Raw genomic sequence first — 55782 nt, 5'->3', positions numbered from 1 at the left:
GTTATGCAGCGCGTTGGGCTTGGGCGCAGCCAGTGCGGCGATTCAAGTGGCGATGAACTGGGCGCAGAAGAGCGTTTCGCCGACCCGGGCGACGCTGATCTATGCGGGTGAGCCGGTGTGGGCCGGGATTGTCGGAAGGATTGCCGGGGAGCGGTTGCCGGCGATTGCGCTGGTGGGTGCGGGATTGATTGTGGCGGCGGTGATTGTCAGTGAGTTGAAGACCAAGGGGAAGAATGCGGCGGCTGAGGAAGAGTTGGAGCGGGAAACACAGGGTTAAACTGCAATATGTGTGGCGCCTGATAGATAGCCTTCGCGAGCAAGCCCGCTCCCACAGGGTTAGCGCAATCCCTGTGGGAGCGAGCCTGCTCGCGAAGGGGCCAGACCTGCGGCATACAGAACTTTGAAACAATGTGAATCAGGTTTTTTCCGTCTACCTTGTAGGATTCTGCGACAGCTTGGCGTTTGGTGATCCGGGAGCTGGCACGTATGATGCTTCACAAACTTCCGCAGATTAGAAGCCTATGTCCCTGATAGTTCTACTGCTTCTGCCTTTTATCGGCAGCTGTCTGGCAGCCTTGCTGCCGCACAACGCGCGTAACACCGAATCTTTGTTGGCGGGCCTGGTTGCCTTGATAGGCACCGTCCAGGTCGCCCTGCTGTACCCGCAAATCGCCGATGGCGGCGTGATCCGCGAAGAATTTTTCTGGTTGCCCAGCCTGGGCCTGAACTTCGTCCTGCGCATGGACGGGTTCGCCTGGCTGTTCTCGATGCTGGTCCTGGGCATCGGCACGCTGGTTTCGTTGTACGCCCGCTACTACATGTCGCCGGACGATCCGGTGCCGCGGTTCTTCGCGTTTTTTCTGGCGTTCATGGGCGCCATGCTCGGGCTGGTGATCTCCGGCAACCTGATCCAGATCGTGTTTTTCTGGGAGCTGACCAGCCTCTTTTCATTCCTGTTGATCGGCTACTGGCACCACCGCGCCGATGCGCGACGCGGTGCTTACATGGCGCTGATGGTCACCGGCGCAGGCGGTTTGTGTCTGCTGGCGGGGGTCATGCTGCTCGGCCATGTGGTCGGCAGCTATGACCTGGACAAGGTCCTGGCCGCCGGCGACCTGATTCGCGCACACGCCCTCTACCCTATTCTGCTGCCCCTGATCCTGATCGGCGCCCTGAGCAAAAGCGCGCAATTCCCCTTCCACTTCTGGCTGCCCCACGCCATGGCGGCGCCGACACCGGTTTCGGCCTATCTGCACTCGGCGACCATGGTCAAGGCCGGGGTGTTTCTCCTCGCACGACTGTGGCCGTCGCTGTCCGGCAGTGAACAATGGTTCTACATCGTCAGCGGCGCCGGTGCCTGCACCCTGTTGCTCGGCGCGTACTGCGCGATGTTCCAGAACGACCTCAAAGGTTTGCTGGCCTACTCGACCATCAGCCACCTCGGTCTGATCACCTTGCTGCTGGGCCTGAACAGTCCGCTGGCCGCTGTGGCCGCGGTGTTCCACATTCTCAACCATGCGACCTTCAAGGCCTCGCTGTTCATGGCCGCCGGGATCATCGACCACGAAAGCGGCACCCGGGACATTCGCAAGCTCAGCGGCCTGGTCAAGCTGATCCCGTTCACCGCCACCCTGGCCATGGTCGCCAGCGCTTCCATGGCCGGCGTGCCGCTGCTCAACGGTTTCCTCTCCAAAGAGATGTTCTTCGCCGAAACCGTGTTCATCAATGCCACAGCCTGGATCGAGATGACGCTGCCGATCGTCGCGACCATCGCCGGGACCTTCAGCGTCGCCTACTCGCTGCGCTTTACCGTCGACGTGTTCTTCGGCCCGACCGCCACCGACTTGCCACACACCCCACACGAGCCGCCACGCTGGATGCGCGCGCCGGTGGAGTTGTTGGTGTTCGCCTGCCTGGTCGTGGGGATTTTCCCGGCGCAGGTGGTCGGCCCGTTGCTGGCCGCGGCGGCCCTGCCAGTGGTGGGCGGCACCTTGCCTGAATACAGCCTGGCGATCTGGCATGGCTGGAACGCGCCGATGATCATGAGCCTGATCGCCATGTCCTGCGGCATCGTGCTTTATCTGCTGTTGCGCAATCAGCTCAAACACGGGCGTTTCAAGTACCCGCCAATCATTGGCCGATTCAACGGCAAGCGCCTGTTCGAACGCAGCCTGGTGATCATGATGCGCCTGGGCCGTCGTTTCGAGCGGCGGATCAGCACCAAGCGCCTGCAAACCCAATTGTTCCTCGTGGTGCTCGCGGCCGTGTTGGCCGGGTTGATCCCGATGCTCCACAGCAGCCTGAGCTGGGGCGACCGGCCGAAGATTCCGGGTTCGATCGTGTTCGTGACCCTCTGGCTGCTGGCGATTGCCTGCGCCCTCGGCGCGGCATGGCAGGCCAAGTATCACCGGCTCGCGGCCCTGACCATGGTCAGCGTCTGTGGCCTGATGACCTGCATCACCTTCGTCTGGTTCTCGGCGCCAGACCTGGCGCTGACGCAATTGGCCGTGGAAGTGGTGACCACGGTGTTGATCCTCCTCGGTCTGCGCTGGCTACCTCGACGGATCGAAGAGGTGTCGCCGTTGCCGAGCACCCTGCGCAAGGCGCGCATCCGCCGTATCCGCGACTTGCTGCTGTCGACCGTGGTCGGCGGCGGCATGGCGTTGCTGGCCTACGCGATGCTGACGCGCCAGACGCCGAACGATATTTCCTCGTTCTACCTCAGCCGTGCCCTGCCCGAAGGCGGCGGCAGCAATGTGGTCAACGTGATGCTGGTGGACTTCCGCGGCTTCGACACCCTCGGTGAAATTACTGTGCTGGTGGCCGTGGCGCTGACCGTGTTTGCCCTGCTGCGACGCTTCCGCCCGCCAAAAGAAAGCCTGCAGTTGCCCGCCCAGCAGCGTCTGCTGGCACCGGACGTGGTCACCGATCTGGTCAACCCGCGTCACGCCAGTGACACAGCACTCGGTTTCATGATGGTGCCGGCGGTGCTGGTGCGCCTGCTGCTGCCGATCGCGTTCGTGGTGTCGGTCTACCTGTTCATGCGCGGCCACAATCAGCCGGGTGGCGGCTTTGTCGCGGGTCTGGTGATGTCGGTGGCGTTCATCCTGCAATACATGGTCGCTGGCACCCAGTGGGTCGAAGCGCAAATGAGCCTGCGACCGTTGCGCTGGATGGGCACGGGCCTGCTGTTTGCCACGGTCACCGGGCTCGGGGCGATGGCCGTCGGGTATCCGTTCCTGACCACCCACACCTGGCATTTCGGACTGCCGGTGCTCGGTGACGTTCACATCGCCAGTGCGCTGTTCTTCGACATTGGCGTGTACGCCGTGGTGGTCGGTTCGACCCTGTTGATTCTCACCGCCCTCGCCCACCAATCGGTACGGGGTCACAAGACCGCTGCCCTGCCTCGATCCGTCGCCATGCAAGGAACCGTCTGATGGAAGAAGTCATCGCAATCGCCATCGGCGTGCTGGCCGCGTCCGGCGTCTGGCTGATCCTGCGGCCACGGACGTTTCAGGTGGTGATGGGCCTGTGCCTGCTGTCCTACGGCGTCAACCTGTTCATCTTCAGCATGGGCAGTCTGTTCATCGGCAAGGAACCGAACATCAAGGACGGCGTGCCTCAGGACCTGTTGCACTACACCGACCCGCTGCCGCAAGCGCTGGTATTGACCGCCATCGTGATCAGTTTCGCCATGACTGCGTTGTTTCTGGTGGTGCTGCTGGCTTCCCGGGGCCTGACCGGTACCGACCATGTGGATGGCCGGGAGCCTAAAGAATGAATCTGATGCCGCATTTGATCGCTGCACCGATTCTGCTGCCGTTGCTGACCGCCGCCATGATGCTGATGCTGGGGGAGAAACACCGTCCGCTGAAGGCCAAGATCAACCTGTTTTCCAGCCTGGTGGGGTTGGGCATTGCCGTGCTGTTGCTGCAATGGACTCAGGAGACGGGCGTCCCCGGCTCCATCGGCGTGTACTTGCCGGGCAACTGGCAGGTGCCGTTCGGTATCGTGCTGGTGGTCGATCGACTGTCGGCGCTGATGCTGGTGTTGACCGGAATCATTGGCGTCAGCGCCCTGCTGTTCGCCATGGCCCGTTGGGACGGCGCCGGTTCGAGTTTCCACGCGCTGTTCCAGATTCAGATGATGGGCCTGTACGGCGCATTCCTGACGGCGGACCTGTTCAACCTGTTTGTGTTTTTTGAAGTGCTGCTGGCGGCCTCTTATGGCCTGATGCTCCACGGGTCGGGTCGGTCGCGGGTGTCGTCGGGGCTGCATTACATCTCGATCAACCTGCTGGCCTCGTCGCTGTTTTTGATCGGCGCGGCGTTGATCTACGGCGTCACCGGCACCCTGAACATGGCCGATCTGGCGCTGAAAATTCCGCTGGTGCCGGAAGCCGATCGCGGCCTGCTGCATGCCGGCGCGGGGATTCTGGCCGTGGCGTTCCTGGCCAAGGCCGGGATGTGGCCGCTGAACTTCTGGCTGGTGCCGGCCTATTCCGCAGCCAGCGCACCGGTGGCGGCAATGTTCGCGATCATGACCAAGGTCGGCGTCTACACCTTGCTGCGTTTGTGGACCCTGCTGTTCTCTGGTCAGGCCGGCGCGTCGGCGTACTTTGGCGGCGACTGGCTGATCTACGGCGGCATGGCGACCATCGTCTGCGCCGCCGTGGCGATTCTCGCCGCACAACGACTGGAGCGCCTGGCCAGCCTGAGCATTCTGGTGTCCGCCGGGATTCTGCTGTCGGCCATCGGTTTCGCCCAGCCCAACCTGATCGGCGCGGCGCTGTTCTACCTGGTCAGCTCGACCCTGGCGTTGAGCGCGTTGTTCCTGTTGGCCGAGTTGATCGAGCGTTCGCGTTCGGCCAATGAAATGCCGCTTTTCGATGACGGCGATCTGCCGCGACCGATGGAATCCTTGCAGCCGCCCAAAGGCATCAACCTCGATGACGAGCAGAAAGCCGTGGTCGGCCAGGTGATTCCCTGGACCATGGCGTTCCTCGGGTTGAGCTTCATTGCCTGCTCGCTGTTGATCATCGGCATGCCGCCGCTCTCGGGATTCATTGGCAAACTCGGCTTGCTCAGCGCCCTGCTCAATCCGTTGGGCCTGGGCAATGGCGGCGATGAGCCGATTTCAAATGCTGCGTGGGGCTTGCTGGCGTTGCTGATCCTCTCCGGGCTGGCGTCGTTGATCGCCTTCTCGCGCTTGGGCATCCAGCGTTTCTGGACGCCCGAGGAACGGCCGTCGCCGTTGCTGCGACGTTTCGAATGCGTGCCGATCATTGCGTTGTTGGGCTTGAGCATTGCGCTGACCTTCAAGGCTGAACCGCTGCTGCGCTACACCCAGGCGGCCGCCCAAGCGCTGAACAATCCGCAGCAATACGTGATGGCGGTACTCGGTACCCGTGCAATTCCAAGCCCGGAAGCCAAAGCCGCGGTAGCGGAGGTCACACCATGAAGCGGCTGTTTCCTGCTCCCTGGTTGTCGCTGGCCCTGTGGTTGCTGTGGCTGGTGCTGAACCTGTCGATGAGTCCCGGCAATCTGCTGCTGGGCGCAGTGCTGGGGTTCTGTGCGCCGTTGATGATGCGCAAGCTGCGACCGCTGCCAGTTCGTATTCGTCGGCCGGGGGTGATTGTGCGTTTGTTCTTTCTGGTCGGTCGCGATGTGGTGGTGTCCAACCTCACCGTGGCCTGGGGCGTGCTCAACGCCGGTCGCCGTCCACCGCGCTCGCAGTTCATCAAGGTGCCGCTGGACTTGCGCGACGCCAACGGCCTGGCGGCGCTGTCGATGATCTGCACGGTGATTCCCGGCACCGTGTGGTCGGAACTGGCGCTGGACCGCAGCATTTTGTTGCTGCACGTCTTCGATCTGGATGACGAAGCGCTGTTCATCCAGCACTTCAAGGCGACCTACGAGCGCCCCTTGATGGAGATCTTCGAATGAGCGCCTTGCTGTCGAACGCAATCCTGCTGAGCCTGTTCATCTTTTCGCTGGCGATGATTCTGACCCTGATCCGGCTGTTCAAGGGGCCGTCGGCCCAGGACCGGGTTCTGGCGCTGGACTACCTGTACATCATCGCGATGCTGATGATGCTGGCGCTGGGCATTCGTTATGCCAGTGACACTTACTTCGAGGCGGCGCTGCTGATTGCGCTGTTCGGCTTCGTCGGCTCGTTTGCCCTGGCGAAATTCCTGCTGCGTGGCGAGGTGATCGAATGAGCGCTGAACTGTCTCTGTGGATTGAAATTCCGGTGGCGATCCTGCTGGTACTCAGCAGTCTGTTTGCGCTGATCGGCGCCATTGGACTGGTGCGGATGAAGGACTACTTCCAGCGCATGCACCCGCCGGCGCTGGCATCGACCTTGGGCGCCTGGTGCGTGGCGCTGGCTTCGATCATTTATTTTTCGGCACTCAAGTCCGGGCCGGTGCTGCATGCCTGGCTGATTCCGATTCTGTTGTCGATTACGGTGCCGGTGACCACGTTGCTGCTGGCGCGGGCGGCGCTGTTTCGCAAACGTATGGCGGGGGATGATGTGCCGGCTGAGGTGAGCAGTCGGCGCACGGAGAGCGGGAGTTAAGTTCGCAGATTTGTATTGATTGTAAGGGCCTCTTCGCGAGCGAGCCCGCTCCCACAGTAGATTTTCAGTGAACACAGAATTGTGTCCGACGGAGATCAAATGTGGGAGCGGGCTTGCTCGCGAAGGCGATAGTCCGGTTGACTCAAATCCAGGCGACTGCCAACAACCCCGCCCCCAACACCACACACAACGGCGAATACGCCCAGGTGTCGAGCCGGGCAAACTTCGAATCCTTCACCTGCTTGAAGAACCCCATCAGATGCGAATCGCCGATCGCCCTGGCGAACATCAGCATCGCAATGGCGCTGATCACCCATTGCAGCGACCAGTGCTGCACCGTCGGCAGATACAGCCCGACCCGCAAGCACACCAGCATCGCAATCAGCAGCAACCCCACCGCCACCAGCAACGTGGCAAAGCCTGAAGGTTTGAAGGCCGGCCTGGATTCCCCGCCGCCCTCTGCGGATATTCGCGGGACCGCCGCCTCGCTACCCAACTTGCCACCTGCCGCCCAGTACAGGTGGATCAGGCTGATCAACAGGAAGATGGCAGCCATCCATTGCGCGATCAATAGGCTCATGTTCGGACTTCCAGCGTGAAATGTCGCAGCAGGATGAACTTACTTGCACGATTTTGTAAGGGTATTCGTCAGCAATGGCGGACGGCCACCAGCACTGATCGCTGACTTTGTTCCGCCATGGCCCACTTTTTACTTCAATTCTGCAGACACCTTGTCGGCCACATCCTTGGGCACCCAGGCCTGCCACACTTCCGGGTGCGCCTTCATGAACGCCTGCGCCGCCTGCCGTGGCGGAGTGTGTTTTTCGCTCATCTCGGCCAGTGCCTTGTTCAATGGATCGATGGGCAAGTCGACCTTGGTGAAGAACTCGGCAATCTGCGGATACTGTTTCTGGAATGGCGTGGACACGCCGATGGACAGCTTCGAGGGCAGTGAGCGCGTCGGTTTCGGATTCGGGTTGTCGGCGTCGGTCAGGGTTTTCCAGGCATCGGCGTCGAACGGCGGCTCTTCGAGCTGAATCAGTTTGAAGCGGCCGAGCAACGGTGTTGGCGACCAATAATAGAACAACACCGGTTTGCCGCGTCGAATCGAAGAACTGATCTCCGCATCCAGTGCTGCCCCTGAACCGCTGCGGAAATTCACATAGCTGTCGTCCAGCCCATACGCCTTGAGTTTCTGTTTGTTGACCACTTCCGACGTCCAGCCGATCGGGCTGTTGAGGAAGCGCCCCTTGCCCGGAGTTTCCGGATCGCTGAACACGCCTTTGTATTTCGGCAGGTCGCTGACACTGCGCAGGCCCGGCGCCAGCGGCTTGATGCCTTTCGCCGGGTCGCCTTTGATCACATATTCGGGTACCCACCAGCCTTCGGTGGCGCCCTTGACCGTATCGCCGAGACTCGCGACTTTGCCTTCTGCCTCCGCCTTGACCCAGACCGGACTGCGACCGGCCCATTCTTCGCCAATCACCTGAATGTCATTGTTGGCCAGCGCGGTCTCCAGGGTGATGGTCGTCCCCGGCAAGGTATCGGTCGGCAGCCCGTAGCCCTTCTCGACGATGATCCGCAGTATATCGGTGATCAGGCTGCCGCTTTCCCAGTTCAAGTCAGCGAAGTGGATCGGCGCCTGGGCAGCGAACACCGAAACGGGTGAAGCCAACAATCCGAAAGTGGCCAGGGTAGCGGCCAGCAACCGTCGAAATCCGTTCATGCTTTTGCACCTCGTGCTGTTCACAGCAATAGCAGGATGGCCTGGCAGAAGACCGCAAAGCCTCTGAATACTCAGTCCACTGACTGTAGTAGAGGTTGCTGCTTTCGAGGGAGGTCAATCAGTTTTCGGAAGGTTCCTGCAAGCGCGCCAACGCCCTTCGTACCATGCTGGCGTACTCCGCCGGACGCAACGTATAGATCTGTGACGCCACCCAACCCAGCCATGCACCTTGCAAAACAGCCTTCTGGTCGAACATCCGCTGGGCTTCGGCTTGCGCACTGGCCTGGTTCTGTTCGTGGAAGTCGGCACGGGTCAGGGTCATTATTCGCTGGCCTTGAAGGTGACCAGTTCCCCTTTGCGCCACTTGGCCGCCTTGGCGGTCACGGCTTTCAGGGTTTTGGTCAGGCCTTCCTGCAACTGTTGGTGAGCGGCGAACACCATCACCACGCCATGACCTTCCTTGAACACAATCCCGTGGCCATCAGCGGTGGTGACGAACGCGTAATCACCCAGGCCGTACACCGTCAGTTTGATTTCACGGAACTTGATGTCCAGCTTGCCGCCTTCGCGGCTGGGCAATACAGAGGCGCTGAAATGATCGCCGACCTTGAGTTTAAGCCCCGGTTTGTCATCAACCACCAGCGCCTCTTCGGTGTCGATCTCGGCAATATAAATGCCTTCAGCGTTCTGTTCGGTGATGTAAACAAAACGTGACTGGAACTGTTTAACCAGCTTTGCGCGCAAATCACCCAGCACGAACAAAGCATGCATATCGAGATTACTTACTGCCAAGGAAACATCCCCACATATGAAAATGATGCTGCACGCTAAAACAGCGCACAGCAGAAAAAAGCGGCAATGCCGAAGGTGTCGCAAAAAGACCCGGGTTGAAATCCTGAAACGAGCAGAGGGCTCATCCATCGCGAGGCTTGAGAAGACTACTGGAACAGCACTCACGTCGTCTTGCCTGGCGTTCGTCAGAGGTTGAAGGAAAAAGCCCTTCCGACGGCCAGAAAAACGGGACTACCAACTTTAGGGAAAAATCTCTTTAACAAAAGCACTTTTCCGACATATCGCCAGCAAAAAATTGCTTTAGATGAACATCGATCGCCAAACACTGACGGTGATTCTAGAGCAGCGATGCTCTTCGAGACTACCCAAAACCACGTACGCACGTCGGTAAAACAACGAAAAGGACTTCATATGTGCACGCTGACACATTTTGCTCACCCTCAGGCGCCTAACACGAACAGCTCGACAACACTGCCCCCCGGGATGTTTCAACCGCATGAATACTACCCTGAAGAGCCCGCCCGGCCACGCTTTCAGGTCATTCTGGCCGGCAATGCCTTTTTTCATATCAAGGAAACTTCCACCGGTCGCGTCAGAGGTTTCCGCGGTAATCATAACGAAGCCTGCGCCCTTGCGCGCTCGCTCGAGTTACGTGATTGACGGTTCCGCCACGTTCATTTCCATAGACGCTTCGTCATGCCGGCGACTTAACTCAGCCGCCAGCATGCAACTACTGCCATACTGCCCGACCAATGAAACCCGTCCCCAGGGCGGGCGGCGTTCAAAACATCAGAATATTTTCAAGGGAAGGCGGCTACGTGACGGAATTTGATATCGGTGAATTTTTTATCCGGGGCGAAGCCAGAGAAGTCGAAGGCGAATTCCAGGCAGTCATTATCATGCGCGCCAAACCACCGCTGACCACCGTGACCTATCACCAGGTCGAGAAGGATCGTTGGTTCAAGACCTCGGACGTTGCCGCCGTTGCCGCCCAGGACGCCGCCAAGGCACTGAAGGTTGCCGTCGATGAAGGGGCCTTGAAAGCCTGAGATGGGGTGGACAAATCCGGGAACCGCGCTGGAACAGCGCGATTTTCATGACCGTCAGCGGGCGGTAACAGACCAGAGCCTGTCTCGCTGACAGGATCGACACCCCGGCCCGAGAGGTGTCTGCGGCGTGCCAACCTTGCACAGATTGCACGCCTTCATGTCGACAAATGATCAGATCAGCTTGCGCTTGACCGCTTCATCCAGCGTGCTTTGGGTCAGATGCTTGAGCAACACGTCCCCTCGTTCATTGAACGGCAACCCGACAATCAGCAGGATCTGCAACCAGGTGCGAGTGCTCTCCTGTTTGACGACTTTACCCAGCACCTTGCCTTCCTGATCCTTGAACACCGTTTCCAGCGTGAAGGTATTGCTGAATGTAGTCGGGATCACGAACAACGTGAACCCCGTCAGCCAGGCACTGGCGATATTTCCTTGCTCGTTATTGGTCAAGGTACTCGTGACGTACAGGTTTGAGTCGACTTTGTCCGTGGTCACGTTTTTGAACTGTCCGGATTCCTTGAAGGTTTCCAGCATGTTCTTTTCCACCAGCGCCGCATTGCCCACGCCACCCGACAGTTCGCCGTTGAACTGCTGCTGAGTGGTCACGTGCAGATAAGCACTGGGCTTGTCTTGCCTGGCCTGGGCCGGTGGCCACTGATCCACCGGTGCCAAGTCATGCTGAGAGTAGGAAATGCAGCCAGTCAGGCTGCTGCTGAGCAACGCCAGCAAAACCAAAAGGTATTTATTCATGTGCTGCCAGTTCCTTTGACGGTGTACGCAGTTGAGGGGTGGCACCGGCCAGCAATTGAGCGATCAATTCGCGCAACTGAGCACCACCCAGGCGGGGATTGAGATAATCGGCGTTCCACAGACCGACATTCTTGTCGAGCTTGACCTGCTCGACCGACCTGGCCAGTTGCTTACCCTGACGGTCTTCAATGATCAGTTCGCCCGCGAGGTCGTACTTGTCGACGTAAATCGGACCGTCAACCCAAATCCAGAGGGTCAAGGTCACCAGCGCGCCGGGAATATAAGCCGGATGCATGGTGCGTTTACCTGCCAGCGAGGTCAGGTTGAACTTGAGCACCACATCGTCCTCACCGGCCTTGGCCGGGAACACCACGATTCGCTTGAAGTAATCACTTTTGTCGACATAAGCGCTGATCTGCTCGGTCAACTGCCGGCTACCGGCGACACGCACCTTATCGTCCAGCTCGGGGGCGGAAATCACCACGTCGCTGATCTCGGCACTGCGATCAAGGGTGGATGGCGCGGGGCTCAAGGGTTCGCCGATGGGACCCAGCGGGGTGAAAGACACACAACCAGTCAACGACAGACCTAGCGCGATGGCCATCAGATAAACAAGACGCTTCACTGCATACATCCTTTTCATGCGGGATCGGGGATGCGTCGGCTCGAAAGAAAATCGTGCAAGGGAGGGGCAATTCAGCACTGAACGGCGGGAAACCTGAGGGACCGAGTGTCGCCTACATCCTTGCTCGAACTCTTTGAATGGCGGCTCAGTGACGCCAAAAACGCGACGGCATCGTAATCGTTGGAACCCCGACAGGCAATAGCCTAGTGCCATCATTGTGGCGAATCCGCAGAAAGCTGCTAAACCCCTATCGAACTCTTGGCGCGCGGTTCCCTCAGATGCAATGACGTTGCACTGCCGATTGCGCACCTGATGCGACTGAATACTCTCAGGGAGATGAAGATGGATTCACCTACACACGACTTGAAAGGTTTGTTCGACCAACTCGGCCTGGACTCCAGCGAGAAGGCCATCGACGATTTCATTGCCAGCCATTCACCCCTGGCCGATGACAAGAAACTCATCGATGCCGAGTTCTGGACCCCGCAACAAGCCGGCTTCCTGAAAGAACAATTGCGTGAAGACGCGGATTGGGCGCGGGTAGTCGACGACCTGAACCTGCGTATGCATCAGATCCACTAGCCCACATATCTTGAGTCAACGAAAAACCTGTGGCGAGGGGATTTATCCCCGTTGGACTGCGTAGCAGGCCCATGTTTTGGGGCCGCTTCGCGACCCAACGGGGATAAATCCCCTCGCCACAAAAGCCGGCATCGCGCGTCTAGCGAGGATTTTCGGGTTTGTAACCCAACCGCAAACCACCCCAATGCCGGCCCTTGAGCATGATGGGCACCGAAAGGTCGTGCATCAGTTCACCAGTGTCGCGGGTATAGGTTTGCAGCAGTACGGCCTGTTGATGGCTGCCACAGCGAATCCCGGTGCGATCGGCAAATTTGCGTTTGGTGCGGTTCTGCAAGGTATCGACCTGCGCATCACCGGTCAGGGGTTGGCTGAAGACCTTGTTGTGGGTCGGCACATAGCCCTGCTGCGTACAGGCGATGGCGAACACCAGGCCTTCATGACGCGGCAACAACGGCTCCTGGATCGCCGGCAAGACCTGATCGGCGTAGCGATCGAAGCGGGTCTGGTACTTGGCGGGGCTGGTGCCGGGAATGGTTTGGTAATTGCGGTCAAACAGGTCATCGAGGCTGACGCGGCCCTCATCGATATCCGCTTCGAAACGCGCCGCGATCTGACTCGCGCCTTCACGGGCGAGGTCATAAATCCGCTGGTGATAGTCATCCAGCCCGACTTCGGCGAGGCGTTCGCTGATGGTTTCGGCCTGACCTTCCATTTGCACGGCGGCTTGGGCCAGGCGTTGGGTCTGTTGATCACTGATCGCCAGATCGCTGCGCATCTGTTCGATGGCGTGAAACAGGCTATCGAGTTGTTCGCGGTTGGTGTCGGCGCCCCTGGCGATTTCCCCGACCTGGCTTTCGACGCCGGCAGCCAGACGCGCAATGTTCTCCAAGTGCTGACCGGTGTGCTCGACCTGCTCGACACCGGTGTCGAGGTCGCTGGACAGTTGACGGATCTGCTCCACCACTTGCGCGGTACGCTGCTGAATATCAGCAACCATTTCCCCGACTTCGCCGGTGGCCGTCGCCGTGCGCGCGGCCAGACCGCGAACCTCATCGGCCACCACCGCAAATCCGCGACCGTGCTCACCGGCCCGCGCCGCCTCGATAGCCGCGTTCAATGCCAGCAGATTGGTCTGGCTGGCGATGGACTGGATCACCAGGGTGACCCGTTGGATATCATCACTGCGCAGGCTCAGGGCTTCGATCAGTTCACGGCTGTTACTGGCGCGCTGACTGAGTTGATGCATACGGGCGATGGACTCGATCAGCTCCGTACGTCCCGCCGCGCTGCTCCGATGAGCCTCACTGGCCGCACTGAGCGCTTCCCGGCTGAGTGTCGAGGTGGCTTGTTCGGTCGCGATCATCACTTCGGCGTTGCTGACAATCTGCGCCGCGGCACCGAGCTGCGACTGCAGTTTGTCGGCCAGTTGCTTGACCGAAAAGGCCACACCGGCGGCAGACAACGCGTTATGACTGGTGGTGTAGGAAAGATCGCGAGTCAGCTCGGCAATCGCGCTGGCACTGTCGATGGGCGTTGCCTCAGGGATGGCGCGCGAGCGTAAGCGAGGTAGCCAGATCACCAGCACCGCCAATGGCAGGCCAAGGTAAAGCGACCAGCCGCCCAGCGTCATGCCGCACAACAAGAGCATCAGGGCGATGCTTTGCAGGGTCGGCGTCAGCCAAAGGTTTTTCGGCAAAAGCACGGGTGCAGACGCTGCTGCAACCAGAGATCCGTCACGCGTCATCTTCGTCACCCCACCCATAATTCTAATTGTTGTATCGGCATTAAACGCCACTACAAGGCCATTATCTATGGTCCATTAGTAGCGGGTATTGCAGCAGATCAATAGAAGCACGCGGGTTTTTCGCAGACGAAAAAAAGCATCGCGGGCAAGCCTTGCTCCTGACAGGAGTGAGGCTTGCCCGCGATGCGGGGCGTTACGAAATCAGGCCTGACGCTGGTGCTTGTCGATCTGTTCGTGACGCTCTTGAGCTTCGATGCAGTACTTGGTGGTCGGGCTGATCAGCAGGCGCTTCAGGCCAATGGCCTCGCCGCTGTCGTCGCACCAGCCAAAGCTGTCTTCCTTGATGCGTTCCAGAGCCTGTTCCAACTGAGGCAGCATGCGCTGGTCGCGATCGATCGCGTTCACCAGCCAGGTGCGCTCTTCTTCAACAGAAGCAGCGTCGGCCGGATCGGCCGGGGTGTCCAGGCTTTCGATGGCGATGCGGTTCTGTTCGATGCGCTCATGGGTTTCGACTTTCATGTTCTGCAACAGCTCAGAGAAAAAAGCATGTTGCTCGGCATTCATGTAGTCATCCGCCGGCATGGCCAGCAACTTGTCCTTTGTCATTGATATCTCTATAAAAAAACGTGCATTAAGGCGAATTAGGGAGCGTTCCGGCGGACCTGGGTCGGCCATCGGAACGGCGCCGTTTAATTCCAAGCGCCACCCGGCACTCAATTTACGAGGGGCGGCAGTCTAAGGCCGACTTGAGGCCTCAGCAACTGAAAAGACAGCGAATTCGTCCGACAAAGCCCTGAAAGTGCTCTATGGCAGTCTTTGCGGTGGTTATCGGAGTGCGTTTATAGCAAGAAATTCAATCGAGCGGCTGTATATAGAAGACAAATGGTTACGCCACGCGGGTCAGGCGTGGCGCATTGGCTGCTTGATCTGAGGCTCAGCGCTTGAGTTTGCGCTTGTTGCGGTACTGATCGATGACCACTGCCACCACGATGATCAGGCCTTTGATGATGTCCTGAATGTAGGCATCGACGCCGACGAAGGTGAAACCGCTGGCCATGACCCCGAGGATCAGTGCGCCGATGACCGTGCCGGTGATGCGCCCTACTCCACCGGCCAGGCTGGTGCCGCCGATCACGGCCGCGGCAATCGCGTCCAGCTCATAAGACATGCCCATCCCGGCCTGCCCGGTCGCGGCCCGTGCCGACGCCACCACACCCGCCAGGCCAGCCAGCAAACCGGCGATGCTGTAGACGATCACCAGATGCCGCTTGACGTTGATCCCCGAGGTACGCGCCGCCTGCATGTTGCCGCCGATGGCGTAGGTATACTTGCCGTACTTGGTGTAACGCAGGGCGATGTGAAAGATCACCGCGACCACCAGGAAAATGATCACCGGCATCGCGCCGTGCCCGATCGCCGTGTAGGAATCCGAGAGCATGCTCACCGGTTGGCCTTCGGTGTAGTAACGCGCAAGGCCACGGGCCGAGACCATCATGCCGAGAGTGGCAATGAACGGCGGGATGCCGGTGATGGCAATGATGCTGCCATTGATCGCCCCTGCCAGCAGCCCCACCCCGAGCCCGGCAATTACCGGGATCCACACTGGCAAGTCAGTCAGCGACGGGAACACCGCCCGGGCGAAGTCCGACGTCTGGGCCAGGCTGGCAGCGATCATCGCCGACAGCGCCAGCACCGAGCCGGAAGACAGGTCAATACCCGTGGTGATGATGACCTGGGTCACGCCGATCGCCAGCAGGCCGATGATCGACACCTGCAGAATCATCAGCACCAGACGCTGGGAGTTCATCAGGAAGCTCTGGTCGCGCACGATCCAGCCAAACACTTCGAAAACCAGGCCGATGCCAATCAGCACCAGAAAAATACTCAACTCGGTCGGAAAGCGCCGGCGACTCTTGACCGGTGCGGTTGCTGGCTTGTTTTCCAGTATCGCGTTCATAAACACTCACCCTTCTAAAAAATCCGGCATCGAATACATACCCTGTGGCTAGGGAGCTGCTGTGGTGAGGGGATTTATCCCCTCACCACAGAATCTCTGCTCACCACAGAATTCCTACTCACCCCTAAATTGCGTCCACCCTTGATTTAGTGAACCGCGGACATGCCCGAGGCCAATTGCATCACTCGTTCCTGGGTCGCTTCGCTACGGTCGAGGGTGCCCATCAGGTCGCCCTCGTGCATGACCATCACCCGGTCGCTCATGCCGAGCACTTCCGGCAGTTCCGAGGAAATCATGATCACCGCCATGCCTTCGCTGGCCAGGTAGGAAATGAGCCGGTAGATCTCGGCCTTGGCGCCGACGTCGATACCGCGGGTCGGCTCGTCGAGAATCAGGACCCGTGGATTGGTCATCAGCCAGCGCGCCAGCAAGGCTTTCTGCTGATTACCGCCGGACAAGGTGTCGATGCACTGCTCCAGCGACGGGGTTTTGACCCGCAGCTTCTTGCACATGTCCTCGCACAAGGCGCGCAGGGCTTTTTGCTGGATGAAACCGTGGCCGGCGTAATGTGGCAACACCGCCATTTCCATGTTCTCCAGCACCGACAGGCACGGAAACAGGCCGCTGAGCTTGCGGTCTTCGGTCAGTAACGCGAAGCCCTTCTCGATCGCCATGTGCGGATCGCTGATGCGCACCACTTCGCCGTCGAGACGCATCTCGCCACCGTCACTCGGGGTGATGCCGAAAATCGCTTCGGCCACGTTGGTCCGCCCCGAGCCCATCAACCCGGCGATGCCGAGGATCTCGCCGGCATGCAGATCGAAAGACACATCCTTGAAAATGCCGTCCAGTTTCAGATCGCGAACCGACAGCAGCAGATCGCCGATCGGCTTTTCACGCACCGGAAACAACTGGCTCAGCTCGCGGCCGACCATCATCGAAATCAGGCTGTCGCCGTCCATGCTGTCGGCCCGCTGCAGGCCGATGTAGGCGCCGTCACGGAACACCGCCACTTCATCGGCGATGCTGAACACTTCGTTCATTTTGTGGGTGATGTAGATGATCCCTTTGCCCTGACTCTTGAGGTCGGCAATGATCGAGAACAGATGCGCGACTTCCTTGTCGGTGATGGCCGAGGTCGGTTCATCCATGATCAGGATGTCGGAATCATAGGACACGGCTTTGGCGATCTCGACCATCTGCCGTTCGGCGATGCTCAGGTTGCCGACCAGCTCTTCAGGATCGAGGTTGATCCGCAGGCGTTCCAGCAGTTTCGCCGTGCAGCGATGCATTTCACGGTGGTCGATCATGTGGAAACCGTTGAGCTGCTCACGGCCGATCCAGATGTTCTCGGCGATGCTCATGTGCGGCATCAGGTTGAGTTCCTGGTGGATCATCGCGATTCCGGCCTGGAGCGCAGCCAATGGCGTTTCGAAGACCACCGGTTTGCCCCGCAGGCGCAGTTCACCGGCGTCCGGCTGATAGATGCCGGCAATGATTTTCATCAGGGTGGATTTGCCCGCGCCGTTTTCGCCCATCAGGGCCAGTACGGAACCGGGGCGTACCCGAAGCTGCACATCGGACAAGGCCACCACACCGGGAAATCCCTTGCTGACGTTGATGATCTCCAGCAGGTACGGCTCATCGACAAGTGTTGCAGCTGGCTGGATACCCACCAACGGGGTGCTCGAAGCAGTCGCTGAAGCGAACATGATCAGGTACTCCATCAGCAAGGTCGCGGTCGCAACCTTGCGTGTTTATTGTTGTTATTGAACGCACGGGCTATTTGAACGTGTCGACGTTTTGCGGGGTGATCAAGCGGTATGGCACCCACACGGCCTGTTCAACCGGCTCGTTTTTGGCCATTTTCACAGCGGTGTCGATCGAACCGTCCGCCTGACCCTTGGCGTCCTGGAACACCGAGACGGCCATGTTGCCTTTCTTGATCGCGTTCAGACCGTCCGGCGTTCCGTCGACACCGGCGATCAGCACACTGCCTTTCTCGACGCCGGCCTGTTGCAGGGCCATCGCAGCACCAATGGCCATTTCATCGTTGTTGGCGATCACCGCGTCGAACTTGCGGCCCTGGGTCAGCCAGTCGTTGACCAGGGTCATGCCCTTGTCCCGCAACCAGATACCGGTCTGCTCTTGCTCGATCTTGATGTTCGGGTATTTGGTCAGAACGTCTTTGACGCCCTTGGTGCGGTTGGTGGTGGAGTTGTTCGCGAGGTCGCCCAGCAGAATCACGATGTCGCCCTTGCCGCCCATTTTGTCGGCCAGGTACTGCATCTGCATTTCACCGGCCTCCAGATCGTTGGAGGCGACAGTGACCACGCCTTTGGGCAGCTTCAGGTCATCGGGGCGGCGGTTGACGTAGACCAGCGGGATGCCGGCCTTGACGGCGGCTTCAGTGATTTTCTTGGTGGCGGCGGTATCCACCGGGTTGACCACGATGGCATCGACCTTCTGGCTGATGAAGCTTTCGACCTGGCTCAACTGCTTGACCACGTCGCTGCGGGCGTCTTCGAATTGCAGCTGCACGCCCTCGGGATAGGACTTGGCTTTCTTGTCCATGGATTCGCGCAGGTAGGTCAGCCAGGTGTCATCGAATTGGGACATGCTGACGCCGATCTTCATATCGGCGAGCGCCGCGCCACTGGCGAACATCAGGGACAAGGCAAGCGAGGCGAAGCGGATCTTGGTCTTCATGAAAAGTCTTTCTCCACATTCTTGTTGGTTTTATGGATGAGGCGTGACGATTTCAATAAGCGGGCAAGCGGGAAAAGGGTTGAAACAGGTGGCGAGGCAGGTCGCTGGAAATGACTCTATTAGAATATAATTTCTATATCAACTCATTTTAGAATTTTATTCTGATTTTATTCCATGACTCTTGAACGGGCTCAATTCCACCACTTGATGCCGCTCGGCGCTCAGTCGCGCAGCGTCTAGAACGCGGGTGGTCGCCAGTGCATCACGGGCATCCACAGGCAGTGGGCCACCGCTCTGCAACGCGGTTTGTAGCTGTAAATAGAACTGATTCCAGCAACCGCGCTCGGAGGGCACCCGCTCGCGCACTTCGCCCTGTTCGAACCAGCCCCAGCGGCGATGCTCTTCAACGCCCCAGCGTTCACCTTCGGATTTCGGCGAGAGCCCGGCGAGCGCCGATGCTTCTTGCCCGTCCAGGCCATCGACGCTGTAACAGCCTTGGCTGCCGGTCACCCGAAAGCGCGGGCCGGGGGTGTTTTGCAGGCAGCTGCCGCCCAGGTGTGAGGTGACGCCACTGGCATGGGTCAGGGACATAAAGAAGCCGTTATCGAAAACCTGGCCTTTTTCCAGGTAATCCAGCTCGGCGTAGACCCTTGTCACCGGGCCGAACAACAGCAACGCCTGATCCACCAGATGGCTACCCAAGTCGCGCAGGAAACCACCGCCACTGCCGTTGTTCACCGCCTGCGGTGAGTAACGCTCGATCCGCGATTCGAAACGGGTGACCTGGCCCAATGCACCGGATTCGATGAGTTTGCGCACGGTCAGGAAGTCCGAATCCCAGCGACGGTTCTGGTAGACGCTGAGCTGCACACCCTGGCGCTCGGCCATGGTAATCAGGGTTTGAGCTTGCTGCGCATCGGCGGCGAACGGTTTGTCGCTGACCACCGTCACCCCGTGTTCGATACCATCGAGCACCAATGCCGGACGCCCCTTGAGCGGGGTGGACACCACCAGCACATCGATCCCGGCCTCCACCAGTTGGCCGATGCTGTCGAACGCTGGCACCCCTGGGTGCTCGGCCGCCAGCAACTGTCGACGTTCCGGTGAACGGGTGACCACACCCACGAACGTCGCCGCCGGCAAACTGCTGATCAGCGGAGCATGGAAAAACCGGCCGCCATGGCCGTAACCGACAAGTCCGATACGCATGTGTGCATTCCTTCTTATTGTTATGTAATCGCTCACTCGATCTAAACGGCCCTGTACAAGCGGGCTTGCTCGCGAAGGCGTCAGTACAGTCAACATTGATGTCGCCTGACACACCGCCTTCGCGAGCAAGCCCGCTCCCACAAGGAGCGGGGTTAGCCGTAGAAGTGTGGGCGGTCAGGGAGGGCAACTTTGACGATGGCCCCGCTGTTCTGTGCTTCGATGCACGCGTCTGCTGCGACGGCAGCGGCGAAGCCATCCCACGCTGACGGGCCACCGACCTGCCCGGCCCGCACACCGTCGATGAACGCCTGCAACTCAACGTCGTACGCGGCAATAAACCGATCCTTCCAGTCCATCAAAATCGCGTTGGACAACTTCGCCCCGCTGCGCAACTGAACCTGCGACGGCTCCGGCAGTTTGGCGATGCCGGTCTCCCCCACCACTTCGCACTGGATGTCGTAGCCGTATTGGCAATTAACGAACACTTCCACGTCGATGCGCGTGCCCTTGGCGGTTTCCAGCAGAACGATTTGCGGGTCTTTCAAATGCGCGAGGGCCTTGCTGCTCTTGCGCGGGAACACCACTTGCACCGAAACGTAATCATCGTCGAGCAACCAGCGCAGCACATCCAGTTCATGGATCAGCGTGTCGGTGATCGCCATGTCGGTCTTGTAGTTCTCGCCCACGGTCGGGTTGCGGTGCGCGCAGTGCAACATCAATGGCTCACCAATCTGACCGCTGTCAATCACGGCTTTAAGTGCCCGATAGCCTTCGTCATATGGACGCATGAACCCGACTTGCACCAAGCGTTTGCCATAGGCCACTTCGGCTTCGACGATTTTGCGACAGCCTTCAGCGGTGACCGCCAGCGGCTTCTCGCAGAACACCGGCTTACCCGCCGCAATCGCCGCCAGCACGAACGCTTCGTGGCTCGGGCCCCAGGAGGTGACGAGGATCGCTTCGACTTCCGGCGCCTTGATCAGCGCGTGGCCGTCGGGATAAACCTCGGCGGTCAGCTTCAAGTCGGAAACGACCTTCGCCGCTTGCTGCAAGTTGATGTCGGTCACCGCAACGACCTGGCTGTTGAGCAAGGTCTGGCTGCAACGACGAATGTGGTCCTGGCCGATGGCCCCGGTGCCGATGACGCCAAGCTTCAAAGACATGTCTGTTCTCCTGTTGGAATTTTTGTAGAGCAATCAGTACTGACGGGCCTTGGCCAGTCGTTCATTCAGGGTCTTGGCCACCGCATCGGTGCGGGCGCTGGTGGAGACTTGCGCCACGCCGACCCGCCACCACGACAGGTAGCCGTGAATCATGGTTTTGGGCAGAACCTTGATGTCGATCAGCGTCGACACCGTCTGCAAGCGCGCATCGGCCAATGCGGCTTGCAGTTCCTCAACCGTGTTCACTTTGTAGGTCTTGCAGCCATAGGCCGCCGCGCTCATGGCGAAATCCACCGGCACGAAACCACCGTCGAGCTTGCCGGTTTCAGGGTTGCGGAACCGGAATTCGGTGCCGAAGCTGTCCATGCCGTTGCCCATCTGCAGGTTGTTGATGCAACCGAAGGTCATGTTGTCCAGCAACACCACGTTGATCTTGCGTCGCTCCTGAATCGAGGTCGCCAGCTCCGAGTGCAGCATCATGTAAGAGCCGTCGCCGACCAGCGCATAGACCTCGCGATCCGGCTCGGCGAGTTTCACGCCCAGTGCGGCGTTGACCTCGTAACCCATGCAGGAATAGCCGTACTCGACGTGATAGGTATTCACCCCCTTGCTGCGCCAGCTGCGCTGCAAGTCGCCGGGCAGGCTGCCGGCGGCGGCGACGATCACGGCGTCATCGGCGAGGGTTTCGTTGAGCACACCGAGCACGCGGCTCTGGGTCAGGCAGGAACCGGTCAGTTCGATGAATTCGCGCAGCACCGCCGGGTCCATGTGGTCGTTGATTTCCGGGATGAAGTCTTTGCTCTGGTATTCGACCTGATAGAGACGGTCGACTTCCTCGTCCAGTTGCGCCTTGGCCTGACGCGGTTGATCGCCCCACGCAGAACGGTAATCGCCCAAGGCTTCAGCCAAGGCTTGTAAGCCGACTTTGGCATCCGCCAGCAGTTGCACGCCGTCGAGCTTCAGGGCATCGCACGGGCTGATATTGAGGTTGAGAAATTGCACCTCCGGATGCTGGAACAGGGATTTCGACGCGGTGGTGAAATCGCTGTAGCGGGTGCCGACACCGATGATCAGATCCGCATCTTTGGCCAACAGATTCGCCGCCAGGCAACCGGTTTCGCCAATGCCGCCAACGTTCAACGGGTGACTGGACACCACCGCACTCTTGCCGGCCTGGGTTTCGGCGAAGGGAATATCGAAGCGCTCGGCAAACGCCTGCAAGGCGGCATTGGCGCCAGAGTATCTGACACCGCCACCGCAAATGATCAGCGGCTTGCGCTTGCCTTTGAACAGCGCCAGCGCATCACCGAGCATCGCTTCAGTCGCCGGACGACGTTCGATGCGGTGCACGCGTTTTTGCAGGAAATAATCGGGGTAGTCGTAGGCCTCGGCTTGCACATCTTGTGGCAAGGCCAGGGTCACCGCGCCGGTTTCGGCAGGGTCGGTGAGCACGCGCATGGCGTGGATCGCCGCCGTCATGAGTTGCTCGGGACGGTTGATGCGGTCCCAGTATTTGCTCACGGCCTTGAACGCGTCGTTGGTGCTGATGCTCAGGTCGTGGAACTGCTCGATCTGTTGCAGCACCGGGTCCGGCTGGCGGCAGGCATAGACATCGCCGGGCAACAGCAGCAAGGGAATGCGGTTGGCGGTCGCCGTCGCGGCGGCGGTCAGCATGTTCGCCGCGCCCGGCCCTACCGATGAAGAGCAGGCGTAGATCTTGCGCCGCAGATGTTGCTTGGCGAAACCGATGGCCGCGTGGGCCATGCCTTGCTCGTTGCGACCCTGATGGACGATCAGGTCGCCACTGTCCTGTTCCAGGGCCTGGCCCAGGCCCAACACGTTGCCGTGGCCGAAAATGGTAAAGATCCCGGCGACGAATTTGCTTTGAACCCCATCGACCTCGATGTACTGGTTATCGAGGAATTTCACCAGGGCCTGGGCCATGGTCAGTCGTGTCGTAGTCATGCTTGCACCTTCCTTTGAAGCTAAATCCGGTATGTGCTGTGAATACTGATCATTGTGGGAGCGGGCTTGCTCGCGAAGGCTGTGTGTCAGGCGACATCAATGTTGGATGTGCCGCCGCTTTCGCGAGCAAGCCCGCTCCCACAAGGGATCTCCATTAGCCTTGAGATTTTTGCAGGTGGTCCATGCTCGCGCCGATCGCCTGCTGGATATCCGCCAGGCCATGGACGCTGTCGGCAAACGGTTCGAACGACAGGTAGCCGCTGTAACCGCTGCTGAGCAAGGTGTCGATCTGCGCCGCGTTACCAAGGATGTCGCCCTCGCCCACCAGCACCCGATGGCCGTCGCGAATGGTCGCCAACGGTGCCTCGGCATCTTCGACACCGGAGATGTGCACCAAGCCAGTCAGTTCGGGAAAGAATTCATGCTCGCTGGCCAGGTGATGGTGAAAGGTGTCATGAACCAGACGGAACACATCCAGCCCGCCGATGGCCTTGATTGCGTCCACCGCCGTGCGCTTGCGGCGCAGCGAGCACTCTTCAAAACCCAGCGGTTCGATGAAACCGAGAATGCCGTGTTCGCGCAGGATCGGCGCCAGTTCAGTCAACGCCGTGCGCAGACCCGAAGCACGTGCGGCCTCGTTCCGCGGGTCGGCACGGTCGTTGAGCGGGCACATGACCAACCCTTGAGCGCCGCAATCACGGGCATAACCGGCCAGCTTCAAGGCCTGTGCGCGGCGCTCGTCATTCCACACATCAAACGGATACAGCGCGTTGATCGACAGCACCGTAATGCCTTTGGCGGCACACAACTCCCGGACGCGCTCGGGTGCGGTGCCGTCTTCGATCTCGACGCCTTTAAGGTCGTTGCGAATTTCGATGGCGTCGGCCTTGAGGGTCACCGCCAACTCGATGAACGCGGGCAGGGACAAACGTGGGGCGACCATACGGTTCAGGGCGAAACGCAGGGGTTTGCTCATTGTTGTTGTTCTCCGCACAGGTGAATCAGTTGGCCGTCGGCATGCTGAATTCAGGGCCCTTGGCGATGCTGTCGGGCCAGCGTTGCATCACGCTTTTGTAGCGGCTGTAGAAGCGGATGCCTTCTTCGCCGTAAGCGTGGTGATCGCCGAACAGCGAGCGTTTCCAGCCGCCGAATGAGTGCCAGGCCATGGGCACCGGAATCGGCACGTTGATGCCGACCATGCCGACCTTGATCGTGCGGGCGAAGGCCCGGGCGATGCCGCCGTCGCGGGTGAAACAGGACACGCCGTTGCCGAACTCGTGGGCGTTGATCAACGCCACGGCGCTGGCGAAGTCCGGCACCCGAACGATGCCCAGTACCGGGCCGAAAATTTCCTGTTGGTAGATGCTCATCTCAGTCGTGACGTTATCGAACAGCGTCGCGCCGACGAAGAAACCGTTCTCGGCGCCCGGCACCTTGAAATTGCGGCCATCGACAATCAGCTGCGCGCCCTGCGCCACGCCTTCGTCGATGAAACCTTCGACTTTGGCCTTGTGTTCGGCTGTCACCAACGGCCCCATGTCGCTGTCGCCCTTCAGACCGTTGCCGACCTTGAGCTGATCGATACGCGGCAACAGTTTGGCAATCAGCTGGTCGCCGACATCGCCCACCGCCACGGCAATCGAAATCGCCATGCAGCGCTCGCCGGCCGAGCCGTAAGCCGCACCGATCAGGGCATCCGCCGCTTGATCCAGATCCGCATCAGGCATGACGATCATGTGATTCTTCGCCCCGCCCAGCGCCTGCACGCGCTTGCCGCGGGAGGTGGCTTGCTGGTGGATGTACTCGGCAATCGGCGTCGAGCCGACAAAGGAAATCGCCTCGATGTCCGGGTGTTGCAACAACGCGTCGACGGCGGTCTTGTCGCCCTGAACCACGTTGAACACACCGTCCGGCAAACCGGCTTCGCTCAACAGACGGGCCATCAGCACACTGGCGGACGGGTCGCGCTCGGACGGTTTGAGGATGAAGCAGTTACCGGTGATCAGCGCCAGCGGGATCATCCACAGTGGCACCATCACCGGAAAGTTGAACGGCGTGACGCCGGCACACACGCCCAGTGGCTGACGCAGGTTCCAGTTATCGATGCCGCCACCGATGTTGTCGCTGAACTCGGTTTTCAGCAGGTTCGGCGCACCACAGGCGTACTCGACGATTTCGATGCCCCGGGTGACTTCGCCCTTGGCGTCCGAAAACACCTTGCCGTGTTCGCGGCTGATGATTTCGGCCAGTTCATCGTGATGTTGGTCGAGTAATTCCTTGAACTTGAACATCACCCGCGAACGGCGCAGGGACGATTGTTCGGACCAGGCCGGAAAGGCTTTCAGGGCCGAGGCGACGGCTTCGTCGACGGTCTTCTGGCTGGCCAGCCCGACGCGCGCCTGGACGCTGCCGGTGGCCGGGTTGAAGACGTTGCTGAACCGTTCGCTGCTGCTGTCTTGCACTTGACCGTGGATGTAATGGCCGATGATCGGGGCGTTGCTCATTGATCGTGTTCTCCGTGCAGAGGTTGGAATTCAGGCTTTTAGTTCAGAGATCAAGCAGCCAGCTGTGCTGCGGATCGTTATGGAACTGCCAGACGCGCTTGGGTCCGGCCATCACGTTCAGGTAGTACGACTCGTAGCCGTACGGCACGCTGACCGGGTGATAGCCTTTGGGCACAACCACGAGGTCACTGTTTTCCACGGCCATGGCCTGATCGATGCTGCGATCGTCGGTGTACACCCGCTGGAACACGAAGCCCTGGGGCGGGTTGATCTGGTGGTAATAGGTTTCTTCGAGAAAACTCTGGTGCGGCAAATCGTCGGTGTCGTGCTTGTGCGGCGGGTAGCTCGATGAGTGACCCGACGGCGTGCGCACTTCCACCACCAACAGCGAATGGGCCGGCTCGGTGTCCGGCAGAATGTCGCAGACATAACGGGTGTTGGCGCCTTTGCCGCGTACGCTGCGCTTCATGCTGTCGGGTTTGATCAGCCGTGGGCCGAGGCCGTTGGTGGTAGAACCGGGCGCGGCGCACACGGCGATTTGCACATCGCTGAGCGCGACCACTTGCGCCTGACTGCCGGGAGGCAAGTACGCGGCGAAGGGTGATTTGTCTTCGAACACCGACTGACGATCACCGATGTTGTCCCAGTCGAACGCGCCCTGCCCCGGCGCTTCACCCTTGATGCTGACCCGGCCGCTGAGCAGCACCAGGCACAGCTCTTTATCACCGGCCGACACCGGCAAGGTCTCGCCCAGGCTCAAGCGATAAGCGGCGAAGCCGACGTATTCCAGCTCACCTTTGCCCAGCTCGACCATGGTCCGGCCACGGGCGTTGCTTTTGACCAGCAGGCTCATAATGCAATCCTCTCGTCGAGCAGCGCACGCAAGGTGTCGTAGCCTTTTTTGGCGTAGACATAACTGGGCGCCACCGCCGGATCCTGTTCCGCTTCGACCACCAGCCAGCCGTGGTAACCGGCCGCCAGCAGCACGTCGAGCAAGGCGCCGAAATCGATGTCGCCATCGCCGGGCACGGTGAACGTGCCGTTGATGATGCAGTCCGGGAAGCTCCACAGGTTGTTGCGGGCCAGTTGCACCACCGGTTTGCGCACGTCCTTGAAATGCACGTGACAGATGCGTTCGATGTGTTTGCGCAGCACCTGCAACGGTTCGCCGCCACCCATGTAGCAATGGCCCGAATCGAACAGCAGACCGACTTCGCTGCCGGTCAACGCCATCAGTTTGTCGATGTCCGCCGGGGATTCGACGTAGGCGCCCATGTGATGGTGGTAGGCCAGGCGCACGCCTTGGGACAAGGTGAAGCGCGCCAGTTCGGTGAGCTTGTCGGCGTATTCCTGCCAGGCGTGTTCGGTGTGGAATCGCGGGCGTTCCACCAGAGGAATGCGCTGACCTTGAATGGAGTCGGCGACTTCGCCATACACCAGCACCTTGGCGCCGTTTTTGGCCAACAGCTCGACATGGCTGCCGATGGCGTCGATTTCTTCGGCCACCGAGCGACGGGCCAGACGGCTGGAATACCAGCCGGACACCAGCGCCAGGTCGTAAGGGCGCAGTACATCGCCGACACCCTTGGCGTCCTTGGGGAATTTGCCGTTGAGTTCAAAACCTTCGTAGCCGATTTCCTTGCCTTCGCTCAGGGCGGTGCTCAGCGGCGTCTCGCCACCGAGGGACGGCAGGTCGTCGTTGCTCCAGGAGATCGGGTTGATGCCAATTCGAATAGCGGGCATGGCTGCACCTTTTATTGTTTTACATAACCAGTAAGAACGACGCAGATCCCTTGTGGGAGCGGGCTTGCTCGCGAAAGCGGTGTGTCAGGCAACAAAAATGTTGAATGTGCCGGCCTCTTCGCGAGCAAGCCCGCTCCCACATTTGAAATGCGTCAGTCCATCAAGACCGGGCCGTGCGCCAGGCATCGATCAGTTCAACGAACGTGCCCTGCACCTGGCGGATCAACGTTTCATCGTCGATTTCACCGGCCATCCACGCGCGGCTCGGCTCCTGGAAAATCGTCCGGCCGACTGCAAACCCGCGGCACGTCTGGCTCTGGCTGGCCTGTTGAAACCCTTCGGCCAATGCCGCTGCCGGTGCATTCAGCCCCAGCAACACCACGCCTCGGCAGTACGGATCACGTTCCTGAATCAATTCGTCGAGTTGTTTCCACTCCTCGGCGCTCTGCGCTTCGATCTTCCACCACGCCGGGTAAATGCCCAGGTTGTAGAGGCGTTTGAGCGCGCGATACAGCACGTCCGGATGGGTCGACGGATGATCCTTGGGCGGGATGATTTCCAGTAGCAGCTCATGACCGCTGACCTGGGAGGCCTGGTACAAACCCTTGATCTGCGCTTCCTGTTCCAGTCGCAGCAACGGCTCGTCGTCGGGGTGGAATTGCACCAGGCACTTGATGATTTGTTCCTGCGGCCAGGCGATCAGGTTGCTGCCGATGGAGCGCCCATGCTCGAAGGCCAATGGCCGCGAACCCTGCACTTCCACCGGACGCGCCACCCACCAGCCACGGCCGGTGGCGGCGTTCAGCGAGTCCTGGCCGAAGCGTTGATCAGCCAGCAGCCCGACATCGGCCTCGATGCCCTGCTCGCGCAAATCGGCTTCGACCCGCTCCACAGCCTTGATAAACAGTTGCTTGAGTTCGCCGATGGCGCTCAGGTCGCGACCGCCCTTGTGCGCCAGTTCCACCAGTTGCCCGCGATGGTCGAAAGCAAAAATGAACAGTTGCTTCCACTGCTTGCGCGGCACGCTGACCTGATGCAGACGCTGCAACACCGCGTCTTGATCCGGCCGGGTAATCGGCACCGGGCTGTTAAACAGATAGGCGAGTTCGGCGCGGGTCGGCATGGCCGGCGCGCAGGCATGGCGCGACACCACCAGACCGCCACAGGCATTGGCCAACTGGCAGCAGCGCTCGTCGCTCGCGTCTTCCAGCCAACCGGCGAGGAAGCCGGACATGAAGGCATCGCCAGCCCCCAGCACATTCAACACTTCCACCCGAACGCCGGGATAAATGGCGCCGTCCTCGAGACGCTCAGGAATGACGCCGTGAATCACCGTGCAACCTTGCGGACCGAGCTTGACCACCAAGGTCGCCGCACTCAGGCGCCGCACATTGCGCAGCGCGGTGAGCAAATCCTCGGAACCGCCGGCAATCAAAAACTCTTCTTCCGTGCCGACGATCAGGTCGAAACGCGGAAGGATTTTCTGCACGTGCTGGCTGACGTTCTGGTCGGCGACGAAACGGGTTTCGCCGTCGGCCTTGCCGGCCAGGCCCCACAGTACCGGGCGATAGTCGATGTCCAGCACCCGTTTGACGTTGTGCTTCTCGGCGTAATCCAGCGCCTGGATGCTCGCCTTGTAGACGCCGTCGGTGGAGAAATGGGTGCCGGTGATCAGCAAGGCTTTGCTGGAGGCGATAAAGGCTTCGCTGATGTCTTCGGCCCGCAGCGCCATGTCGGCGCAGTTTTCGCGGTAGAAGACCAAGGGAAAGGTTTCGCGATCCTTGAGGCCCAGCAGGACCATGGCGGTCAGGCGCTCCGGATCGATCTTGATACCGCTGACATCGCAGCCTTCGCGGGTCAGGGATTCAACCAGGAAGCGGCCCATGTGGTCGTCCCCTACCCGGCTCAGCATCGCCGATTTAAGGCCCAGCCGAGCGGTGCCAAAAGCGATGTTGGCAGACGACCCGCCGAGGTATTTGGCGAAGCTGCTCACATCCTCCAGCCGCGCGCCGACTTGCTGCGCATAGAGGTCGACGCCTAGGCGCCCCAGGCAAATCAGATCCAATTGACGCCCACTGGCAAAACGAGTCTGGCCCATGCTGGCTCCTGTTATTTTTATCAGCCTGCGTTCGGGGCGATGCCGCGCCGAACACTCTTGGTGGGATGCAGACTAAAACGTCCGGGACCGAACAATCAATAATTATTCCAAATATTTTTTACGTGGAATATTTTTTCCAATAAACTTTGCTACAGGCGTTCCAGAGGCAGTGCATCGTTTCAGCACACCTCGTACTGACCGCACGCTCAAGATTTTATTCCGGCCTACCCTGTAGACTGCGCACAGCCAACCTATTGTCAGGGGATGACGCTCTCTGTCGTCCCTATAAGAACAAGCCAGAAGGATTCCTTATGACCCGCACCGATCAGCCGGCGACGACCGAGAGCACGCCCGACAGCGATCTCGCCAGCCCCCCGATCAACGCCGAGCGTCTGCTGCAGCTGATCACCAACGAATACGAAAGCCTGCCGCGCCAGCTCAAACGCATCGCCAGTTACATGAGCCAGCAGAGCGACCGGATCATGGTCGACCGCATCAGCGACATCGCCCGTGAGTGCGAAGTGCACCCGTCGGCGATCGTGCGTTTTTCCCAGCGTTTCGGCTTCAGCGGCTTTAGCGAAATGCAGGCGCTGTTCCGCGAGGCCTATACCCACAAGACCACACCGGTGCAGAACTACCAGCAGCGCATTCGCAGCATGATCGCCAACAAGTCGCAGAAGGCCAGCGGCGGCGACCTGGCGCGCGAGTGCATCGATGCGACTTTGTCGGGCATCGAACGCCTGGGGCTGGAACTCGATGATCAGGCTTTCGACAAGGCCGTCGACCTGGTGGTGAATGCCGACAACATCTACGTGGTCGGGGTGCGCCGTTCATTCGCGGTGGCCGACTACCTGGTCTACAACCTGCAACACACCAACAAGCGTATCCATCTGGTTTCGGGGCTCGGCGGCAGCTACCGCGAGCAGATGCGCAGCGTGCGCGCCAATGACCTGGTGATCGCCATCAGCTTCACGCCCTACGGCAAGGAAACCCAGCACTGCCTGCGCATTGCCCAGCACCATCAGGCCAAAACCCTGATCATCACCGACAGCAACCTCTCGCCCCTGGCCAAGCGCGCCAACACCGTGCTGCTGGTCAACGAAGGCAGTTCGTTTGCCTTCCGTTCGTTGAGTGCAACGCTGTGCCTGTGCCAGGCGCTGTTTATCGCCGTGGCCTATCGGCTGGAATTGAAGGTCGATGAGATTCACGAACAGGTCGGCTTCGAGGATTAGCGCCACGCCGTTTGCAGCTCGCTGAAGCTAAACTAAGGTTGTCCATCCCGAAATGGACATCTGAAGGAGCGGTTCAATGAAGCTGATCGGCATGCTGGATTCACCGTACGTGCGGCGCGTCGCCATCTCTGCCAAACGCCTTGGCATCCCACTGGAACACCAGTCGGTTTCGGTGTTTCGGCATTTCGAGCAATTCCAGCAGATCAACCCGGTGGTCAAGGCGCCCACCCTGGTGCTCGACGACGGCGAGGTGTTGATCGACTCGACGCTGATCCTCGACTACCTCGAAGCCTTGGCCCGTCCCGCCAACAGCCTGATGCCCAGTGACCTGAAGCAGCACTTGCGCTCGTTGCGCCTGATCGGCCTGGCGTTGGCGGCGTGCGAAAAGTCCGTACAGCTCTACTACGAACGCAACCTGCGACCAGCGGAGATTCAGTTTGAACCGTGGGTGGAGCGGGTCGAAGGGCAATTGGCGGCCGCCTATTCGGCGCTGGAGCGGGAGCTGGAAATGCAGCCGCTGAAGACTGACGGGACGATTGCTCAAGACGGGATTACGTTGGCGGTGGCGTGGAGTTTCACCCGTCTGGTAGTGCCGGATCAGGTGGATGAGAATCGGTTTCCACAGATCAATGCGTTTACCGCATATGCCGAAGGGCTTGAGGATTTTGTCAGTACGCCGATTGAGTAGATGGATTTGTTGTGTCTGATCTGGCCCCTTCGCGAGCAAGTCGAATCGTCGCACCGCCGCTCCCACAGTTGTCCTGCGGTGGATGCAAAATCTCCAAACACTAGAGATCAACTGTGGGAGCGGGCTTGCTCGCGAAGAGACAGTCACATTCAACACCAAGTTGGCTGCCACTCCGATCACACAAAAACGCCGCTTCCACCCAAGGCAGAAGCGGCACAGGCCTGTGCCCCAGCGTAAATCAGTGCATGAACAGGGCGATCAGGATGATGATCGGGATCGGTACGCCGAGAAAGAACAGCAGTAGTGAGCGCATGGTAGTTCTCCTGGGTTAGCGAACAGGCAGTGAAGTGGTGGTCACGTAAGCGTCGGATTCCAGATACACCACGGCATCCCGACGACGGCCGCCAAAGGTTGCAGCGAGGCTGGCGAAAAACGCACCGATCAGCAGCGCAATGAACATCCACAGCGAAGTCCAGGCAGCAACTTTGGCGGCGGTGTCGGCGGCTTGTTGGGCGGTGAGTTTGGCGTCGGCCACGGCTTTTTGCGTGCGGGCATACACTTCATCAACGCGACGTTCCGCGTCCGCTTGAGTGAGGTTGGTCCGCTGGGCGACCAGTTGCGCCAGGTAGATGCGGTCTTCGGCAGCCAGTTGACCGTCGTTGCTCAGATTGCGCACGAAGATGCGCGTCACGGTGCCACGAACGGCGTCATCACTGACCGCCGCCGGACGATCATCGCGGAACAGGCTGTCGACGAAGTAACCGTACGGGTCACTGTCAGTGTTGCCGACAGCCGTACCGACGGCTTGAGTCGCGGCACTCGCGGCGCCACCGACCACACTCGCCCCGGCCTGCACGCCACCGCTGACGATGCTGCTGACCGAGCCGACCACCAGCGTCGCCGTCACCAGCGTTGCCACGCACCAGGCCAGAAAGCCGTGGGCAGTGTCACGGAAGTAAACTTCATCACCGTGCATGTACGCCCACTTCACCCGCAAACGACCGGCGATGTAACCGCCCAGTCCGGAAGCCACGATTTGCGTAGCCGCCAACCAGACAATCGTTGAAATACCCAGGCCCTTGGCACTCACCCCTTCATTGGCCCACGGCGACACCGCCGAAAAACCCAGGCCAAAGCCGAGCAGCACGAGAATCAGCGACAACGCTGCCGCCGCAGCGGCCCCTGCGAAGATCGCGCCCCAGGACACGCCTGAGAGCGTGCTCGTTTCTTCGAGGGCCGGATAGAAACCATCAGAGGATCTATTCATTGTTATATCGCTCCAGGCAGGAAAGATGGTGATACAACTCTTCAACGGAGGAAGTGCAGTCACCGTGCCAGTCGCCAACCTTAAATAAATCGCGGTTTTTCAATAAGTTATAAAGTTTGAACTTCCAATGGCCTTGCAATTTGCAAGGAACTGTCAGTAACGGCGGGTTTTATGCATTGCATACGAACTACTTGCGCTTGTAACTCTTATTACCGCTGGGCGTGAGGCAATACACCCCGCCCCTAGGTCCCGTGCAGAATGTACCGCTGCCACATGTGCAACCATCGGCGCTCTGCAACAGCGTTTGCAGGCGAGCCTGGCTGGTGCCGCCATACATCGCCGAGCAACTTTTCTTCGAGCCACTGATGGAGCCATCGTTACACAGGAACAGATCGCCATCGCAGCGATCGATACCGCCCTTTTTTCCCGAGCACGGTGTATTGCCCGCCCAGGCGGATCCGCTAGTAACGCAGAGCAGCAACAGGACAATCGGCATCCAGCCACGACAAATCAAAGTGCGCACAATCCAACTTCCTATTAGAGTTATGGCCGAATGATATCAATATTCCGGGCAGGCTTATGAATCAACATGAAAGTTAATTTAAAAAGTCGCCGACGTTTCTTGGCAAAATGCCCACACCTTCGCCATGAACTGACTACCAGGCCCGCCCTATGACCCGCATCTTGACCATCGAAGACGACGCCGTGACCGCCCGGGAAATCGTTGCCGAATTGAGCAGCCACGGCCTCGACGTGGATTGGGTCGACAACGGCCGCGAAGGTCTGGCGCGCGCGGTCAGCGGCAACTACGACCTGATCACCCTCGACCGCATGCTGCCCGAGCTCGATGGTCTGGCGATTGTCACCACGCTGCGGACCATGGGCGTGGCCACGCCGATCCTGATGATCAGCGCCCTCTCCGACGTCGATGAGCGTGTGCGCGGCTTGCGCGCGGGCGGTGACGATTACCTGACCAAACCGTTCGCCACCGATGAAATGGCCGCCCGGGTCGAAGTCCTGCTGCGCCGGCAGAACACCGTGACCGCCCAGGCCACCACGTTGCGGGTGGCGGATCTGGAGCTCAACCTGATCAGCCATGAAGCCAGCCGCGACGGTCAGCTGCTGATGCTGTTGCCCACCGAGTACAAGTTGCTGGAATTCCTGATGCGCAACACCGGGCAGATTCTGTCGCGGATGATGATTTTCGAAGAGGTCTGGGGTTACCACTTCGACCCCGGCACCAACCTGATCGACGTGCACATCGGCCGGCTGCGCAAGAAGATCGACCCGCCCGGCAATCTCCCATTGATCCGGACCGTGCGAGGCTCGGGTTATGTCATTGCCGAACCCGTCTAAAGGCTGGCGTTCCTCCAGCAGCCGCCTGCTGGCGCTCTACAGTTCGCTGTTCGTGCTCTGGAGCGGCATTCTCATGGGGGTCATGTACTACGAGGTGTCCGATTACCTGGACAACCTGGCCAAACACTCGCTGATGCAGCGCCAGCATTTGTTTTCGCGCTTTCAAGGCGAACAACTGATGGACGCCCTCGCCGTCAGCATGACCTTCGACATTCGCGGCATCGACGCCTATGGCCTGTTCGATAGTCAGCATCGCTACCTCAATGGCGCCCTGCAGCACATTCCCGAAGACCTGCCGCTGGACGGCAAGATTCACATGCTCAGCGACTGCGCCGACTCCGACGACCCGACCCTGCCTGCTGACAGCTGCGACGCCGTGGCGACCCAGACCCGGGATGGACGCTGGCTGGTGCTGGTGCGCGATAACGGTTCGTTATTCGCCGTGACCCGGATCATCCTCCACGCGTTATTCTGGGGCGTGACCCTGACAATCCTGCCGGGCATCGCCGGCTGGCACTTGTTGCGCCGCCGCCCCTTGCGGCGCATACGCGGGATTCAGGCCAGTGCCGAGGCCATCGTCGCCGGCGACCTGACCCGCCGCCTGCCATTGTCCAATCGCCGCGATGAGCTGGACATGCTCGCCGCCATCGTCAACGCCATGCTCGAACGTATTGAACGCTTGATGAACGAGGTCAAGGGCGTCTGCGACAACATTGCCCACGACCTGCGCACACCGCTGACGCGCCTGCGGGCGCAGCTGTACCGGATTCAGCAACAGGCTGATGAGGGTTCGACGCTGGCGGTGCAACTGGACTCAGTGCTCGGTGAGGCCGACACCTTGATGGCGCGCTTTCGAGGGTTGTTGCGGATTTCCGAGCTGGAAGATCGTCAGCGCCGTTCGGGTTTTGTGCAGCTGGATCCGGTGCCGTTGTTGCAAGAGCTGCACGACTTTTATCTGCCGTTGGCGGAAGAAGGCGAACTGGTTTTCAAGCTGCAACTGCCTGACATCTTGCCGCCACTGAATGGCGACCGCGCGTTGCTCTTCGAAGCGGTAGCGAACCTGCTGAGCAACTCGATCAAGTTCACACCGCCGGGTGGCGAGGTGATTTTGCGGGGGGTCAATGAGGGTGGGCATACGCGGATCGAAGTGCTCGATTCGGGGGCAGGGATTCCGGAGGCAGAGCGGGAGGCCGTGTTCCAGCGGTTCTATCGTGCAGAGGGCGGCAACCAGAAAAGCGGGTTCGGGCTAGGGCTGTCGATCGTGGCGGCGATTGTGAGCTTGCATGGGTTTACGCTTGAAGTCGGTACCAGTGAACTCGGCGGTGCGCGGTTGGTGCTGGATTGCCGGCAAAGCTTGATTCCCCAGACCTGACGTTAACTCAAGAACAAAGTAGATCCCTGTGGGATTGGCGGTGTTTTCAGTAGCCCACCACCCCTTCTTCATGCATCTGCCGCAACAGCACTGCCCCGTTTTCCATAAACTCCGACGCCCCAGCCATCCCCGCTTCCACCGCCAATCCTTCCAGCTGCTCACGCCCGTCCAGTTGAGGAAATTCCTCAATCCGCTGCAACAACCGCCAGGCCAACGGGCTCAGTGCAGAAAACTTCACACTCCAGTCCTGCGCCCGACGCACCAACAGCAATGTCGGCTGAGCCGGCGCTGTCTGCGGTTGATAATCCGGCCCCACCAATTGCACCGGCCAGGCATACGCCAACGGCCAGGCCAGCGGCGAAACCTGCAACGGTCGGTCCAGCAACAACCCGGCATCGCTCAGCGGCAACGGTTCGGCCTCAGACTGCTGCAACGCCATCTCGACCCACTCGTAATGCGCCAGCTCCACCATGAACGGCGGCCACGACCCTTCGCTCAACGCTTGCGGTTCCGAGGCCAGGAACTCGACGAACTCCTTGGCGATCTCACCGAATTTCGGCGTGTGCGCGCGGTAGTCGCGCAGGAAAATCCGTACCAGTGAACGCCAGTGTTCATCACCGAGAATCTTGATCAGCACCGGAAACGTCCCGCTGAGCAACGACGACAGGTTCGCGAAAATCAGGTCGCGGTAAACCTGCGCCCGTGTCACGTCCATCCCGGCCGGTGGCGCGCAATGCTCGGGATCGCGCAGGTAAAGGCCCAAGGTGTTTTGCTGTTGAAACAGGCTCGGCTTATCCACGCTTCACCCCCTCGATTTGCAGACGGCGGATGGTCTGCAATTCGGCTACCAGTTCGGAAAATGCCGGAAAGTTGAAGTCCCGCTCCAGCAGCGTCGGTTGCGCGCCGAAGCGAGCATAAGCCTCTGCCAGCAACGACCAGACCACTGGTTTGACCGAAGCGCCGTGGGTGTCGATTTTCAAGGTGTCAGACTCATCGAAATGCCCGGCGACGTGCATGGCCACCACCCGGCCCGAATCGATGCCGGCCAGAAAGGTCTGCGGATCGAAACCGTGATTGATCGAGTTGACGTAGACGTTGTTGACGTCCAGCAGCAGGTCGCAATCGGCCTCGCGCAATACCGCGTTGGTGAAGGTCAGCTCGTCCATGTCCTGTTGTGGCGCGGCATAGTAGGAGACGTTTTCCACCGCCAGGCGCCGACCAAGAATGTCCTGGGCCTGACGAATTCGCGCGGCGACGTGGTGCACCGCTTCTTCGGTAAAGGGCAGCGGCAGCAGGTCATAAAGGTGACCGTCATCGCCGCAGTAGCTCAAGTGTTCGCTGTACAGCGGCACCTTGTAGTGATCGAGGAAAACCCGGACTTCCTGCAGAAACCCGACGTCCAGCGGTGCCGGGCCGCCCAATGACAGTGACAAGCCATGACAGGACAACGGATGGCGCTCGGCCAGGGCACGCAACGCATGACCATGAGCGCCACCGATACCGATCCAGTTTTCCGGCGCGACTTCCAGAAAATCGAAATCGCCCACGCGGGCTGCCTGAAGGTCCTTCATTAAACCGCGACGCAAACCGAGCCCGACGGTCGCCTTCGCTGATGTGATGGGGGTCTGCATTGGTGTCGATCTCAATGATTGCCAGGACGCAATCACAGTTAACCGAAAGGATGTATCGGGTCTGTGTTCGGCAATGCCCTGATAGTGCAGGGAACTGTATCGGGAAGCCTGTCAGATACAGTGCAATACACAACACAAATCCCCTGTGGGAGCGGCGGTGCGGCGATCCGACTTGCTCGCGAAGGCGGTGTGTCAGGCAACATCATTGTCGACTGGAGGTCCGCCTTCGCGAGCAAGCCCGCTCCCACAGGGGTCCAGTGTCAGTCAGGGAAATGTAACTTTCGTCGCTCAAGGCAGCGGCGCACGGCCCCCGGACTAAACTTAGTGCACGCAGGACGTGCTTATCGTCCTGTTCATTCCAACGACCACCGTTCAGAGGTGAACGCCTCGGAAAACAAGGCCTCTGGACTGTGATCCTGCTGAAGGAGCACACGTGATGGACGAGGCAAGACTCAATGATTTCATGGGCAAACTGGTGAACGACATGGGCGGCGCGGCGATGCTCGCCAACGTCATCCTCGGCGAAGAGCTCGGACTGTACCGGGCCATGGCCGACAGTCAGCCAGTCACCCCTGAAGCCCTCGCCGACAAAACCGGCTGCAACACCCGCCTGCTGCGCGAATGGCTCAGCGCCCACGCCGCTTCCGGTTACATGGAACACCGCGACGGCCAGTTCCGCCTGCCCGAAGAGCAAGCCCTGGCATTGGCAATCGAAGACTCGCCGGTCTATGTGGCGGGTGGCATCGGGGTGGTCGCATCGTTTTTCCATGACAAGGACAAACTGGTCAACGCCATGCGCGGCGACGGTGCCCTCGCCTGGGGCGATCACCATCCGTGCATGTTCAGCGGCACGGAGCGGTTCTTCCGGCCAGGTTATAAAGCGCACCTGGTCGCCGAATGGCTGCCGGCGCTCGAAGGCGTGGTCGCCAAACTGGAGGCTGGCGCCAAGGTGGCGGATATCGGCTGCGGCCACGGCGCCTCCACCGTGATCATGGCCCAGTCGTTTCCGGAATCGCGGTTCGTCGGTTTCGACTACCACGCGCCTTCCGTCACCGTCGCCACCCAGCGCGCCGAAGAAGGTGGCGTGGCCGGGCGTGCGCGGTTCTTCCAGGGTACGGCAAAAAGCTTCCCCGGCGACGACTATGACCTGGTCTGCTACTTCGACTGCCTGCACGATATGGGCGACCCGGTGGGCGCGGCGCGGCACGCTTATGACGCGCTAAAACCGGATGGCACGGTGCTGCTGGTAGAGCCGTTCGCCAACGACTCGCTCGATGACAACACCAACCCGGTTGGCCGCTTGTTCTACGCCGCCTCGACCTTCATCTGCACCCCGAACTCGCTGTCCCAGGAGGTCGGCCTCGGGCTCGGCGCCCAGGCTGGCGAGGCGCGTTTGCGCAAGGTCTTCACTGAGGCCGGGTTCAAGACGTTCCGGCGGGCCACGGAAACGCCGTTCAACCTGATTCTGGAGGCGCGCAAGTAAACCCGATCCCTGTAGGAGCACAGCTTGCTGGCGATGGTGTGTTTGAAATCGCCATCGCCAGCAAGCTGTGCTCCTACAGGGTTGTCGGCCAATGCTACCCTGCAAACACTCATGGTCCACCGGAGTGTTGAACATGCTCGACAGCCACATCCGCGAACAACTCGGCCACCTTCAGCAGTTAATGGCCGAGCAGCCGTTTGTGGTCCTGACCGGCGCCGGTATCAGCACTCCGTCGGGCATTCCGGACTACCGCGATAATCAAGGCGTGCGGCGTGGCCGGCAACCGATGATGTATCAGGAGTTTCTCTCGGCGCCCGAATCCCGGCGTCGCTATTGGGCGCGGGCGATGCTCGGTTGGCCGCGGGTGCGCCAGGCTCAGCCGAACGTGGCCCACGAGGCCTTGGCCCGTTTGCAAAGTTCGCAGCAGATCAGCGGGCTGATCACTCAAAACGTCGACACCCTGCACGACCAGGCCGGCAGCCATGACGTCATCGAACTCCACGGCAGCCTGCACCGGGTGTTGTGCCTGGACTGCGGGAAACGCAGCGAGCGGGATTCGATCCAGCAATTGATGGAAGCGCAGAATCCGTATCTGGCCGGCGTGGATGCGGTGCAAGCCCCGGATGGCGACACGCTGCTGGATGCAGCGTTTGAGGCACGTTTTCAGGTACCGCATTGCCCGCACTGCGCAGGTGAGCGGATGAAGCCGGACGTGGTGTTTTTTGGCGAGAATGTGGCGCAGATAACGGCGGCCAAAGCGATGGCGGCGGTCGAAAAGGCTGCGGGGTTGTTGGTGGTCGGGTCTTCGTTGATGGCGTATTCAGCGTTTCGGTTGTGCCGGGCGGTGGCGGATCAGGGGAAACCGTTGATTGCGATTAATTTGGGGAAGACTCGGGCGGATGACCTTCTAGATTTGAAAATAGAGGCCTCGTGCGAGCAACTTTTACCCCTACTGACGCAACACCTCTCGCGCTGATCAACCTAAAACCCTGTGGGAGCGAGCCTGCTCGCGATAGCGGAGTATCAGTCAACACTGATGTCGGATGTGCCGAGCTCTTCGCGAGCAGGCTCGCCCCCACAAGTGATTGTGATCAGTGCATAGAAACCTGTTGGCCCAGGTTTTCGGCTTTAAGAATATCGAACAGCGCCTGCGCCGCCGCCGACAGTTCCACCCCTGGCTTGGTCAGCACCCCAATCGCCCGCTCCACCACAGGATCGCGCAAGGTAATGCACCGCGCGCCCAATTCCAGCATCTGCCCGACGCACAACGCCGGCACTGCACTCACCCCCAAACCGCTGGCCACCATCCGCCCAACCGTCGCCAACTGATGGCTTTCAAACTCCACCGGCAATTTCATCCCACGCGCCTGCAAGTGCTCTTCGAGCATCACCCGCACCGTGGACGGTCGCTGCAAAGTAATGAACGGCTCCTTGAGCAAGGTCTGCCAATCGATGTCTTCCAGTTCCGCCAAAGGAGAATCCTTCGACACAACGGCCACAAACCGGTCCATGTACAACGGCGTGAATGCCAGCGACGAACTCTGATTCGGTTCAAACGCCACCCCCAGCTCAACCTGCCGGTCACGCACCATCTCCAGCACCTGCTCGTTGATCACGTCATTCACCGTGACGTTGACCTTCGGATAGCGCGCCCGAAAGGTTTTCAGGATCGGCGGCAGCAGGTTGCCGGCAAATGAGGGCATCGCCGCCAGCGTCACGCGACCGCGCTGGAGGGTGAAGCGTTGGCGCAGCTCATCCTCGGCGTTATCCCAGTCAGCGATCAGGCGACGTGCCAGTGGCACCAGTGATTCTCCTTCTGCGGTCAGCGCGACATTGCGCGTGTTGCGGGTGAACAGGCGCCCGCCCAACCCCTCCTCCAGCGCTTTAATGGTCAGGCTCAAGGCCGATTGCGACAGGTGCAACCGCTCGCAGGCCACGGCAAAACTCAGACTCTGGGCCACGGCCAGGAATGCGCGGATCTGCTTGACTGTCATGTGCGAGTTGCTCCAGTAATTAAGAGTACGGCTTGCCCGCGATGGCTTCCTTGAAATCGCCATCGTCGGATCGCCGCCCGGAGCAGGCTCGCTCCCACAGGGGTTATTGGTGAGTTTTATCTATCAATCAACCTTAAAAATCAACTTAACAAATGAATCCTTCAGCGAGACACTCCTACCCCATACGGCTAGCCAGCCGCCCACAAAGAATAAAAGAGGTGCATATGGCAGGTTTCGACAAGCGCGTGAGTTCCTACGAGGAAGCCCTTGCAGGTCTTGAAGACGGCATGACCGTGATCGCCGGCGGCTTCGGTCTGTGCGGGATTCCGGAAAACCTCATCGCCGAGATCAAGCGCAAAGGCACACGCGACCTCACCGTGGTTTCCAACAACTGCGGCGTCGACGGTTTCGGCCTCGGCGTGCTGCTGGAAGACCGGCAGATCCGCAAGGTGGTGGCGTCCTACGTCGGCGAGAACAAACTGTTCGAAGACCAACTGCTTAAAGGCGAAATCGAAGTGGTCCTGACCCCCCAAGGCACCCTCGCCGAAAAAATGCGCGCAGGCGGTGCCGGCATCCCGGCGTTCTTCACCGCCACCGGCGTCGGCACTCCCGTTGCCGACGGCAAGGAAGTCCGCGAATTCCATGGCCGCAAGTACCTGATGGAAGAATCCATCACCGGTGACTTCGCCATCGTCAAAGGCTGGAAAGCCGACCATTTCGGCAACGTCATCTATCGCCACACCGCCCAGAACTTCAACCCGCTGGCCGCCACCGCGGGCAAGATCACCGTGGTCGAAGTCGAAGAAATCGTCGAACCCGGCGAGCTGGACCCGGCGCAGATCCACACCCCTGGCATCTACGTCGACCGGGTCATTTGCGGCACGTTCGAGAAGCGCATCGAACAGCGCACCGTGCGTAAGTGATCCCCTGCCCCCGGACCGAATGAAGGAATAACAACAATGGCACTTTCCCGCGAACAAATGGCTCAACGCGTCGCCCGCGAAATGCAGGACGGCTTCTACGTGAACCTGGGCATCGGCATTCCGACCCTGGTCGCCAACTACATCCCTGAAGGCATGGAAGTCATGCTGCAGTCGGAAAACGGCTTGCTGGGCATGGGTCCCTTTCCTACTGAAGAAACCATCGATGCCGACATGATCAACGCCGGCAAACAAACGGTGACTGCGCGTATCGGCGCGTCGATCTTTTCCTCCGCCGAGTCCTTCGCGATGATCCGCGGTGGTCATGTCGACCTGACCGTACTCGGTGCGTTTGAAGTGGACGTGGAAGGCAACATCGCCTCGTGGATGATCCCCGGCAAACTGGTCAAGGGCATGGGCGGCGCCATGGACCTGGTGGCCGGCGCAGACAACATCATCGTCATCATGACCCACGCGTCCAAGGACGGTGAGTCCAAGCTCCTGTCCAAATGCAGCCTGCCGCTGACCGGTGCCGGGTGCATCAAGCGTGTGCTGACCGACCTGGCTTACCTGGAAATCGAAAACGGCGCGTTCATTCTCAAGGAACGCGCACCGGGCGTCAGCGTCGAGGAGATTGTCGCCAAGACCGCCGGTAAACTGATCGTGCCGGATCATGTTCCGGAAATGCAGTTCGCTGCCCAGTGAGGAATCATTCCATGCAAGAAGTCGTCATTGTCGCCGCCACCCGCACCGCCATCGGCAGTTTCCAGGGTGCCCTGGCCAACGTGTCCGCGGTTGACCTCGGTGCTGCGGTAATCCGTCAGCTGCTGGCGCAAACCGGTCTGGACGTTGCTGAAGTCGATGAAGTGATCATGGGCCAGGTGTTGACCGCCGGCGCCGGACAAAACCCTGCGCGCCAGTCGGCAATCAAGGCCGGCCTGCCCTTCACCGTGCCTGCGATGACCCTGAACAAGGTCTGCGGCTCGGGCCTCAAAGCCCTGCACCTGGCCACTCAGGCGATTCGCTGCGGCGATGCCGATGTGATCATTGCCGGCGGCCAGGAAAACATGAGCCTGTCCAATTACGTCATGCCCGGTGCGCGCACCGGTCTGCGCATGGGTCACGCGCAAATCGTCGACACCATGATCAGCGACGGTTTGTGGGATGCGTTCAACGATTACCACATGGGCATCACCGCCGAGAACCTGGCCGAGAAGTACAGCCTGACTCGCGAGCAACAAGACGCCTTCGCCGCAGCCTCGCAGCAGAAAGCCACGGCCGCCATCGAAGCCGGGCGTTTTGCCGATGAGATCACGCCGATCCTGATTCCTCAGCGCAAGGGCGACCCAGTCGCCTTCCAGGTTGACGAACAGCCACGGGCCGGCACCACCGCTGAAGCACTGGGCAAACTGAAACCGGCCTTCAAAAAGGACGGTTCGGTGACCGCTGGTAACGCCTCGTCCCTGAACGACGGTGCCGCCGCCGTGATCCTGATGAGCGCGGAAAAGGCCAAGGCCCTCGGCCTGCCCGTGCTGGCGAAAATCGCGGCTTACGCCAACGCGGGCGTAGACCCGGCGATCATGGGCATCGGCCCGGTCAGCGCGACTCGTCGTTGCCTGGACAAGGCCGGCTGGTCCATCGACCAACTGGACCTGATCGAAGCCAACGAAGCCTTCGCTGCACAATCGCTGGCGGTGGCCAAGGACCTGGAATGGGACCTGAACAAGGTCAACGTCAACGGCGGCGCTATCGCCCTGGGCCACCCGATCGGTGCGTCGGGTTGCCGAGTGCTGGTGACTCTGCTGCATGAAATGATCAAGCGTGACGCCAAGAAAGGCCTCGCCACCCTGTGCATCGGTGGTGGTCAGGGCGTGGCACTGGCGATCGAGCGGGCGTAAAGCGTTCAACAGATGGCGCGGGGACCCACGAATATCCGTTCGCCGTCTGGCAAAACACCCGGTGCGACTCACGTCGCACCGGGTTCTTTTTGCCTGGCTGTCAGGCAAATTTCACCAGGTTCAGCACCGGCAGCGGACCGCCTGGAAACTGCACCAGCCGCGCCCCGACACTCAATTCCCCAAGATCAATCCCGAAGAAGCCCAGCTGTTCGATCAGCGCCGCCACTTGAGCTTTCGCATCGGCATCATCACCCGAGAGAAACAGCACCCGCCGCCCGCCCTCCGCCGCTGGATCGCTTTCCAGAAAACGTGCCTGAAGGTGATTGAACGCCTTCACCACCCGCGCACCGGGCACCCATTCGGCAAACACTTCGCTGGATGTGCGCCCCTGCAAATCCACCGCCTTGAACGATGGCGCCTCGATTGAGTTGTTGGCGTCGATGACAATCCGTCCGTCAAAATTCGGCAGGCCGGCGAGCGCGGTCGGCAACTTCGACCAATTGACCGCGACCAGCACGATGGCTTGCGCGGCGGCTTCCTCGCGGGTTCCGGCACGCGCCGTTGGCCCGAGTTCTTCCACCAGCGAGGCCAGGCTTTGCGGGCCACGGCTGTTGGCAATAACCACTTCAATGCCTTGACGCGACAGTGCTCTGGCAAAGGCTGCGCCGATTGCGCCGGCGCCGATGATTCCGATGGTGCTCATGGTTGTTCACTCCGTGGGTTGTCGTTGGAGTGAATACTGCGCTTGCCATTAGCGCTTGATTAGCGGGTAATGCCTTGAATGATCTTCAAGCATGACTAGCAGGTGATTCCCATGGAAACCCTCGCCAACCTCGAATCCTTCGTCCGCAGCGCCGAGACCGGCAGTTTTTCCGCCGCCGCACGGGTGCTCGCGCTGACCCCAGCCGCTGTCAGCCGCAACGTGGCGATGCTCGAACGCAACATCGGCGTGCGGCTGTTCCAGCGCTCGACCCGCAAGCTGTCCCTGACCGAAGCCGGGGAACGCTTTCTGACGAGCATCGGCGGCAATCTGGAAGCGTTACAGACAGCAATCAGCGCGGTGAGCAGCGACCAAGGTGAGCCGACGGGCGTGCTCAAGATCAGTCTGGCGCCGACGTTTGGCATCGGCCATGTCTTGCCGCTGCTGCCAGCGTTTCTGGCGCGCTACCCATTGATTCGCCCGGAATGGCACTTCGAAAACCGCCCCGTGGATTTGATTGCCGAAGGGTATGACGCGGCCATTGGCGGCGGTTTCGAGTTAATGCCCGGTGTGGTGTCGCGGACGTTGGCGGCGGCGCATGTGGTGGCGGTCGCCTCTCCCGCCTACCTCGCAGGACGCAGCCTGCCCGACAGTCCGGCAGACCTGTCCGGACACACCGGCATTGTGATGCGCGGCACCCGCACCGGGCGGATTCGCCAATGGCTGATGCACGATGGCGCAGGCAACGAAGCACCGGCCAATCTGAATGAACACATTGTGTTCAATGACCCGGCCGCCATGCGCGAAGCGGCGATACTCGGCCTGGGCGTGACGCTGCTGGTGTTGCCGGATGTGCTGGCGAACATCCAGCGCGGCGAACTGGTGCGCCTGCTGCCCGACTGGCACGCCGACGCGGGGCCGATTTCGCTGTATTACCCGAGCCGGACGTTAATGCCGGCCAAGACCAGGGTGTTCATCGAGTTTGTGGTCGAGGCGTTTTCACACCACTGACAGACTGATAGTTCCCACGCCGCACCGCGCTGGCCTCACGCTTTTTTGGTGTACGCAAAACCCTGTAGGAGCTGAGCTTGCTCCGGGCGGCGATCCGACGATGACGGCGGCACATTCAATATTGAATAGCCTGTCAGATCGCCATCGTCGAATCGCCGCCCGGAGCAAGCTCGGCTCCTACACAGGCATGTCGTGATTGAAACCTTCATTTTTGTATACAAAATCACGACATCTATAGAGCAATCCCGCCCACGCAATGCTAACGTTGCCGCCTCACTCAGGTCGGAGGTGCGGGCGTGCTGCTACTCAAACTGCTGGTCATCCCAGGATTTCTCTTGCTGATTTCCCTGGCCGGTAAACGCTGGGGACCGAGTGTCGCCGGTTGGCTGTCGGGGTTGCCGGTGGTGGTCGGGCCGATTCTGTTCTTTCTCGCCATCGAGCAGGGCCAGGTGTTCGCCGCTCAATCGGCGACGGCAGCGCTGTCGGCGATGTTCGCGATGATTGCCTTTTGCGTGACCTACGCTCAGGTTGCACAACGCGCGAAGTGGCCGTGGGCGCTGGTGATTTCGCTGTTGGTCTGGGCCACGGCGGCCGTTGTGCTGTCGTTGATTCCGCCGTCCCTGGTGTTCTCGGTGATCGCTGCCGCGACTGCCCTGCTGGCGGCGCCGTATCTGTTTCCCTCGGTACAGCCGATCGTTTCGGCCCCGGCGCCGAAGTCCGACAAATTGCTGTTACGCATGATTGCCGGCGCCCTGCTCACCCTCGCTGTCACATTGTTGGCCAGCACCGTCGGTGAACGCTGGAGCGGTCTGCTCGCGGTGTTCCCGGTGCTGGGCAGCGTGATGGCGGTGTTCTCCCAGCAAACCCGCGGCCCGGCATTTACCGCTGCATTGTTGCGGGCCACCGCGACCGGGATGTATTCGTTCGCCGCGTTTTGCCTGGTGTTGGCGCTGACGTTGCCGAATTTTGGTTGGTGGGGATTCGCGATGGGAGTGGTGGTTTCGTTGGGGATGTTGTTGGTGACGAAGAGACTGGTCATGGGTTCAAAAGACAGTTCGACCGTATCAAAGAACTTGCAGAAGGCCGACACGTAACACCATGGTCTTAAAGAGAACTCTTTTGTCTCAGAGTCAGGCGTAACGCTGTCCCTGCCACAGGACTGAGGGCTGCCAGAAAGTGGATTCCATGGGATGATTGCGGCGAACGCGCGACCATCCACTGGAGTTTCTGAATGTCATTGTTGAGTAAAAAAGCCGTTGTCCTGTTGTTGACGGCGGTTGCCAGTCTGGGAGCGCTGAATGCGCAGGCCGCCAAGGCCACTGCCAGCGATGCCGCGCCGGCACAGAACGTCTCGATGCTCGGCGGCAAGTTCAAGTTCAGCCTGCCTAAAGGCTTCGTCGCCAACCCGCTGCCTGCCGGCGACGCGACCACCGGCACCGCCGGGGCAACGGGCACCATGTACACCAATCAGGCGACTAAAACCGTCGTGATCGCCGCTGAAAACACCATCCCCGGCGGCCTCAACGTCAAAGACAACGACGGTCAGTTCCTCGACTCCGTGGCGTCTGACTTCGCCACCCAACAAGCCACGGCGCTGCCGGACTTCACCAAACTCAGTGAAAAAAGCCTGACCCAGAAAGGCACTGGCCTGGGGTTGCGGCAGATCGACAGCACCGCCACCCAAGGCGGCGGCAAAACCCTCGACACCACGCTGATGGCCGCGTCCAACACGCGCATGGCGATCATTCAGGTGATTTCCCGCCTCAGCGACAATGCTGGCCACGAGACGCTGGTCAAACAGATCGTCACCGGCAAGTAAGCGTCAGGGATTGAGACGCTGCAACCAGGCGCTCAAGTCCTGCATTTCGGCAGCACTGATGCTGTGACCGACGCCAGGGTAGGCATGAAATTCAGGCTTGAGTGACAGGCTCTGCAACAGGCTGTCGGCGTCCGTGCCGTCAATGTACGGAAGGCATTTGTCCGCGGTGCCATGACCGATGAAAATCGCCAGCTCCTGGCGCTTTTCATCCGGTTTCAGTTCGGACCTGAGCACCGGCAGAATCCGCCCGCTCAACGCCGCGATCCCGCCCACCGCCTCGGGGTGACGCAGGGCCACCTCGTAGGACATGATCGCGCCCTGGCTGAAACCCACCAGAAACACCTTGCTCGGTTCGGTGTGATATTTCTTCGCCGCTTGTGCAACGAAATCCTGCAGCACCTGGCCGCTGGACTTCAGATCATCGGTCTCACCGTTGTAGGCCGCGTTGCCCTTCTCGCGAAACCACTTGTAACTGCCCTCCTCCATCACCATCGGTGCGCGTACCGACAGGTAGTTGTATGACGCAGGCAGTTCATCCTTGATGTCGAACAGGTCCTCCTCGTTACTGCCAAAACCGTGGAGGAAAATCACCAGGGGCTGATTGCGCGATTCGGGGTTGGCCTGCTCCAGGTACTTGAGTGGCAGATCGGTTTGCAGCGGGATTTGAGCGTGGACGGCGGTGGACGCCAGGAGTGTCAGCAGAGCGAGAAACTTCAACATAAACCTTCCTTCACAAGTGCAGGATTCGGGGCAAAGCCTAACACTGTGAATCGGGATGTCGATAATTGGCTGGACATCTTCGCCACTTCATCGGGCCTCTTCGCGAGCAAGCCCGCTCCCACCGTTGACCGCATTAGTCCAGACAACTCGGTCAACTGTGGGAGCGGGCTTGCTCGCGAAGGCGGCCTCGAAAACGACTAAAATCCTCAGTCGTTAATCAACTTCCCGACCCGAATCGGCTCGCGCCCCGCGACCTTCGCCTGCCAGGTGCCCGGCTGGGTATAGCGCCCGCGATCGATGGCAAACAACACCCCACTGGTCCCGGCGCAAACAGTCGTGACCCGATCATTCAGCGGATCGACCACTTCAAACAGCGCATCTCCCTTCTCCACCCATTCACCCGAATCGCGCAGGAAACTGACGACCCCGTGATGCGGCGCGAACAGGTATTGGGTGCCTTCGAACGGCATGCCTTCACAGCATTCGCTCGGGGCCGCAGGCCAAGTGCCTTTGATGAAACCCTGTTCGGCGAGGAACCCGAGAATCGCCTCGCAATTGGCTTGAGCCTGATCGACTCGCGTATCACCCATGCTGCCCAGCTCCAGCGTCGTCGCCAGGTTGGCCGGCGGGATCGCGGCTTCAGGGAAAGCCCTGGCCAGGCGCAACCACGGGGTTGAACACGACTCATCGAATGAACTGCCGCCAGAATCTTCGCAGAGCAACGCCACCCCGGCCTTCAAACGCGCCGCCAGGGATTGCCACTGAGACCAGTGTTGCGGCAAGGCATACAGATGAATCGCCGCATCGAAATCACAATGCAGATCCAGGGTGATGTCGGCCTCACAGGCGTGGCGCAGCAGCAAGCGGTGCATAGCTTCAAGTTGCGAGGCCGGTGCCGGCAAATCGTCGAGTACCTGGCCCATGGTCTGGCGAATCAGCGCAATGTTGGCCGCCGCATCACTGCCCAACCGATCGCCGATCAACTCGGCCACCGGTGCGCTGAGTTCGACGAAGGAGCGGTTGAAGTTCTTGCCACTGCCCAGCTCGAAGCGGCCCATGTGGCTGCCTTGCAGGTGCTGATCGAGACCGATGGGATTGGCCACCGGGACCAGTTCAATCACGCCCTGCAACTGGCCCTGGGTTTCGAGTTCGGCCAGACGCTTTTTCAGTTCCCACGCCGTGCGCATGCCCGGCAGTTCATCCGCGTGCAGGCTGGCCTGGATGTAGACCTTGCGGGTGCCCGCGCCAAAACGAAACACGCTGAGGGTGCGTTCGGTGCCCAGGTGACTCCAGGGCAGTGAATGGTCGATGCGTTGCATGGGGTGCTCCTGTGTTCGCGTGCTGCGCAGAATAAATCATCAAGGCATAAAAAAAGTGGCAACCGCGTCAACGGTTGCCACTTTTTTGAACGGCGTGATTACTGGCCGTAAACGTCAAAGTCGAAGTACTTGTCTTGCACTTGCTTGTACTTGCCGTTGGCGCGGATTTCGTTGATGGCGGTATTGAATTTCTCTGCCAGGGCGGTATCGCCCTTGCGCACAGCAATACCGGCGCCGCCGCCGAAGTACTTGGCGTCTTCGTAGGTCGGGCCGACGAAAGCGAAGCCTTTACCGGCGTCGGTTTTCAGGAAACCGTCGTCCAGGTTGACCGAGTCGGCCAGCATCGCGTCGAGACGACCGGCGACCATGTCCAGGTTGGCTTCCTGCTGGGAGCCGTAGCGAACCAGATTGATACCGGCCGGCACCAGCACTTCAGTGGCGAAGCGGTCGTGGGTACTGGCGCGCAGCACACCGACTTTCTTGCCTTTGAGTTCGGTCAGCGGGTCTTTGATGTCGGTGCCTTCCTTCATCACGAAGCGCGCCGGGGTGTGGTAGTACTTGATGGTGAAGTCGACGTTCTTTTTGCGATCGTCGGTGATGGTCATGGACGACAGGATCGCGTCGATTTTCTTGACCTTCAGCGCCGGGATCAGGCCGTCGAACTCTTGCTCGACCCAGGTGCACTTCACTTTCATCTGCTCGCACAGTGCGTCGCCGATGTCCACGTCGAAACCGGTGAGTTTGCCGTCAGGGTTTTTCATCGAGAATGGCGGGTAACCGGCTTCGATACCGAGACGGATCGGCTTGGCGTCTTCGGCCACAGCCGTCAGAGACAACATCGACAGTGCCAGAGCACCGAACATCACTAGCTTCTTCATTTATAACTCCTGTGTGCGGAGGCTTTTATTGGCAGATTTCGGTAGGTGAAGACCGAAGTGGCCGGCAGTCTAGAGCGGCTCAAGGAGGGCAAATTGTGTTTAAGCGACAAATACTTATAGAAATGCAGCCGAAAGATTCAAGTCCCTTGAAGCGTGCGCCAAGCCGGTGCAAAGACTGTAGGACAAGCCCTTTTTTCAGACAAAACCTACAAGCAAAAACTACAAGAGAGCCCTATGCCCACGTTGAACCTGATCCAGCACCACCCCGCCGAAGGTCCCGGCGCCATTGCCACGTGGGCCGCGTCCCGAGGTTTGACCCTGAACGTGTTTCGCGCCGACCTCGGCCAGTTGCCGCCAGTCAGTGCCGCACCCGTGATCCTGTTGGGCGGGCCTTATGAATCCGACGCCGGGCCAGCCTGGCTGGAAGTTGAACGCCAGTGGTTGGCGGGCAGCCTGGATCAAGGCGCGGCGGTGTTTGCGATTTGTCTGGGGGCGCAGTTACTGGCGCTGAGCCTGGGTGGGAATGTGCGGCGGATGGATCGAACCGAAACCGGTTGGACGCCCGTGACCTTTGTCGATGGCCAGACGTTGCAGGTGCTGGAATGGCACGAAGACGCCATCGACCTGCCACCAAACGCTCAGTTGCTGGCCAGCAGTGATCAGTGCGAGCAGCAGATGTATCGCGTCGGGCCAACGCGGGTGGGTTTGCAGTTCCATCCGGAGTGGACGGCTGAATCGGTGGCAACGCTCAATGAACACTTTGCCGAAGAGTCACCGCTGCCCCGGGGTCAACAGGACAGCGCCGCCTATGCAGCCGTGTTTGAGTGGTTGCAGGCGACGCTTGATGAGTGGTGGGCATCCGTTTAGAGCAAGATCAACATTCGCAACCGATCACGGTGCTGGCAGGCCGTTGCAGCGCAACACTCAACTCAAACCCCTCATCCAGCCACCCGGTCACCCCGCCGATCATTTCCTTGACCGGGTAACCCAGCGCCGCCAGTTTCACCGCAGCCTTGTTGGCACCGTTGCAGTGGGGCCCGGCGCAATACACCACGAACACGCTGGTTTTCGGGTAGGCCGCCAGAGCTTCAGCGTTCAGCAGTCGCCCCGGAATATTGATCGCTCCCGGCACATGGCCACGCTCGAACGCGAGCGGGCCGCGCACGTCTACCAGGATAAAATCCACTTCGCTGGCCTGTTGGCTGCCGTGGACGTCGGAACAGTCGGTTTCGAAGGTCAGACGGTTGCTGAAATGCATCAGGGCGATGGCCGATGGGGCGGCGGGAATCTCGCGGACCAGGCTGGTCATGGGCTGTACTCCAAAGTCTCGGTGGGTGTGAGAAGACTTTATCGGCCCGACGCTTGCGGCTACAGTGGCGCACAAGACACTCACCGGGAACTTTCCGCCAAATGCAGCCCACCCCTGGATTGGTCGCGATTCTGGCCTACGACGGCCTCTGTACGTTCGAGTTCGGCATCGCCGTGGAGATCTTCGGCCTGGCCCGCCCGGAGTTCGACTTCCCTTGGTACGAACACCGAATCGCCGCCGTCGATAGGGGCCCGATGCGCGCCATGGGCGGTATTCAGGTGCTGGCCGATGGCGGCATGGAACTGCTCGAAGACGCCCGGACCATCATCATTCCCGGCTGGCGTGATCGCAGCGCCCCGGTGCCTGAGGCATTGATCGCGGCCCTGCGCCAGGCCCATGCCCGGGGTGCGCGGCTGCTGTCGATCTGCTCGGGGGTGTTCGTGCTGGCAGCCACCGGTTTGCTCGACGGTCGCGGCGCCACCACGCACTGGCGTTACGCCGCTGAGTTGGCCGAGCGTTTTCCGAACATTCTGGTGGACCCGGACGTGCTCTATGTCGATTCAGGTCAACTGATCACCTCGGCCGGCAGCGCTGCCGGTATCGATGCCTGCCTGCACTTGGTGGCGCGGGACTTCGGTACGCAGGTGGCCAACTCGGTGGCGCGGCGGCTGGTGATGTCGCCGCAGCGCACCGGCGGCCAGGCGCAGTTCATTCCGATACCGGTCAGTCCGACGCCGCGTAGCGATTTGTCACGCGTCATGCAATGGGCGCGCGAGCGTTTGCATGAACCGCTGGAGGTGCGTGAGCTGGCGAGTGAAGCGGCGATGAGCGAACGGACGTTTCTGCGCCGCTTCACTGAAGCCACCGGCATGCCGCCCAAGGCGTGGTTGCAGCATGAGCGCCTGGCCCGGGCCCGCGAGCTGCTTGAGAGCACCCACCAGAACACCGACCAGATTGCCCAGCGCTGCGGTTATCGCTCGGTGGAGAGTTTTCGGGTGGCGTTTCGCAACGTGGTCGGGGTGCCGCCTTCGGTGTATCGGGAGCGGTTTGGGCACGGGGTAAAAGCGATTTCTTGAGGTGTTCTTTAGGGCCTCTTCGCGAGCAAGCCCGCTCCCACAGTTGACCGAGTAGTTTGGACGGACGCGGTCTAATGTGGGAGCGGGCTTGCTCGCGAAGGCGTCAGCCCAGACACCGATGCGCTCAAGGCTTACGCAACAGATACGTATCCATAATCCACCCATTGGCCAATCGAGCCGCCTTGCGCACTCGTTCAATCTCATCCGCCACCTCCCTGAGCTTGCCGCTGATCAAAATCTCATCCGGCGTCCCCAGGTAAGCCCCCCAGTAAATCTCCGTCTCCTGATCCGCCACCCGATGGTAGGAATCTTCTGCATCGAGCATCACCACCAGGCTGTCGGCATCGCTCACCTGCCCCGCCGCCAACCGTCGGCCAGTGGTGATTTCAATCGAGCGGCCAATGCGGTTCAGCGGCACCTTATGTTGCGCCGCCAGCGCCTGAACACTGGTGATGCCGGGGATCACTTCAAATTCGAAGACACACCGGCCCGAGGCCAGAATCGCCTGCAAGATCCGAATGGTGCTGTCGTACAACGCCGGATCGCCCCACACCAGAAAACCGGCGCACTGCTCGTCAGTCATTTCCTCGCTGATCAACCGTTCGAACGTCTGCTGCTTGGCCAGGTTCAGGTCTTCCACGCTGGCCTTGTAGTCCACATCACCGCGTTCACGCTCCGGGCTGTGGGCTTCGACGAAGCGGTAGTCGCGATCAGTGATGTAGCGCTCGCAGATCTCGCGGCGCAGGTCGATCAGTTTGTCTTTGCTTTGGCCCTTGTCCATGAGAAAAAACACGTCGACAAGGTTCAGCGCTTTCACGGCCTGCATCGTGATGTAGTCGGGGTTGCCGGCGCCGATGCCGATGACCAGAAGTTTTTTCATCAACGTGTTCCCTCAGGGTCCGTGCCCAGCAAGCGCAAGCGCCAGCGGCCGTTAAAGCGCAACTCAATGGCCGACAGCGGTTCAACATCGATCAGGTTGAACGCTGTGCCTTGCAGCACCTGCGTCAGCGCGGCGCGAATGACAAACGGATGGGTGATGGCAACGATGTGTCCCGCAGTGGCCTCCAGCGTTTTCAGCCAAGCGGTCACCCGCTCACCGAGTTGCACCACCGACTCGCCGCCGTGGGGCGCCGAATTCGGATCATCGAGCCAGATTTGTAGCGCTTGGGCTGAGGATTTTTGCAGATCGTCGATCCGCGCGCCTTTCCAGTGCCCGAAATCGCAATCCCTCAACGCCTCGACAATCTCCACGTCACTGCCGAACAACTCGGCGGTTTGCCGGGTTCGCAGTTCAGGTCCACACACCAGTCGCGGCGTCCCCTTGAACTGAGCACGACGCGATCCCCTTGCCGATTGCCAATCCATTTCTATTGGCTCATTCGTAGGAAAACACGCCAATTTTTGTGCGACGGTTCGAGCGTGGCACATCAAAGTCAAACGGGTTGCCTGCACGAAGGATCACTCTGTCGATGAAAATTGAAAACGGCGTCACACCGCGATTTATTGCCAATTGTGCCGTAAGAAGCGCGACCCAGGGCGTTTCGTTTGATCCAGCAAACACAGGTCCTGACTCACACGCACCTGGAAAAAACGGCGATATCCGACACCACTATGGGCGATGGCCTACAAGCTCTGTCGACTTCCATGTAGCCCAAGGCCCACGGGGTTTTTGCCCTGTTTTGGGGCTTTAAAAAACCATCGAAAAATTCACTAGACATGTTGAGTCCGCTACATAAATACTGTTTTAGCAATTTATGAAATGAAACCGACATATTCATCCAGCAGGAGCCCGGATGCCTTCTCTCAGAGACCTGATCACCGATCCCGGCCTGGACCTTACGCCGTCGGAACGCAAAGTCACCCGTGCCTTGCTGGACCAGTACCCGCGTAACGGACTGGGCCCGATGTCACGTTTGGCCGAACATGCCGGTGTCAGCGATCCCACCATCGTGCGACTGGTCAAAAAACTGGGTTTCAGCGGTTATGCCGATTTCCAGGATGCCTTGCTCAGCGACATGGACCACCGCCTCCGCTCCCCCAGCACCCTGTTGCAACCTCGCTCCAATCTTCAGAAAGGCGACGTCTGGAGCCAATATCTGGCGCACAGCCATCGAGCGCTGGTGGACACCCATGCGCTGACCCAACCCGAAGATGTGCGAATTCTGGTGGAATGGCTACTCGACACCCGCCATCAGGTGCATTGCTTCGGCGGGCGCTTCAGCAGTTTCCTCGCCAGTTATTTGCTCAATCACCTGCGCTTGCTGCGGCCAGGCTGTTTCGCCCTGGAAGACAACGCGCAACTGCCCGACCGATTGTTCGACGTGCAGCGTCAGGACGTGGTGCTGGTGTTCGACTATCGCCGCTATCAGTCACAGGCCCTGCGCGTGGCCAATGCGGCGAAAAGTCGCTATGCACGCGTGGTGTTGTTCACCGACATCTATGCTTCACCGTTGCGGGAAATGGCCGACCTGATTATCAGTGCGCCGGTGGAATCGGTGTCGGCCTTCGACACCCTGGTTCCGGCGCTGGCCCAGGTCGAGGCGCTGATCGCCTGCCTGACCCTGCGCAGTCCGGACCTGGCCGATCGCCTGGAAGGCATCGACGCCCTGCGGACCGACTTCGACACCCACCTGCTGGAGGATAAATAAGGATGTTCACGCTCCCCCACCACTCACCTCGGGATTTGCCATTCGTCACCGATCACACCGCGCTGTTGCTGGTGGACATGCAACGCGCCTGGCTTGAGCCGCAGTTCGACCCGCACCTCAACGGACCGGACGCCGAGTACTTCCTGACCCGCACCCACATGCAGGTGGTGCCCAATCAACGCCGGTTGCTCAGCGCCTTTCGCAGCGCCCGGCAAAACGTGTTGCACACGATCATCGAAAGCCTCACCGCCGATGGCCGCGACCGCTCGCTGGACCACAAGCTCTCGGACATGCACTTGCCCAAGGGCAGCCCGCCAGCGCGGATCATCGACGATCTGACCCCGGCAGAAAACGAAATCGTGCTGCCCAAGACCTCGTCCGGAGTCTTCAACTCCACCAACATCGACTACGTGCTGCGCAACCTCGGGACGCGGCACCTGATCATCGCCGGCATCGTCACTGACCAGTGCGTGGACATGGCCGTGCGTGACGCCGCGGACCGCGGTTATCTGGTGACGCTGGTGGAAGATGCCTGCGCGACTTACACGCCCGCGCGGCATCAGGCCTGCCTGAATGCAATCAGGGGTTACTGCTGGATCACCGACACCCAGACGGTACTCGGCCGGTTGCAGGAGATGCAGCCATGAGCGAGCGCCTGTTGCCACTTCCCATGACCACCCTCGTTACCACCGACCTGATCGGCGTGACACGCGGACGCTCCTTTCCCACGGACGAACTCGAGCATTATCAAAGAACGGGGTGTGGCTGGGTGCCGGCCAACAGCGCGCTGACCCCGCAAGACATCATCGCCTACGCCAACCCGTGGGGCGCTTATGGCGATTTGCGGCTGATGCCTGATCTGCACAGCCGAGTGACGGTCAGTAACGGCCCGGATGCCAATGCGCCGGCGCTGGATTTTATGCACAGTGACATTTGCGAAACCGATGGCCGCCCGTGGGGTGCCTGCCCGCGTACAGTGTTGTGCAATGAGGTAGAACGTTATCGCGCCGAGTTGGGCTTGCAGGTCAACGCAGCGTTCGAGCATGAATTCAACTTGAACACCGGCGACGTTGAACACCTGGCGTTTTCCCTGCAAGCCCAGCGTCAGGGTGCCGAATTTGGCGGTTGGCTGCTCAGCGCCCTGCGTGCCGCTGGCGTCGAGCCGGAAATGTTCCTGCCCGAGTACGGCAAGCATCAATACGAAATCACCTGTCGCCCGACCCTTGGGGTGGCGGCTGCCGACCGCGCGGTGAACGTGCGTGA

The 55782-nt window shown here is 60.2% G+C and carries 57 protein-coding genes and 1 pseudogene (2 of these 58 running past the window's edge); 27 read left to right on the top strand and 31 right to left on the bottom strand.

Going from position 1 to position 55782, the window contains the following annotated elements; genetic code table 11:
* The 7 genes and pseudogenes from KW848_RS28060 to KW848_RS28030 form a co-directional block, all read left to right on the top strand.
* Nucleotides 1-277: pseudogene (locus KW848_RS28060) on the top strand (DMT family transporter); it begins 750 nt to the left of the window's first position.
* Nucleotides 278-521: 244 nt separating this feature from the next.
* On the top strand, nucleotides 522-3440 hold the full coding sequence (locus KW848_RS28055; protein WP_218538739.1) for a monovalent cation/H+ antiporter subunit A: 2919 nt from the start codon (nucleotides 522-524) through the stop codon (nucleotides 3438-3440).
* The gene (locus KW848_RS28050; RefSeq protein WP_007935994.1) at nucleotides 3440-3784 is read left to right on the top strand and encodes a Na+/H+ antiporter subunit C; all 345 of its coding nucleotides are present in this window, start codon (nucleotides 3440-3442) and stop codon (nucleotides 3782-3784) included. The genes KW848_RS28055 and KW848_RS28050 overlap by 1 nt, the downstream gene beginning before the upstream one ends.
* Nucleotides 3781-5463, top strand: coding sequence for a monovalent cation/H+ antiporter subunit D (locus KW848_RS28045; RefSeq protein WP_218538738.1), 1683 nt, complete (start codon nucleotides 3781-3783; stop codon nucleotides 5461-5463). The genes KW848_RS28050 and KW848_RS28045 overlap by 4 nt, the downstream gene beginning before the upstream one ends.
* On the top strand, nucleotides 5460-5948 hold the full coding sequence (locus KW848_RS28040) for a Na+/H+ antiporter subunit E (protein WP_218538737.1): 489 nt from the start codon (nucleotides 5460-5462) through the stop codon (nucleotides 5946-5948). Before KW848_RS28045 ends, KW848_RS28040 begins: the two co-directional genes overlap by 4 nt.
* Nucleotides 5945-6223 carry a K+/H+ antiporter subunit F gene (locus KW848_RS28035; protein WP_008151692.1) on the top strand — a complete coding sequence of 93 codons (279 nt, stop codon included), beginning with the start codon at nucleotides 5945-5947 and terminating at the stop codon, nucleotides 6221-6223. Before KW848_RS28040 ends, KW848_RS28035 begins: the two co-directional genes overlap by 4 nt.
* On the top strand, nucleotides 6220-6582 hold the full coding sequence (locus KW848_RS28030; RefSeq protein WP_095133437.1) for a Na+/H+ antiporter subunit G: 363 nt from the start codon (nucleotides 6220-6222) through the stop codon (nucleotides 6580-6582). The genes KW848_RS28035 and KW848_RS28030 overlap by 4 nt, the downstream gene beginning before the upstream one ends.
* A 142-nt stretch (nucleotides 6583-6724) precedes the next feature.
* Here KW848_RS28030 and KW848_RS28025 read toward each other — a convergent pair whose 3' ends face one another.
* The 4 genes from KW848_RS28025 to KW848_RS28010 form a co-directional block, all read right to left on the bottom strand.
* Nucleotides 6725-7162: a DUF3995 domain-containing protein gene (locus tag KW848_RS28025; RefSeq protein ID WP_111452120.1), complete on the bottom strand. Its 438-nt coding sequence runs from the start codon at nucleotides 7160-7162 to the stop codon at nucleotides 6725-6727.
* 129 nt (nucleotides 7163-7291) lie between these two features.
* Nucleotides 7292-8308 (bottom strand): ABC transporter substrate-binding protein, encoded by a 1017-nt coding sequence (locus KW848_RS28020; protein WP_218538736.1) that lies wholly within the window; start codon nucleotides 8306-8308, stop codon nucleotides 7292-7294.
* Nucleotides 8309-8426: 118 nt separating this feature from the next.
* Complete coding sequence (locus KW848_RS28015; RefSeq protein WP_046048120.1) at nucleotides 8427-8630, bottom strand: hypothetical protein; 204 nt, start codon at nucleotides 8628-8630, stop codon at nucleotides 8427-8429.
* Complete coding sequence (locus KW848_RS28010) at nucleotides 8630-9100, bottom strand: hypothetical protein (protein WP_076031578.1); 471 nt, start codon at nucleotides 9098-9100, stop codon at nucleotides 8630-8632. Before KW848_RS28010 ends, KW848_RS28015 begins: the two co-directional genes overlap by 1 nt.
* 411 nt (nucleotides 9101-9511) lie before the next feature.
* On the opposite strand from KW848_RS28010, the gene KW848_RS28005 reads away from it, so the two are divergent.
* Together KW848_RS28005 and KW848_RS28000 are read left to right on the top strand one after the other, a co-directional pair.
* A complete protein-coding gene (locus KW848_RS28005) occupies nucleotides 9512-9760 on the top strand; it encodes a hypothetical protein (protein WP_111452117.1) in 249 nt (82 codons plus the stop codon).
* A 158-nt stretch (nucleotides 9761-9918) separates the two neighbouring features.
* Nucleotides 9919-10149 (top strand): hypothetical protein, encoded by a 231-nt coding sequence (locus tag KW848_RS28000; RefSeq protein ID WP_008151675.1) that lies wholly within the window; start codon nucleotides 9919-9921, stop codon nucleotides 10147-10149.
* Nucleotides 10150-10320: 171 nt separating this feature from the next.
* On the opposite strand, the gene KW848_RS27995 is transcribed toward KW848_RS28000, so the two are convergent.
* Entirely contained in the window at nucleotides 10321-10899 is a 579-nt protein-coding gene (locus tag KW848_RS27995) for a hypothetical protein (RefSeq protein ID WP_218538735.1), read from the bottom strand.
* On the bottom strand, nucleotides 10892-11524 hold the full coding sequence (locus KW848_RS27990) for a hypothetical protein (RefSeq protein ID WP_218538734.1): 633 nt from the start codon (nucleotides 11522-11524) through the stop codon (nucleotides 10892-10894). The genes KW848_RS27995 and KW848_RS27990 overlap by 8 nt, the downstream gene beginning before the upstream one ends.
* A 342-nt stretch (nucleotides 11525-11866) precedes the next feature.
* On the opposite strand from KW848_RS27990, the gene KW848_RS27985 reads away from it, so the two are divergent.
* Complete coding sequence (locus KW848_RS27985; RefSeq protein ID WP_033057641.1) at nucleotides 11867-12106, top strand: DUF2789 domain-containing protein; 240 nt, start codon at nucleotides 11867-11869, stop codon at nucleotides 12104-12106.
* Nucleotides 12107-12245: 139 nt separating this feature from the next.
* Here the strand turns inward: KW848_RS27985 and KW848_RS27980 are convergent, their stop codons facing one another.
* The 13 genes from KW848_RS27980 to iolC form a co-directional block, all read right to left on the bottom strand.
* A complete protein-coding gene (locus KW848_RS27980) occupies nucleotides 12246-13850 on the bottom strand; it encodes a methyl-accepting chemotaxis protein (protein ID WP_218538733.1) in 1605 nt (534 codons plus the stop codon).
* Nucleotides 13851-14051: 201 nt separating this feature from the next.
* The gene (locus KW848_RS27975; RefSeq protein WP_007907888.1) at nucleotides 14052-14456 is read right to left on the bottom strand and encodes a TraR/DksA family transcriptional regulator; all 405 of its coding nucleotides are present in this window, start codon (nucleotides 14454-14456) and stop codon (nucleotides 14052-14054) included.
* Between the two features lie 328 nt (nucleotides 14457-14784).
* Nucleotides 14785-15807, bottom strand: a complete 1023-nt coding sequence (locus KW848_RS27970; RefSeq protein WP_008153855.1) for an ABC transporter permease — start codon at nucleotides 15805-15807, stop codon at nucleotides 14785-14787.
* Nucleotides 15808-15953: 146 nt separating this feature from the next.
* Complete coding sequence (locus KW848_RS27965; protein ID WP_218538732.1) at nucleotides 15954-17519, bottom strand: sugar ABC transporter ATP-binding protein; 1566 nt, start codon at nucleotides 17517-17519, stop codon at nucleotides 15954-15956.
* A 70-nt stretch (nucleotides 17520-17589) separates the two neighbouring features.
* Complete coding sequence (locus KW848_RS27960) at nucleotides 17590-18516, bottom strand: sugar ABC transporter substrate-binding protein (RefSeq protein WP_111452115.1); 927 nt, start codon at nucleotides 18514-18516, stop codon at nucleotides 17590-17592.
* A 156-nt stretch (nucleotides 18517-18672) separates the two neighbouring features.
* Nucleotides 18673-19725, bottom strand: coding sequence for a Gfo/Idh/MocA family protein (locus KW848_RS27955; RefSeq protein ID WP_218538731.1), 1053 nt, complete (start codon nucleotides 19723-19725; stop codon nucleotides 18673-18675).
* 152 nt (nucleotides 19726-19877) lie between these two features.
* Nucleotides 19878-20888: a Gfo/Idh/MocA family protein gene (locus KW848_RS27950; RefSeq protein WP_218538730.1), complete on the bottom strand. Its 1011-nt coding sequence runs from the start codon at nucleotides 20886-20888 to the stop codon at nucleotides 19878-19880.
* 33 nt (nucleotides 20889-20921) lie between these two features.
* Nucleotides 20922-22853, bottom strand: coding sequence for a 3D-(3,5/4)-trihydroxycyclohexane-1,2-dione acylhydrolase (decyclizing) (gene iolD / locus KW848_RS27945; protein WP_218538729.1), 1932 nt, complete (start codon nucleotides 22851-22853; stop codon nucleotides 20922-20924).
* A 154-nt stretch (nucleotides 22854-23007) separates the two neighbouring features.
* Nucleotides 23008-23829, bottom strand: a complete 822-nt coding sequence (locus KW848_RS27940) for a TIM barrel protein (RefSeq protein ID WP_218538728.1) — start codon at nucleotides 23827-23829, stop codon at nucleotides 23008-23010.
* 25 nt (nucleotides 23830-23854) lie between these two features.
* Complete coding sequence (locus KW848_RS27935) at nucleotides 23855-25357, bottom strand: CoA-acylating methylmalonate-semialdehyde dehydrogenase (RefSeq protein ID WP_134104047.1); 1503 nt, start codon at nucleotides 25355-25357, stop codon at nucleotides 23855-23857.
* 43 nt (nucleotides 25358-25400) lie between these two features.
* Nucleotides 25401-26210, bottom strand: a complete 810-nt coding sequence (gene iolB / locus KW848_RS27930) for a 5-deoxy-glucuronate isomerase (protein WP_218538727.1) — start codon at nucleotides 26208-26210, stop codon at nucleotides 25401-25403.
* The gene (gene iolE / locus KW848_RS27925) at nucleotides 26207-27100 is read right to left on the bottom strand and encodes a myo-inosose-2 dehydratase (RefSeq protein ID WP_192407745.1); all 894 of its coding nucleotides are present in this window, start codon (nucleotides 27098-27100) and stop codon (nucleotides 26207-26209) included. Before iolE ends, iolB begins: the two co-directional genes overlap by 4 nt.
* A 160-nt stretch (nucleotides 27101-27260) precedes the next feature.
* Nucleotides 27261-29198: a 5-dehydro-2-deoxygluconokinase gene (gene iolC / locus KW848_RS27920; RefSeq protein ID WP_218538726.1), complete on the bottom strand. Its 1938-nt coding sequence runs from the start codon at nucleotides 29196-29198 to the stop codon at nucleotides 27261-27263.
* A gap of 311 nt (nucleotides 29199-29509) precedes the next feature.
* Here iolC and KW848_RS27915 point away from each other — a divergent pair, with 311 nt between their 5' ends.
* Together KW848_RS27915 and KW848_RS27910 are read left to right on the top strand one after the other, a co-directional pair.
* The gene (locus tag KW848_RS27915; protein ID WP_046049576.1) at nucleotides 29510-30430 is read left to right on the top strand and encodes a MurR/RpiR family transcriptional regulator; all 921 of its coding nucleotides are present in this window, start codon (nucleotides 29510-29512) and stop codon (nucleotides 30428-30430) included.
* Nucleotides 30431-30506: 76 nt separating this feature from the next.
* Nucleotides 30507-31118, top strand: coding sequence for a glutathione S-transferase N-terminal domain-containing protein (locus KW848_RS27910; RefSeq protein WP_218538725.1), 612 nt, complete (start codon nucleotides 30507-30509; stop codon nucleotides 31116-31118).
* Nucleotides 31119-31446: 328 nt separating this feature from the next.
* Here the strand turns inward: KW848_RS27910 and KW848_RS27905 are convergent, their stop codons facing one another.
* Nucleotides 31447-32385, bottom strand: a complete 939-nt coding sequence (locus KW848_RS27905; protein ID WP_218538724.1) for a hypothetical protein — start codon at nucleotides 32383-32385, stop codon at nucleotides 31447-31449.
* Nucleotides 32386-32572: 187 nt separating this feature from the next.
* Nucleotides 32573-32881, bottom strand: a complete 309-nt coding sequence (locus tag KW848_RS27900) for a hypothetical protein (protein WP_218538754.1) — start codon at nucleotides 32879-32881, stop codon at nucleotides 32573-32575.
* A 176-nt stretch (nucleotides 32882-33057) separates the two neighbouring features.
* Between KW848_RS27900 and KW848_RS27895 the strand changes: the two genes are divergently transcribed.
* Both KW848_RS27895 and KW848_RS27890 read left to right on the top strand, forming a co-directional pair.
* Nucleotides 33058-33741: a response regulator transcription factor gene (locus KW848_RS27895; protein WP_134104058.1), complete on the top strand. Its 684-nt coding sequence runs from the start codon at nucleotides 33058-33060 to the stop codon at nucleotides 33739-33741.
* The gene (locus KW848_RS27890; RefSeq protein WP_218538723.1) at nucleotides 33719-35113 is read left to right on the top strand and encodes a HAMP domain-containing sensor histidine kinase; all 1395 of its coding nucleotides are present in this window, start codon (nucleotides 33719-33721) and stop codon (nucleotides 35111-35113) included. Before KW848_RS27895 ends, KW848_RS27890 begins: the two co-directional genes overlap by 23 nt.
* Nucleotides 35114-35159: 46 nt before the next feature.
* On the opposite strand, the gene KW848_RS27885 is transcribed toward KW848_RS27890, so the two are convergent.
* Nucleotides 35160-35912, bottom strand: a complete 753-nt coding sequence (locus tag KW848_RS27885) for a DUF2063 domain-containing protein (RefSeq protein ID WP_218538722.1) — start codon at nucleotides 35910-35912, stop codon at nucleotides 35160-35162.
* Nucleotides 35905-36744, bottom strand: a complete 840-nt coding sequence (locus KW848_RS27880) for a DUF692 domain-containing protein (RefSeq protein ID WP_218538721.1) — start codon at nucleotides 36742-36744, stop codon at nucleotides 35905-35907. The genes KW848_RS27885 and KW848_RS27880 overlap by 8 nt, the downstream gene beginning before the upstream one ends.
* Before the next feature lie 436 nt (nucleotides 36745-37180).
* Between KW848_RS27880 and KW848_RS27875 the strand changes: the two genes are divergently transcribed.
* Complete coding sequence (locus tag KW848_RS27875) at nucleotides 37181-38227, top strand: class I SAM-dependent methyltransferase (RefSeq protein WP_111452100.1); 1047 nt, start codon at nucleotides 37181-37183, stop codon at nucleotides 38225-38227.
* A gap of 133 nt (nucleotides 38228-38360) precedes the next feature.
* Nucleotides 38361-39203, top strand: a complete 843-nt coding sequence (locus KW848_RS27870; RefSeq protein WP_218538720.1) for an NAD-dependent protein deacetylase — start codon at nucleotides 38361-38363, stop codon at nucleotides 39201-39203.
* A gap of 115 nt (nucleotides 39204-39318) precedes the next feature.
* Here KW848_RS27870 and KW848_RS27865 read toward each other — a convergent pair whose 3' ends face one another.
* The gene (locus tag KW848_RS27865; RefSeq protein WP_218538719.1) at nucleotides 39319-40221 is read right to left on the bottom strand and encodes a LysR family transcriptional regulator; all 903 of its coding nucleotides are present in this window, start codon (nucleotides 40219-40221) and stop codon (nucleotides 39319-39321) included.
* A gap of 224 nt (nucleotides 40222-40445) precedes the next feature.
* Between KW848_RS27865 and KW848_RS27860 the strand changes: the two genes are divergently transcribed.
* The 3 genes from KW848_RS27860 to KW848_RS27850 are packed head-to-tail and all read left to right on the top strand — an operon-like array spanning nucleotide 40446 to nucleotide 43039.
* Entirely contained in the window at nucleotides 40446-41144 is a 699-nt protein-coding gene (locus tag KW848_RS27860) for a CoA transferase subunit A (RefSeq protein ID WP_033058258.1), read from the top strand.
* A 36-nt stretch (nucleotides 41145-41180) separates the two neighbouring features.
* On the top strand, nucleotides 41181-41846 hold the full coding sequence (locus tag KW848_RS27855; protein WP_054051104.1) for a CoA transferase subunit B: 666 nt from the start codon (nucleotides 41181-41183) through the stop codon (nucleotides 41844-41846).
* A gap of 11 nt (nucleotides 41847-41857) precedes the next feature.
* Nucleotides 41858-43039 (top strand): acetyl-CoA C-acetyltransferase, encoded by a 1182-nt coding sequence (locus KW848_RS27850; RefSeq protein ID WP_111452097.1) that lies wholly within the window; start codon nucleotides 41858-41860, stop codon nucleotides 43037-43039.
* Nucleotides 43040-43139: 100 nt separating this feature from the next.
* Here the strand turns inward: KW848_RS27850 and KW848_RS27845 are convergent, their stop codons facing one another.
* Nucleotides 43140-43742 carry an NADPH-dependent F420 reductase gene (locus KW848_RS27845; protein ID WP_111452096.1) on the bottom strand — a complete coding sequence of 201 codons (603 nt, stop codon included), beginning with the start codon at nucleotides 43740-43742 and terminating at the stop codon, nucleotides 43140-43142.
* A 111-nt stretch (nucleotides 43743-43853) separates the two neighbouring features.
* Here KW848_RS27845 and KW848_RS27840 point away from each other — a divergent pair, with 111 nt between their 5' ends.
* The 3 genes from KW848_RS27840 to KW848_RS27830 all read left to right on the top strand — a co-directional run bounded on the left by KW848_RS27840 (nucleotide 43854) and on the right by KW848_RS27830 (nucleotide 46569).
* Complete coding sequence (locus KW848_RS27840) at nucleotides 43854-44750, top strand: LysR family transcriptional regulator (RefSeq protein WP_218538718.1); 897 nt, start codon at nucleotides 43854-43856, stop codon at nucleotides 44748-44750.
* A 296-nt stretch (nucleotides 44751-45046) separates the two neighbouring features.
* Nucleotides 45047-45844: a hypothetical protein gene (locus KW848_RS27835; RefSeq protein ID WP_218538717.1), complete on the top strand. Its 798-nt coding sequence runs from the start codon at nucleotides 45047-45049 to the stop codon at nucleotides 45842-45844.
* Between the two features lie 137 nt (nucleotides 45845-45981).
* Nucleotides 45982-46569: a hypothetical protein gene (locus tag KW848_RS27830; RefSeq protein ID WP_218538716.1), complete on the top strand. Its 588-nt coding sequence runs from the start codon at nucleotides 45982-45984 to the stop codon at nucleotides 46567-46569.
* Nucleotides 46570-46572: 3 nt separating this feature from the next.
* Here the strand turns inward: KW848_RS27830 and KW848_RS27825 are convergent, their stop codons facing one another.
* The 3 genes from KW848_RS27825 to KW848_RS27815 form a co-directional block, all read right to left on the bottom strand.
* Nucleotides 46573-47289: an alpha/beta hydrolase gene (locus tag KW848_RS27825; protein WP_218538715.1), complete on the bottom strand. Its 717-nt coding sequence runs from the start codon at nucleotides 47287-47289 to the stop codon at nucleotides 46573-46575.
* Nucleotides 47290-47495: 206 nt separating this feature from the next.
* Nucleotides 47496-48608, bottom strand: a complete 1113-nt coding sequence (locus KW848_RS27820; protein ID WP_218538714.1) for a succinylglutamate desuccinylase/aspartoacylase family protein — start codon at nucleotides 48606-48608, stop codon at nucleotides 47496-47498.
* Between the two features lie 98 nt (nucleotides 48609-48706).
* Entirely contained in the window at nucleotides 48707-49486 is a 780-nt protein-coding gene (locus KW848_RS27815) for an ABC transporter substrate-binding protein (protein WP_218538713.1), read from the bottom strand.
* A 234-nt stretch (nucleotides 49487-49720) separates the two neighbouring features.
* On the opposite strand from KW848_RS27815, the gene KW848_RS27810 reads away from it, so the two are divergent.
* Entirely contained in the window at nucleotides 49721-50353 is a 633-nt protein-coding gene (locus KW848_RS27810) for a type 1 glutamine amidotransferase (protein ID WP_218538712.1), read from the top strand.
* Nucleotides 50354-50360: 7 nt separating this feature from the next.
* On the opposite strand, the gene KW848_RS27805 is transcribed toward KW848_RS27810, so the two are convergent.
* Nucleotides 50361-50795 carry a rhodanese-like domain-containing protein gene (locus tag KW848_RS27805; protein WP_218538711.1) on the bottom strand — a complete coding sequence of 145 codons (435 nt, stop codon included), beginning with the start codon at nucleotides 50793-50795 and terminating at the stop codon, nucleotides 50361-50363.
* Nucleotides 50796-50896: 101 nt separating this feature from the next.
* On the opposite strand from KW848_RS27805, the gene ftrA reads away from it, so the two are divergent.
* Entirely contained in the window at nucleotides 50897-51871 is a 975-nt protein-coding gene (gene ftrA / locus KW848_RS27800) for a transcriptional regulator FtrA (protein WP_218538710.1), read from the top strand.
* Between the two features lie 124 nt (nucleotides 51872-51995).
* Here the strand turns inward: ftrA and cobF are convergent, their stop codons facing one another.
* Entirely contained in the window at nucleotides 51996-52751 is a 756-nt protein-coding gene (cobF, locus tag KW848_RS27795) for a precorrin-6A synthase (deacetylating) (RefSeq protein ID WP_218538709.1), read from the bottom strand.
* Nucleotides 52751-53323 carry a histidine phosphatase family protein gene (locus tag KW848_RS27790; RefSeq protein ID WP_218538708.1) on the bottom strand — a complete coding sequence of 191 codons (573 nt, stop codon included), beginning with the start codon at nucleotides 53321-53323 and terminating at the stop codon, nucleotides 52751-52753. The genes cobF and KW848_RS27790 overlap by 1 nt, the downstream gene beginning before the upstream one ends.
* Nucleotides 53324-53664: 341 nt before the next feature.
* Here KW848_RS27790 and KW848_RS27785 point away from each other — a divergent pair, with 341 nt between their 5' ends.
* The 3 genes in view from KW848_RS27785 to KW848_RS27775 are tightly spaced (at most 2 nt apart) and all read left to right on the top strand, a layout consistent with a single transcriptional unit that may run on beyond the window.
* On the top strand, nucleotides 53665-54519 hold the full coding sequence (locus KW848_RS27785) for a MurR/RpiR family transcriptional regulator (RefSeq protein WP_218538707.1): 855 nt from the start codon (nucleotides 53665-53667) through the stop codon (nucleotides 54517-54519).
* Between the two features lie 2 nt (nucleotides 54520-54521).
* Nucleotides 54522-55166, top strand: a complete 645-nt coding sequence (locus KW848_RS27780) for an isochorismatase family cysteine hydrolase (protein WP_218538706.1) — start codon at nucleotides 54522-54524, stop codon at nucleotides 55164-55166.
* Nucleotides 55163-55782: the 5' portion of a glutamine synthetase family protein gene (locus KW848_RS27775; RefSeq protein WP_218538705.1), read on the top strand. The gene runs 712 nt beyond the window's last position; the window shows 620 of its 1332 coding nt (coding positions 1-620); its start codon is at nucleotides 55163-55165; its stop codon lies off the right edge, out of view. Before KW848_RS27780 ends, KW848_RS27775 begins: the two co-directional genes overlap by 4 nt.

This window comes from Pseudomonas sp. PDM25 (genome assembly GCF_019219045.1).
Lineage (GTDB): Bacteria > Pseudomonadota > Gammaproteobacteria > Pseudomonadales > Pseudomonadaceae > Aquipseudomonas.
This window is presented reverse-complemented; position numbering and strand designations above follow the sequence as displayed.

Bases quoted from the DNA above. Each gene is read 5' to 3' on its own strand.
- KW848_RS28055 (WP_218538739.1), top strand. From the start codon at position 522: ATGTCCCTGATAGTTCTACTGCTTCTGCCTTTTATCGGCAGCTGTCTG.
- KW848_RS28050 (WP_007935994.1), top strand. From the start codon at position 3,440: ATGGAAGAAGTCATCGCAATCGCCATCGGCGTGCTGGCCGCGTCCGGC.
- KW848_RS28045 (WP_218538738.1), top strand. From the start codon at position 3,781: ATGAATCTGATGCCGCATTTGATCGCTGCACCGATTCTGCTGCCGTTG.
- KW848_RS28040 (WP_218538737.1), top strand. From the start codon at position 5,460: ATGAAGCGGCTGTTTCCTGCTCCCTGGTTGTCGCTGGCCCTGTGGTTG.
- KW848_RS28035 (WP_008151692.1), top strand. From the start codon at position 5,945: ATGAGCGCCTTGCTGTCGAACGCAATCCTGCTGAGCCTGTTCATCTTT.
- KW848_RS28030 (WP_095133437.1), top strand. From the start codon at position 6,220: ATGAGCGCTGAACTGTCTCTGTGGATTGAAATTCCGGTGGCGATCCTG.
- KW848_RS28025 (WP_111452120.1), bottom strand. From the start codon at position 7,162: ATGAGCCTATTGATCGCGCAATGGATGGCTGCCATCTTCCTGTTGATC.
- KW848_RS28020 (WP_218538736.1), bottom strand. From the start codon at position 8,308: ATGAACGGATTTCGACGGTTGCTGGCCGCTACCCTGGCCACTTTCGGA.
- KW848_RS28015 (WP_046048120.1), bottom strand. From the start codon at position 8,630: ATGACCCTGACCCGTGCCGACTTCCACGAACAGAACCAGGCCAGTGCG.
- KW848_RS28005 (WP_111452117.1), top strand. From the start codon at position 9,512: ATGTGCACGCTGACACATTTTGCTCACCCTCAGGCGCCTAACACGAAC.
- KW848_RS27995 (WP_218538735.1), bottom strand. From the start codon at position 10,899: ATGAATAAATACCTTTTGGTTTTGCTGGCGTTGCTCAGCAGCAGCCTG.
- KW848_RS27985 (WP_033057641.1), top strand. From the start codon at position 11,867: ATGGATTCACCTACACACGACTTGAAAGGTTTGTTCGACCAACTCGGC.
- KW848_RS27980 (WP_218538733.1), bottom strand. From the start codon at position 13,850: ATGACGCGTGACGGATCTCTGGTTGCAGCAGCGTCTGCACCCGTGCTT.
- KW848_RS27975 (WP_007907888.1), bottom strand. From the start codon at position 14,456: ATGACAAAGGACAAGTTGCTGGCCATGCCGGCGGATGACTACATGAAT.
- KW848_RS27970 (WP_008153855.1), bottom strand. From the start codon at position 15,807: ATGAACGCGATACTGGAAAACAAGCCAGCAACCGCACCGGTCAAGAGT.
- KW848_RS27965 (WP_218538732.1), bottom strand. From the start codon at position 17,519: ATGTTCGCTTCAGCGACTGCTTCGAGCACCCCGTTGGTGGGTATCCAG.
- KW848_RS27960 (WP_111452115.1), bottom strand. From the start codon at position 18,516: ATGAAGACCAAGATCCGCTTCGCCTCGCTTGCCTTGTCCCTGATGTTC.
- KW848_RS27955 (WP_218538731.1), bottom strand. From the start codon at position 19,725: ATGCGTATCGGACTTGTCGGTTACGGCCATGGCGGCCGGTTTTTCCAT.
- KW848_RS27950 (WP_218538730.1), bottom strand. From the start codon at position 20,888: ATGTCTTTGAAGCTTGGCGTCATCGGCACCGGGGCCATCGGCCAGGAC.
- iolD (WP_218538729.1), bottom strand. From the start codon at position 22,853: ATGACTACGACACGACTGACCATGGCCCAGGCCCTGGTGAAATTCCTC.
- KW848_RS27940 (WP_218538728.1), bottom strand. From the start codon at position 23,829: ATGAGCAAACCCCTGCGTTTCGCCCTGAACCGTATGGTCGCCCCACGT.
- KW848_RS27935 (WP_134104047.1), bottom strand. From the start codon at position 25,357: ATGAGCAACGCCCCGATCATCGGCCATTACATCCACGGTCAAGTGCAA.
- iolB (WP_218538727.1), bottom strand. From the start codon at position 26,210: ATGAGCCTGCTGGTCAAAAGCAACGCCCGTGGCCGGACCATGGTCGAG.
- iolE (WP_192407745.1), bottom strand. From the start codon at position 27,100: ATGCCCGCTATTCGAATTGGCATCAACCCGATCTCCTGGAGCAACGAC.
- iolC (WP_218538726.1), bottom strand. From the start codon at position 29,198: ATGGGCCAGACTCGTTTTGCCAGTGGGCGTCAATTGGATCTGATTTGC.
- KW848_RS27915 (WP_046049576.1), top strand. From the start codon at position 29,510: ATGACCCGCACCGATCAGCCGGCGACGACCGAGAGCACGCCCGACAGC.
- KW848_RS27910 (WP_218538725.1), top strand. From the start codon at position 30,507: ATGAAGCTGATCGGCATGCTGGATTCACCGTACGTGCGGCGCGTCGCC.
- KW848_RS27905 (WP_218538724.1), bottom strand. From the start codon at position 32,385: ATGAATAGATCCTCTGATGGTTTCTATCCGGCCCTCGAAGAAACGAGC.
- KW848_RS27900 (WP_218538754.1), bottom strand. From the start codon at position 32,881: ATGCCGATTGTCCTGTTGCTGCTCTGCGTTACTAGCGGATCCGCCTGG.
- KW848_RS27895 (WP_134104058.1), top strand. From the start codon at position 33,058: ATGACCCGCATCTTGACCATCGAAGACGACGCCGTGACCGCCCGGGAA.
- KW848_RS27890 (WP_218538723.1), top strand. From the start codon at position 33,719: ATGTCATTGCCGAACCCGTCTAAAGGCTGGCGTTCCTCCAGCAGCCGC.
- KW848_RS27880 (WP_218538721.1), bottom strand. From the start codon at position 36,744: ATGCAGACCCCCATCACATCAGCGAAGGCGACCGTCGGGCTCGGTTTG.
- KW848_RS27875 (WP_111452100.1), top strand. From the start codon at position 37,181: ATGGACGAGGCAAGACTCAATGATTTCATGGGCAAACTGGTGAACGAC.
- KW848_RS27870 (WP_218538720.1), top strand. From the start codon at position 38,361: ATGCTCGACAGCCACATCCGCGAACAACTCGGCCACCTTCAGCAGTTA.
- KW848_RS27865 (WP_218538719.1), bottom strand. From the start codon at position 40,221: ATGACAGTCAAGCAGATCCGCGCATTCCTGGCCGTGGCCCAGAGTCTG.
- KW848_RS27860 (WP_033058258.1), top strand. From the start codon at position 40,446: ATGGCAGGTTTCGACAAGCGCGTGAGTTCCTACGAGGAAGCCCTTGCA.
- KW848_RS27855 (WP_054051104.1), top strand. From the start codon at position 41,181: ATGGCACTTTCCCGCGAACAAATGGCTCAACGCGTCGCCCGCGAAATG.
- KW848_RS27850 (WP_111452097.1), top strand. From the start codon at position 41,858: ATGCAAGAAGTCGTCATTGTCGCCGCCACCCGCACCGCCATCGGCAGT.
- KW848_RS27845 (WP_111452096.1), bottom strand. From the start codon at position 43,742: ATGAGCACCATCGGAATCATCGGCGCCGGCGCAATCGGCGCAGCCTTT.
- KW848_RS27840 (WP_218538718.1), top strand. From the start codon at position 43,854: ATGGAAACCCTCGCCAACCTCGAATCCTTCGTCCGCAGCGCCGAGACC.
- KW848_RS27830 (WP_218538716.1), top strand. From the start codon at position 45,982: ATGTCATTGTTGAGTAAAAAAGCCGTTGTCCTGTTGTTGACGGCGGTT.
- KW848_RS27825 (WP_218538715.1), bottom strand. From the start codon at position 47,289: ATGTTGAAGTTTCTCGCTCTGCTGACACTCCTGGCGTCCACCGCCGTC.
- KW848_RS27820 (WP_218538714.1), bottom strand. From the start codon at position 48,608: ATGCAACGCATCGACCATTCACTGCCCTGGAGTCACCTGGGCACCGAA.
- KW848_RS27815 (WP_218538713.1), bottom strand. From the start codon at position 49,486: ATGAAGAAGCTAGTGATGTTCGGTGCTCTGGCACTGTCGATGTTGTCT.
- KW848_RS27810 (WP_218538712.1), top strand. From the start codon at position 49,721: ATGCCCACGTTGAACCTGATCCAGCACCACCCCGCCGAAGGTCCCGGC.
- KW848_RS27805 (WP_218538711.1), bottom strand. From the start codon at position 50,795: ATGACCAGCCTGGTCCGCGAGATTCCCGCCGCCCCATCGGCCATCGCC.
- ftrA (WP_218538710.1), top strand. From the start codon at position 50,897: ATGCAGCCCACCCCTGGATTGGTCGCGATTCTGGCCTACGACGGCCTC.
- cobF (WP_218538709.1), bottom strand. From the start codon at position 52,751: ATGAAAAAACTTCTGGTCATCGGCATCGGCGCCGGCAACCCCGACTAC.
- KW848_RS27785 (WP_218538707.1), top strand. From the start codon at position 53,665: ATGCCTTCTCTCAGAGACCTGATCACCGATCCCGGCCTGGACCTTACG.
- KW848_RS27780 (WP_218538706.1), top strand. From the start codon at position 54,522: ATGTTCACGCTCCCCCACCACTCACCTCGGGATTTGCCATTCGTCACC.